The sequence below is a fragment of the Streptomyces sp. NPDC001606 genome (assembly GCF_053596835.1).
Window position 1 is genome coordinate 1 of sequence record NZ_JBSFHC010000005.1, and the last position, 57,671, is coordinate 57,671.

Annotated in this window: 34 protein-coding genes and 3 pseudogenes (1 of these 37 running past the window's edge); 28 read left to right on the forward strand and 9 right to left on the reverse strand. The window is 73.0% G+C overall.

Going from position 1 to position 57,671, the window contains the following annotated elements; genetic code table 11:
* The 10 genes and pseudogenes from ACWCV9_RS11660 to ACWCV9_RS11705 all read left to right on the forward strand — a co-directional run.
* Positions 1-3,554, forward strand: a 3,554-nt coding sequence (locus tag ACWCV9_RS11660; RefSeq protein WP_450785799.1) for an SDR family NAD(P)-dependent oxidoreductase, incomplete at its 5' end; no start/stop codon positions are given.
* Positions 3,555-3,643: 89 nt separating this feature from the next.
* Positions 3,644-9,052, forward strand: a pseudogene (locus ACWCV9_RS11665) (SDR family NAD(P)-dependent oxidoreductase); the annotation flags it as partial.
* A 45-nt stretch (positions 9,053-9,097) separates the two neighbouring features.
* The gene (locus tag ACWCV9_RS11670; protein ID WP_450785800.1) at positions 9,098-18,601 is read left to right on the forward strand and encodes a type I polyketide synthase; all 9,504 of its coding nucleotides are present in this window, start codon (positions 9,098-9,100) and stop codon (positions 18,599-18,601) included.
* A gap of 14 nt (positions 18,602-18,615) precedes the next feature.
* Positions 18,616-22,497, forward strand: a pseudogene (locus ACWCV9_RS11675) (type I polyketide synthase); the annotation flags it as partial.
* Entirely contained in the window at positions 22,494-23,258 is a 765-nt protein-coding gene (locus tag ACWCV9_RS11680) for a thioesterase II family protein (protein ID WP_385845987.1), read from the forward strand. The pseudogene ACWCV9_RS11675 and the gene ACWCV9_RS11680, both read left to right, overlap by 4 nt.
* 73 nt (positions 23,259-23,331) lie before the next feature.
* A complete protein-coding gene (locus tag ACWCV9_RS11685; RefSeq protein ID WP_450785802.1) occupies positions 23,332-24,768 on the forward strand; it encodes an MFS transporter in 1,437 nt (478 codons plus the stop codon).
* 66 nt (positions 24,769-24,834) lie between these two features.
* Complete coding sequence (locus tag ACWCV9_RS11690) at positions 24,835-26,028, forward strand: cytochrome P450 family protein (protein ID WP_450785803.1); 1,194 nt, start codon at positions 24,835-24,837, stop codon at positions 26,026-26,028.
* A gap of 104 nt (positions 26,029-26,132) precedes the next feature.
* Positions 26,133-27,470 carry a crotonyl-CoA carboxylase/reductase gene (gene ccrA, locus ACWCV9_RS11695; RefSeq protein WP_450786243.1) on the forward strand — a complete coding sequence of 446 codons (1,338 nt, stop codon included), beginning with the start codon at positions 26,133-26,135 and terminating at the stop codon, positions 27,468-27,470.
* A 59-nt stretch (positions 27,471-27,529) separates the two neighbouring features.
* Complete coding sequence (locus tag ACWCV9_RS11700; RefSeq protein WP_450785805.1) at positions 27,530-28,741, forward strand: cytochrome P450; 1,212 nt, start codon at positions 27,530-27,532, stop codon at positions 28,739-28,741.
* A gap of 160 nt (positions 28,742-28,901) precedes the next feature.
* A complete protein-coding gene (locus ACWCV9_RS11705) occupies positions 28,902-29,816 on the forward strand; it encodes a HipA family kinase (RefSeq protein WP_385845983.1) in 915 nt (304 codons plus the stop codon).
* Positions 29,817-29,874: 58 nt separating this feature from the next.
* Here ACWCV9_RS11705 and aceB read toward each other — a convergent pair whose 3' ends face one another.
* Together aceB and ACWCV9_RS11715 are read right to left on the reverse strand one after the other, a co-directional pair.
* The gene (gene aceB / locus ACWCV9_RS11710; protein WP_450785807.1) at positions 29,875-31,500 is read right to left on the reverse strand and encodes a malate synthase A; all 1,626 of its coding nucleotides are present in this window, start codon (positions 31,498-31,500) and stop codon (positions 29,875-29,877) included.
* A 184-nt stretch (positions 31,501-31,684) separates the two neighbouring features.
* On the reverse strand, positions 31,685-32,299 hold the full coding sequence (locus tag ACWCV9_RS11715) for a nucleotidyltransferase family protein (RefSeq protein ID WP_450785809.1): 615 nt from the start codon (positions 32,297-32,299) through the stop codon (positions 31,685-31,687).
* 156 nt (positions 32,300-32,455) lie between these two features.
* On the opposite strand from ACWCV9_RS11715, the gene ACWCV9_RS11720 reads away from it, so the two are divergent.
* Positions 32,456-32,743 carry a DUF5955 family protein gene (locus ACWCV9_RS11720; protein ID WP_450785810.1) on the forward strand — a complete coding sequence of 96 codons (288 nt, stop codon included), beginning with the start codon at positions 32,456-32,458 and terminating at the stop codon, positions 32,741-32,743.
* Between the two features lie 67 nt (positions 32,744-32,810).
* Here the strand turns inward: ACWCV9_RS11720 and ACWCV9_RS11725 are convergent, their stop codons facing one another.
* Positions 32,811-33,605, reverse strand: coding sequence for an IclR family transcriptional regulator (locus ACWCV9_RS11725; RefSeq protein WP_385845979.1), 795 nt, complete (start codon positions 33,603-33,605; stop codon positions 32,811-32,813).
* A gap of 274 nt (positions 33,606-33,879) precedes the next feature.
* Between ACWCV9_RS11725 and allB the strand changes: the two genes are divergently transcribed.
* Positions 33,880-35,217 carry an allantoinase AllB gene (gene allB, locus ACWCV9_RS11730; RefSeq protein ID WP_450785812.1) on the forward strand — a complete coding sequence of 446 codons (1,338 nt, stop codon included), beginning with the start codon at positions 33,880-33,882 and terminating at the stop codon, positions 35,215-35,217.
* A 53-nt stretch (positions 35,218-35,270) separates the two neighbouring features.
* Positions 35,271-36,386 carry an allantoicase gene (alc, locus tag ACWCV9_RS11735; RefSeq protein WP_450785814.1) on the forward strand — a complete coding sequence of 372 codons (1,116 nt, stop codon included), beginning with the start codon at positions 35,271-35,273 and terminating at the stop codon, positions 36,384-36,386.
* Between the two features lie 64 nt (positions 36,387-36,450).
* On the opposite strand, the gene ACWCV9_RS11740 is transcribed toward alc, so the two are convergent.
* Entirely contained in the window at positions 36,451-37,245 is a 795-nt protein-coding gene (locus ACWCV9_RS11740; RefSeq protein ID WP_450785815.1) for an SDR family oxidoreductase, read from the reverse strand.
* A 100-nt stretch (positions 37,246-37,345) separates the two neighbouring features.
* Here ACWCV9_RS11740 and ACWCV9_RS11745 point away from each other — a divergent pair, with 100 nt between their 5' ends.
* The 3 genes from ACWCV9_RS11745 (at position 37,346) to ACWCV9_RS11755 (ending at position 39,891) form a co-directional block, all read left to right on the forward strand.
* Positions 37,346-38,164: an AIM24 family protein gene (locus ACWCV9_RS11745; protein WP_450785817.1), complete on the forward strand. Its 819-nt coding sequence runs from the start codon at positions 37,346-37,348 to the stop codon at positions 38,162-38,164.
* Between the two features lie 76 nt (positions 38,165-38,240).
* Complete coding sequence (locus ACWCV9_RS11750; protein ID WP_450785818.1) at positions 38,241-38,849, forward strand: dihydrofolate reductase family protein; 609 nt, start codon at positions 38,241-38,243, stop codon at positions 38,847-38,849.
* Between the two features lie 133 nt (positions 38,850-38,982).
* A complete protein-coding gene (locus ACWCV9_RS11755; protein WP_450785820.1) occupies positions 38,983-39,891 on the forward strand; it encodes a DMT family transporter in 909 nt (302 codons plus the stop codon).
* Positions 39,892-40,006: 115 nt separating this feature from the next.
* Here the strand turns inward: ACWCV9_RS11755 and ACWCV9_RS11760 are convergent, their stop codons facing one another.
* Positions 40,007-40,402 (reverse strand): ribonuclease domain-containing protein, encoded by a 396-nt coding sequence (locus ACWCV9_RS11760; RefSeq protein WP_450785821.1) that lies wholly within the window; start codon positions 40,400-40,402, stop codon positions 40,007-40,009.
* 194 nt (positions 40,403-40,596) lie between these two features.
* On the opposite strand from ACWCV9_RS11760, the gene ACWCV9_RS11765 reads away from it, so the two are divergent.
* Complete coding sequence (locus tag ACWCV9_RS11765) at positions 40,597-41,781, forward strand: cytochrome P450 family protein (RefSeq protein WP_450785823.1); 1,185 nt, start codon at positions 40,597-40,599, stop codon at positions 41,779-41,781.
* Positions 41,782-41,867: 86 nt separating this feature from the next.
* On the opposite strand, the gene ACWCV9_RS11770 is transcribed toward ACWCV9_RS11765, so the two are convergent.
* Positions 41,868-42,890: a Gfo/Idh/MocA family protein gene (locus ACWCV9_RS11770; protein WP_450785824.1), complete on the reverse strand. Its 1,023-nt coding sequence runs from the start codon at positions 42,888-42,890 to the stop codon at positions 41,868-41,870.
* Positions 42,891-43,020: 130 nt separating this feature from the next.
* Between ACWCV9_RS11770 and ACWCV9_RS11775 the strand changes: the two genes are divergently transcribed.
* The 11 genes from ACWCV9_RS11775 (at position 43,021) to ACWCV9_RS11825 (ending at position 56,925) form a co-directional block, all read left to right on the forward strand.
* On the forward strand, positions 43,021-43,758 hold the full coding sequence (locus tag ACWCV9_RS11775) for a GntR family transcriptional regulator (protein ID WP_385845990.1): 738 nt from the start codon (positions 43,021-43,023) through the stop codon (positions 43,756-43,758).
* A gap of 201 nt (positions 43,759-43,959) precedes the next feature.
* On the forward strand, positions 43,960-44,964 hold the full coding sequence (locus tag ACWCV9_RS11780) for a sugar ABC transporter substrate-binding protein (RefSeq protein WP_450785826.1): 1,005 nt from the start codon (positions 43,960-43,962) through the stop codon (positions 44,962-44,964).
* Complete coding sequence (locus tag ACWCV9_RS11785) at positions 44,961-46,004, forward strand: ABC transporter permease (protein ID WP_450785827.1); 1,044 nt, start codon at positions 44,961-44,963, stop codon at positions 46,002-46,004. Before ACWCV9_RS11780 ends, ACWCV9_RS11785 begins: the two co-directional genes overlap by 4 nt.
* A complete protein-coding gene (locus ACWCV9_RS11790) occupies positions 46,001-46,771 on the forward strand; it encodes an ATP-binding cassette domain-containing protein (RefSeq protein ID WP_450785828.1) in 771 nt (256 codons plus the stop codon). The genes ACWCV9_RS11785 and ACWCV9_RS11790 overlap by 4 nt, the downstream gene beginning before the upstream one ends.
* 117 nt (positions 46,772-46,888) lie before the next feature.
* Positions 46,889-48,034, forward strand: a complete 1,146-nt coding sequence (locus ACWCV9_RS11795) for an ROK family glucokinase (protein WP_450785832.1) — start codon at positions 46,889-46,891, stop codon at positions 48,032-48,034.
* Positions 48,031-48,612, forward strand: a complete 582-nt coding sequence (locus ACWCV9_RS11800; RefSeq protein ID WP_450785834.1) for a sugar kinase — start codon at positions 48,031-48,033, stop codon at positions 48,610-48,612. The genes ACWCV9_RS11795 and ACWCV9_RS11800 overlap by 4 nt, the downstream gene beginning before the upstream one ends.
* A 98-nt stretch (positions 48,613-48,710) precedes the next feature.
* Positions 48,711-51,593, forward strand: coding sequence for an SNF2-related protein (locus ACWCV9_RS11805; protein ID WP_450785835.1), 2,883 nt, complete (start codon positions 48,711-48,713; stop codon positions 51,591-51,593).
* Positions 51,594-51,841: 248 nt separating this feature from the next.
* Complete coding sequence (locus tag ACWCV9_RS11810) at positions 51,842-53,932, forward strand: SWIM zinc finger family protein (protein WP_450786245.1); 2,091 nt, start codon at positions 51,842-51,844, stop codon at positions 53,930-53,932.
* Positions 53,933-53,983: 51 nt separating this feature from the next.
* Positions 53,984-55,261: a MalY/PatB family protein gene (locus ACWCV9_RS11815; protein ID WP_450785837.1), complete on the forward strand. Its 1,278-nt coding sequence runs from the start codon at positions 53,984-53,986 to the stop codon at positions 55,259-55,261.
* Between the two features lie 73 nt (positions 55,262-55,334).
* Entirely contained in the window at positions 55,335-55,823 is a 489-nt protein-coding gene (locus ACWCV9_RS11820) for a GNAT family N-acetyltransferase (RefSeq protein ID WP_450785838.1), read from the forward strand.
* Between the two features lie 40 nt (positions 55,824-55,863).
* The gene (locus tag ACWCV9_RS11825) at positions 55,864-56,925 is read left to right on the forward strand and encodes a YihY/virulence factor BrkB family protein (protein WP_450785839.1); all 1,062 of its coding nucleotides are present in this window, start codon (positions 55,864-55,866) and stop codon (positions 56,923-56,925) included.
* 124 nt (positions 56,926-57,049) lie between these two features.
* On the opposite strand, the pseudogene ACWCV9_RS11830 reads toward ACWCV9_RS11825, so the two are convergent.
* The 3 genes and pseudogenes from ACWCV9_RS11830 to ACWCV9_RS11840 form a co-directional block, all read right to left on the reverse strand.
* Positions 57,050-57,124: pseudogene (locus ACWCV9_RS11830) on the reverse strand (3-oxoacyl-ACP reductase); the annotation flags it as partial.
* Between the two features lie 19 nt (positions 57,125-57,143).
* Positions 57,144-57,593, reverse strand: coding sequence for a hypothetical protein (locus ACWCV9_RS11835; RefSeq protein ID WP_450785840.1), 450 nt, complete (start codon positions 57,591-57,593; stop codon positions 57,144-57,146).
* A 44-nt stretch (positions 57,594-57,637) separates the two neighbouring features.
* Positions 57,638-57,671 carry the end of a hypothetical protein gene (locus ACWCV9_RS11840; RefSeq protein WP_450785842.1) on the reverse strand. Its footprint extends 1,043 nt past the window's final position, so only the last 34 of its 1,077 coding nucleotides appear in the window; its start codon lies off the right edge, out of view; its stop codon occupies positions 57,638-57,640.

The window sequence follows — 57,671 nt, forward strand, 5'->3', positions numbered from 1 at the left end:
CGTTGGCGGAGTTGTGGCGGTCGTGTGGGGTGGAGCCGGCTGCTGTGGTGGGTCATTCGCAGGGTGAGATTGCGGCTGCGTGTGTGGCGGGGGTTTTGTCGCTGGAGGATGCGGCGCGGGTGGTTGCTTTGCGGAGTAAGGCGTTGGGTGTGTTGGCGGGGCGGGGTGGCATGGTGTCGGTCGCTCTGCCGGTCGAGGATGTGCGTGCGCGGTTGGGTGAGGGGTTGTGGGTGGCGGCGGTGAACGGGCCGTTGTCGACGGTGGTTTCCGGTGATGTGGCGGCTCTGGACGCGTTGTTGGCGGCGTGTGAGGCGGAGGGGGTGCGGGCCCGCCGGATCCCCGTGGACTATGCCTCGCATTCAGCTCATGTGGAGGAGATCGAAAGCGAGTTGCTGGAGCTGCTTGCTCCGGTGTCTCCGCGTGCAGGTGGGGTGCCGTTCTATTCGGCGGTGACGGGTGGTGTGGTGGATGGTGCCGGGCTGGATGCCGGGTACTGGTACACCAACCTCCGCGAGACGGTGGACTTCCATGGTGCGACGCGGGCGTTGCTCGCGGACGGCTTTGACGTGTTTGTCGAGGCGAGTGCGCATCCGGTGTTGACGGCGTCGGTGGAGGAGAGTGTCGAGGAAGCCGACGCTTCTGCTGTGGTGTTGGGGACGCTGCGACGCAATGAGGATGAGCAGCGGCGCTTTCTTCTTGCGTTGGCTGAGGCGTTTGTTGCGGGGCTTGATGTGCGGTGGCCGGTGGGTGGGCGGCCGGTGGAGCCGTGGGAGCTGCCGACGTATGCCTTCCAGCGCGAGCGGTACTGGCTGGAGCCGGTGCGGGCGCAGGTGACGGATGCGGCGGGCCTGGGTCTGGAGGGGCTCGGGCATGGGCTGCTGGGTGCGCTGGTGCCGGTGCCGGACTCCGATGGTGTGGTGCTGACGGGGTCGGTGTCGCTGAAGTCGCATCCCTGGCTCGCCGAGCACGCCGTGTTCGGCACCGCGCTCCTGCCCGGCACGGCCTTCGTGGAGATGGCGTCACGGGCCGGCGCGGAAGCCGGTACGCCGGTGGTGCGCGAACTGGTTCTGGAGGCACCTCTGTTGGTGCCGGACCAGGGCGAGACAGGGCTTCACGTGAGCGTGACCGGTGCGGACGAGTCCGGCTGCCGGACGCTGGTGGTGCGCTCCCGCTCCGACGAGGAGTGGACCGTGCACGCCCGGGCCGTCCTGGCCCCCGTGTCAGCCGACACCCCCGGCCTCCAGCCCGCCGCCTGGCCGCCGGTGGATGCGGAGAGGGTGGATGTCTCCGGGCTGTACGACGAGTTCGCGGCGGCCGGTTATGACTATGGGCCGTTGTTCCAGGGTGTGCGGGCGGTGTGGCGTCGGCCTGGTGAGGTGTTCGCGGAGGTCGAGCTGGGGCAGGGCAGTGGTGAGGGGTTCGCGGTGCATCCGGCGTTGCTGGATGCGGCCTTGCACTCGCTGGTGCTGATCGATCCCAATGCGGAGGGGGCCGGGGAGCCGCGGTTGCCGTTCTCGTGGACAGGCGTGCAGCTGGCGTCGACCGGTGCTACGGCTCTGCGGGTGCGGTTGACCACGGGCGGCGACGGTGACGACACCGTGTCCCTGACGGCGACGGACCCGGAAGGCCGGACGGTGGTCTCGGTCGAGTCGCTGGTACTGCGCACCGTGAGCGCCGAGCAGTTGCGCGTCGGTCGGCAGCAGGGCATCCACCGGCTGGAGTGGCAGCCGACACCCGGCGGAACGGCACGGACGACCACGGACCGCTACCACGTCCTGGGCGCCGATCTCGACCTGGGCGTGCTGGGTGAGTCGGTTCCCGAGGTGGTGGTCGCGCCCTTCGCGGGAGGCGATATCTCGGCGGAGAACGCGCGTGAGGTGACATGTCGGGCCCTGTCCCTCCTTCAGGAGTTCCTGTCGGATGAGCGGTTGGCGTCTTCTCGGTTGGTGTTCGTGACCCGTGGTGCGGTGGCGGTGCGGCCGGGTGAGGACGTGACGGATCTGGTGTGTGCGCCGGTGTGGGGTCTGGTGCGGTCGGCGCAGCGGGAGCATCCGGAGCGGGTGTGGCTGGTGGACGGTGCGGACGAGGCGCTGGCGGCGGGTCTGGCTGGTGGTGGTGAGTCGCAGCTGGCGGTGCGTGACGGGGTGGTGTTCGTGCCGCGTCTGGTACGGCACACCGCGCAGCCCTCTGCTGTCCCGGCCATGGGTGGGGGCACGGTGCTGGTCACGGGTGGTACCGGGACGGTGGGGGCGTTGGTGGCCCGGCATCTGGTGGTCGAGCACGGGGTCAGGGATCTGCTGCTGACCAGTCGGCGCGGTGAACAGGCGTCTGGGGCACAGGAGTTGGCCCTGGAGTTGTCGGGGTTGGGGGCGCGGGTGTCGGTTGTCGCGTGTGATGCGGCCGACCGGGATGCCCTGGCGGCGGTGCTGGCGGGGATTCCGCAGGAGCGTCCGCTGACCGCTGTGATCCATGCGGCCGGTGTGCTGGACGACGCGGTCGTGACCGGGCTGACGCCCGAGCAGCTGGAGCGGGTCCTGCGTCCGAAGATCGACGCGGCGCTCAACCTCCACGACCTCACCCGCAACCACCCTCTCCAGGCCTTCATCCTCTTCTCGGGAGCCGCGGCCACCTTCGGTAGCTCCGGCCAGGCGCACTACGCGGCGGCCAATGTGTTCCTCGAAGCGCTCGCCGCCCACCGGGCCGCCCACGGACTGCCCGGCACCGCGCTCGGCTGGGGCTTCTGGGCCGAACGCAGCGAGATGACGGAACACCTGGACGCGATCGCCATGCGGCGCATCGCCCAGCTCGGCCTCGCGGAGATGACCTCCGAGCAGGGACTCGATCTGTTCGACGCGGCCATACGCACCGGGGAGACCTTTGTCCTGCCCGCCCTGCTGAACGAGGCGAGCCTGCGCGAGCAGGCCGCCGCGGGCAGCCTGCCGGCCATCCTGCACGAACTGGTCCGCAGGCCCGCCCACCGTGCGACGGCCACGGCGGACCCGTCGGCCACGGCCGGCCACGGCCCGGCGACGGACCCCGCCACCCTGGCCGACCGCCTGGCGGCCATGCCCGAGGCGGAGCGGACCGAGGAACTGCGCGACCTGGTCTGTGCGCAGGCCGCCGGGGTCCTCGGCCACACCACGGCCACGGCGGTGAAGTCGCACCAGACCTTCAAGGAGCTGGGCTTCGACTCGCTCGGGGCGGTGGAACTCCGCAACCGGCTGATGCGGGCCACCGGTCTGCGTCTCTCCGCCACGCTCGCCTTCGACTATCCGACACCGGCCGCGCTCGCCGACCACCTGTGGAGTGAACTGCGGCCGGAGGAAGAGTCATTGACGGACCGGGTGCTCAGCGAGCTCGACGATCTGGAGTCCGCGCTCGCCACCCTGGCCCCCGACGAGCAGGCACGCGAACGCGTGCTGAGCCGGATGCAGCAACTCGTCGCCAAGCACCTCGAAGCCCGGCCGGCGACGCCCGACGAACCCTCCGGCGTGGAACGGTTCGACGCGGCCAGTGACGACGAGCTGTTCGACTTCCTCGACAAAGGCATCTGACAGCTCAGCAGGCGACGGACCTTCATGACCTCAGGTAGGGGGAGAGAGTGAACACCGAGGACAAGCTGCGCTCGTACCTCAAGCAGGCGGCCGCGGAGCTGCACGACACCCGTGAGCGTCTGCGTCAGATGCAGGACGATGCCCACGAGCCGGTGGCGATCGTGGGGATCGGGTGCCGGTTCCCGGGCGGGGTGAGGTCGCCGGAGGATCTGTGGCGGTTGGTCGCCTCGGCGGGCGACGCCGTGTCGTCCTGGCCGACGGACCGGGGTTGGGACGTCGAGGGCCTGTACGACCCGGACCCGGAAGCGGTGGGGAAGTCGTACTCGCGCTCGGGCGGCTTCCTCTATGACGCGGCCGAGTTCGACGCGGAGTTCTTCGGCATCTCCCCGCGCGAGGCCCTCGCCACCGACCCGCAGCAACGGTTGCTGCTGGAGACGTCGTGGGAGGCGATCGAGCGGGCGGGCATCGACCCGGCCACTCTGCGGGGCAGCCGTACCGGCGTCTACATGGGCCTGATGTACCACGACTACGGCTCCCGCGAGGGCAAGGCCCCCGAGGAACTCGAGGGCTACCTGCTCAACGGCAGCGCGGGCAGCATCGCGGCCGGCCGGCTGTCGTACACGTTCGGCCTCGAAGGCCCGGCGGTGACGGTCGACACGGCGTGTTCGTCGTCGCTGGTGGCGCTGCATCTGGCGGTGCAGGCGCTGCGGCGCGGCGAGTGCCGGATGGCGCTCGCGGGCGGTGTCACCGTGATGTCTTCACCGGGCCTGTTCGTGGAGTTCAGCCGGCAGCGCGGTATGTCCGCGGACGGCCGCTGCAAGGCGTTCGCGGAGGGCGCGGACGGCACCGGCTGGGCCGAGGGCGTGGGTGTGCTGGTGGTGGAGCGGCTGTCGGATGCGCTCAAGAATGGGCACCCTGTGCTGGCCGTCGTCCGGGGGAGTGCGGTCAATCAGGACGGTGCGAGCAACGGTCTTACGGCGCCGAACGGGCCGTCGCAGCAGCGGGTGATCCGGCAGGCACTTGCGGACGCCCGGCTGGGCGCGGCGGATGTCGACGCCGTTGAGGCACATGGCACCGGCACGCGGCTGGGTGACCCGATCGAGGCACAGGCCCTGCTCGCGACCTACGGTCAGGAGCGCCCCGCCGAACAGCCCCTGTACCTCGCCTCGTTGAAGTCGAACATCGGCCATGCCCAGGCCGCCGCCGGTGTCGGCGGTGTCATCAAGATGGTGATGGCGCTGCGGCACGGTGTGCTGCCCAAGACCCTGCACGTGGATCAGCCGACCTCGCACGTCGACTGGTCGGCCGGAGCGGTGGAGCTGCTGACCGAGGAGCGGAAGTGGCCCGAGGTCGACCGGCCCCGACGCGCCGGTGTCTCCGCCTTCGGCGCCAGCGGCACCAACGCTCATGTCGTCCTGGAACAGGCCACCGAGCCCGAGCAACCGGAGGCCGCCGCACGCCCGCCGCACGGGCTGCTGCCCTGGGTGGTGTCCGCCCGTACCCGCCAGGCGCTGCGCGCCCAGGCCGAGCGGCTGCACACCTTTGTCACCGAGCGCCCCGAGCTCGACCTGGTCGACACGGCTCACTCCCTCCTGACCAGCCGTACCGCTCATGACCACCGGGCTGTGGTGGTGGCTGGTGACCGCGATGAACTCCTCTCCCAACTGGGTGTGTTGGTGTCGGGTGGGGTGGGTTCTGGTGTGGTGAGTGGTGTGGGTGTGGGTGGTCGTCGGGTGGTGTTTGTGTTTCCGGGTCAGGGGTCGCAGTGGGTGGGGATGGCGGCGGGGTTGTGGGAGTCGTCGTCGGTGTTTCGTGGGCGGATGGTGGAGTGTGAGGCGGCGTTGGGGGCGTTTGTTGATTGGTCGTTGTCGTCGGTGGTGTTGGGTGAGGTGGGGGCGCCTGGGTTGGATCGGGTGGATGTGGTGCAGCCGGTGTTGTGGGCTGTGATGGTGTCGTTGGCGGAGTTGTGGCGGTCGTGTGGGGTGGAGCCGGCTGCTGTGGTGGGTCATTCGCAGGGTGAGATTGCGGCTGCGTGTGTGGCGGGGGTTTTGTCGCTGGAGGATGCGGCGCGGGTGGTTGCTCTGCGGAGCCGGGCGTTGGGTGTGTTGGCGGGGCGGGGTGGCATGGTGTCGGTCGCTCTGCCGGTCGAGGATGTGCGTGCGCGGTTGGGTGAGGGGTTGTGGGTGGCGGCGGTGAACGGGCCGTTGTCGACGGTGGTTTCGGGTGATGTCGCGGCTCTGGATGGCCTGTTGGCGGCGTGTGAGGCGGACGGGGTGCGGGCCCGCCGGATCCCCGTGGACTATGCCTCGCATTCAGCTCATGTGGAGGAGATCGAAAGCGAGTTGTTGGAGCTGCTCGCTCCGGTGTCTCCGCGCCAGGGTGAGGTGCCGTTCTACTCGGCCGTGACCGGTGGCGTGGTGGACGGAGCCGGGCTGGATGCCGGGTACTGGTACACCAACCTGCGCAAAACAGTGGACTTCCATGGTGCGACGCGGGCATTGCTCGCAGACGGTTTCGATATGTTTGTCGAGGCGAGTGCGCATCCGGTGTTGACGGCGTCGGTGGAGGAGAGTGTCGAGGAAGCCGACGCTTCTGCTGTGGTGTTGGGGACGCTGCGACGCAACGAAGACGAACAGCGGCGCATGCTCCTCTCCCTGGGCGAGGCCTTCGCGGCGGGTGTGACGGTCGACTGGACGGCGTTCTTCGACGGTCCGGTCCGCCATGTGGACCTGCCGACGTACGCCTTCCAGCGTGAGCGGTACTGGCTGGAGCCGGTGCCGGCGCAGGTGACGGATGCGGCGGGCCTGGGTCTGGAGGGGCTCGGGCATGGGCTGCTGGGTGCGCTGGTGCCGGTGCCGGATTCCGATGGTGTGGTGCTGACGGGGTCGGTGTCGTTGAAGTCGCATCCCTGGCTCGTCGAGCACGCGGTGTTCGGCACCGCGCTCCTGCCCGGCACGGCCTTCGTGGAGATGGTGTCGCGGGCCGGTGCGCAGATCGGTGCGGGGACCGTGGAAGAGCTGGTGCTGGAAGCGCCGCTGCTGCTGCCGGACGACGCCGACATTCGGCTGCATGTCAGTGTGGCCGGTGCGGACGAGTCCGGCCGCCGGGAAGTCGTCGTGCGCTCCGCCACCGGCTCCGGTGACGCATGGACCGTCCACGCACGTGGCGTCGTAGCGGCGCCCTCGGACGGCGCAGCGCTCACGGCCCTGCCCGCCTGGCCGCCGGTGGATGCGGAGAGGGTGGATGTCTCCGGGCTGTACGGCGAGTTCGCGGCGGCCGGTTATGACTATGGGCCGTTGTTCCAGGGTGTGCGGGCGGTGTGGCGTCGGCCTGGTGAGGTGTTCGCGGAGGTCGAGCTGGGGCAGGGCGCTAGTGAGGGCTTTGCAGTGCATCCGGCGTTGCTGGATGCGGCGTTGCACTCGCTGGTGTTGATCGATCCGGATGCGGAGGGGATCGGGGAGCCGCGGTTGCCGTTCTCGTGGACGGGTGTGTCGCTGGCGTCGACCGGTGCTACGGCTCTGCGGGTGCGGTTGACCGCGGGCGGCGACGGTGACGACACCGTGTCCCTGACGGCGACGGACACCGCCGGGCGGACCGCCGTATCCGTCGAGTCGCTGACCCTGCGACCGGTCAGCGCGGAGCAGCTGCGAGCCGCCGGGCAGGAGTCCCTCTACCGGCTGGAGTGGCAGCCGACACCCGGCGGAACGGCACGGACGACCACGGACCGCTACCACGTCCTGGGCGCCGATCTCGACCTGGGCGTGCTGGGTGAGTCGGTTCCCGAGGTGGTGGTCGCGCCCTTCGCGGGAGGCGATGTCTCGGCGGAGAACGCGCGTGAGGTGACACGGCGGGCCCTGACTCTGCTTCAGGAGTTCCTGTCGGATGAGCGGTTGGCGTCTTCTCGGTTGGTGTTCGCCACCTGTGGTGCGGTGGCGGTGCGGCCGGGTGAGGACGTGACGGATCTGGTGTGTGCGCCGGTGTGGGGTCTGGTGCGGTCGGCGCAGCGGGAGCATCCGGAGCGGGTGTGGCTGGTGGACGGTGCGGACGAGGCGCTGACGGCAGGGCTGGCTGGTGGTGGTGAGTCGCAGCTGGCGGTGCGTGACGGGATGGTGTTCGTGCCGCGTCTGGTACGGCACACCGCGCAGCCGTCTGCTGCCCCGGCCATGGGTGGGGGCACGGTGCTGGTCACGGGTGGTACCGGGACGGTGGGGGCGTTGGTGGCCCGGCATCTGGTGGTCGAGCACGGCGTCAGGGATCTGCTGCTGACCAGTCGGCGGGGTGAACAGGCGCCTGGGGCCCAGGAGTTGGCCCTGGAGTTGTCGGGGTTGGGGGCGCGGGTGTCGGTTGTCGCGTGTGATGCGGCCGACCGTGATGCCCTGGCGGCGGTGCTCGCCGGGATTCCGCAGGAGCGTCCGCTGACCGCTGTGATCCATGCGGCCGGTGTGCTGGACGACGCGGTCGTGACCGGGCTGACGCCCGAGCAGCTGGAGCGGGTCCTGCGTCCGAAGATCGACGCGGCGCTCAACCTCCACGACCTCACCCGCAACCACCCCCTGCACACCTTCGTCCTCTTCTCCTCGGCGGCCGGCGTCCTCGGCAGCCCCGGGCAGGGCAACTACGCGGCGGCCAACGTGTTCCTGGACGCGCTCGCCGCCCACCGGGCCGCGAACGGACTGCCCGCGCAGTCCCTGCCGTGGGGACTGTGGAGCGAGCGGAGCGAGCTGACCGCGTCGCTGTCGGAGGCGGAGCGGGAGCATACGGGACGTTCCGGAGTCCTCGGTCTGTCGTCCGGTGAGGCGCTGGCCCTCTTCGACGCCGCCCGGCGGGCCGGCGAGCCCGTGCTGGTGCCGATCCGCCTCGACCACGCGGCGCTGCGCGGTCAGGACGTACCGCCGGTGCTGTGGCACGAGGTGCGGCGCCCGGGGAACACGGGGGCGCAGGCCGCGGAGGCGGGCACCGCATCCGCCCGCGAGCGTCTGCTGGCACTGCCCGAAGAGGAGCGCCAGGCAGGCCTGCTGGACCTCGTCCGCAGCCATGTCGCCGCGGTGCTGGGCCACTCCACCACCGGCTCGGTACCGGCCGAGCGCGCCTTCAAGGAGCTGGGCTTCGACTCGCTCACCGCGGTCCAGCTGCGCAACCAGCTGGCCGCGGCGACCGGAGTGAAGCTCCCGCCGACCGTGGTGTTCGACCACCCCACCCCGGCGGCCCTGGCCGAACACCTCGGCGGACAGCTCTTCGCCGCACCCTCCGCCGACGGGCCGGCCTTCGACCCGCCGGCCGTGCTGCGGGAACTCGACCGCCTGGAGTCGGCCCTGCTCTCCTCCCTGTCCCGGCTCCCCGACCCGGACGAGGTGTCGTCCCGGCTGCGCGCCCTCGCGACGAAGGTCGCGGGAAGCGGCGGCGGCAGCGATGGCACGGCGGACATCGACCAGGAGATCGCCTCGGCCACAGCGGACGAACTGCTCGGACTCATCGACAAGGAATTCGGTTCCGTCTGACCCCGACCGGCCCCCGGACCACCTGACTGTGAATGTTGAAAGGCGTTGCACAAGGCGATGGCAGAGCAGGAAAAACTCCTCGAGTACCTGAAGCGGATGACGGCCGAGCTGCGGCAGGCGAACCAGAGGCTCAGCGACGTCGACGCGAAGGCGCACGAGCCGATCGCCGTCGTGGGCATGGGCTGCCGCTTCCCCGGCGGGGTCCACTCACCCGACGACCTGTGGCAGTTGGTGGCCTCGGGTTCGGATGGTGTGTCGGGTTTCCCGACGGATCGTGGCTGGGATCTGGAGGGGTTGTACGACCCTGATCCGGGGGTGCGGGGGAAGGTCTACACGCGGGAGGGTGGTTTCCTGCACGATGCGGCGGAGTTCGATGCCGGGTTCTTCGGTATCTCGCCGCGTGAGGCGCTTGCCATGGATCCGCAGCAGCGGTTGCTGCTGGAGACGTCGTGGGAGGCGATCGAGCGGGCCGGTATCGACCCGGCCTCGCTGCGGGGCAGTCGTACCGGCGTCTACATGGGCCTGATGTACCACGACTACGCCGTGCACCTATCCGGTGTTCCCGAGGACCTGGAGGGACACCTCGGCACCGGTACCGCGGGCAGCATCGGGGCCGGGCGCATCGCCTACACCCTGGGCCTGGAAGGGCCCACGCTCACCGTCGACACGGCGTGTTCGTCGTCGCTGGTGGCACTGCATCTGGCGGTGCAGGCGCTGCGGCGCGGCGAGTGCGGGATGGCGCTGGCCGGCGGTGTCACCGTGATGTCGTCCACAGCGTCCTTCCTGGACTTCAGCCGCCAGCGCGGCCTCTCCGCGGACGGCCGCTGCAAGGCGTTCGACGAGAGTGCGGACGGCACCGGCTTCGGCGAGGGCGTCGGCGTCCTGCTGGTCGAGCGGCTGTCGGATGCTCTCGAGCAGGGGCATCCGGTGCTGGCCGTGGTGCGGGGGAGTGCGGTCAACCAGGACGGTGCGAGCAATGGTCTGACGGCGCCGAACGGGCCGTCGCAGCAGCGGGTGATCCGGCAGGCGCTTGCCGATGCCCGGCTGGGCGCCGCCGATGTCGACGCCGTCGAGGCACATGGCACCGGCACCCGGCTGGGTGACCCGATCGAGGCACAGGCGCTGCTCGCCACCTACGGGCAGGACCACACAAATGAACAGCCGTTGTATCTGGGCTCGTTGAAGTCGAACATCGGCCATGCCCAGGCCGCCGCCGGTGTCGGCGGTGTCATCAAGATGGTGATGGCGCTGCGGCACGGTGTGCTGCCCAAGACCCTGCACGTGGATCAGCCGACCTCGCACGTCGACTGGTCCGCGGGTGCGGTGGAGCTGCTGACCGAGCGGCGGGAGTGGCCAGAGGTGGACCGGCCGCGCCGTGCGGCGGTCTCCTCCTTCGGGCTGAGCGGCACCAACGCCCATGTCATCCTGGAACAGGCCGCCGAGCCCGAGCAGCCGGAGGTCGGCGCCCGCCCGCCGCACGGGCTGCTGCCCTGGGTGCTGTCCGCCCGTACCCCCGAGGCGCTGCGCGCCCAGGCCGAGCGGCTGCACACCTTTGTCACCGAGCGCCCCGGACTCGACCTGGTCGACACGGCGTACTCCCTGCTGCGCCACCGCCCCGGGTTCGAGCACCGGGCCGTCGTGCTGGCCCAGGACCGGGCCGAGCTGCTGTCCGGGCTCGCCGCGCTGGCGGCCGGGGAACCGGCGCCCGGAGTCGTCCGGGGTGAGCGCCGGGACGGCGGACTTGCCTTCCTGTTCACCTTCCAGGGCAGCCAGCGCCTCGGCATGGGTCGCGAGCTGTACGACGCCTTCCCGTTCTACGCGAAGGCCTTCGACGAGGCCTGCGCCGCCCTGGACCGGCACCTGAGCCGGCCGATCAAGGACATCGTCTTCGCGGCCGAGGGCAGCCCGGAAGCCGCGCTGCTGGCCCAGGCCGAGTACGGGCACCCGGCGGTGTTCGCCCTCGAGGTCGCCCTCTACCGGCTGATCGAGCACTGGGGAATCCGCCCCGACGTCGTCTTCGGCGGCTCCAACGGCGACTCCGCCCTGCTCCATGTGACGGGCATGCTCAGCCTGGCGGACGCGGCGGCCTTCGTCACCACCCGGGGCCGGCTGCTCCAGCAGACACCGCCCGGCGGCACCATGGTCGCGATCGAGGCGTCCGAGGAGGAGGTCCGCGCCTCGCTGCGGGGCCGCTCCGGCACGGTGGACGTCGCCCTGGTCAACGGCCCGCGGCAGGTCGTCATCTCCGGCGACGAGGAACTCGTCGCACGGATCGGCGACGAGTGGCAGGCCGCCGGCCGGCGCACCCACCGGATGTCCTTCGGGCGGGCGTTCCACTCCGCCCACATGGAGCCGATCCTGGACCGCTTCGTGGCCGCCGTCCGGGAACTGGAGTTCCACCCGCCGCGCCTCCCGGTCATCAACTGCCTGGACGGCCGGCTCGCGGACCCGGACGAACTCCGCACCCCGGAGTACTGGGGACGCCATGTCCGCGGCGCCGTCCGCTTCCTGGACGGCATGCGCACCCTGGAGGCCGACGGCGTCGGCACCTACCTGGAACTCGGCCCGGTCGCCATGCAGTCCCTGATGGGCCGCGAGTGCCTGGCCGACGACAGCGACGCGGTGCTGCTGCCCACCCTGCGCGAGGGCCGCCCCGAGCCCGTCACCCTGCTGACCGCGCTCGCTCAGCTGTACGTGGGCGGTGCCGATCTCGACGCCGACGCCCTCTTCGGGCATCTCGGCCCGCGCCGCGTCGAGCTGCCGACGTACGCCTTCGAGCGCACCCCCTACTGGCTCACCGGCTCCCCGGCCGCCGCCGGTACCGCCCGCCCGGCCGACCTGGGCCTGGGCGCGGCCGACCATCCGCTGCTGGGCGCGGTGGTGTCGGTGGCCGGTGCCGACGAGCTGCTGCTCACCGGCCGGCTGTCGCCCCGTACCCACCCCTGGCTCGCGGACCACGCGGTGGCCGGAACGGTGCTGCTGCCCGGCACCGCCCTCGTCGACCTGGCGCTCCGCGCGGCCGACCTGACCGGCTGCCGGCTGCTCGAGGAGCTGACCCTCCAGGCCCCGCTCGTCCTTCCCGAACAGGGCGGTGTCCAGGTCCAGTTGGCGGTCGGCGCCGCCGACGCGGCGGGCCGGCGCGAGCTGACCGTCCACGCCCGGCCCGACGACGTCGCCGACCGGCCCTGGACCCGGCACGCCACCGGCACCCTCGCCGCCGACACCGGGGAACCCGGCTTCGACCTCGCCGAGTGGCCCCCGCGCGGCGCCCGGCCCGTCCCCGTGGACACGCTGTACGACGGTCTCGCCGCCGCGGGACTCGACTACGGCCCGGCCTTCCGCGGCCTGCGCGCGGCCTGGCGGCGCGGCACCGAGATCTTCGCCGAGGTCGCCCTGCCCGACCCGGAGACCGACGGCGGCCACGGCGTCCACCCCGGCCCGGGGACCACCGGCGGCTACGGCGTCCACCCCGCCCTGCTGGACAGCGCCCTGCACGCCTGGAGCCTCGCCGGACCGGACGGCGACGGCGGCCCGCGGCTGCCCTTCCACTGGGCCGGTGTACGGCTCTTCGCCACCGGTGCGGACACCCTGCGGGTGCGGCTGACCCCGGCCGGCACCGACGCGATGGCGCTCGCGGTGGCCGACCCGAGCGGCCTGCCGGTGGCCTCGGTGGAGTCGCTCACGGTCCGCCCGGTCACGGCCGAGGCGCTGCGCGCCACGGCGACGGCGGACGCGCTGTACCGCCTCGACTGGGTACCGGCCGAGGCGGCCGAGCCGCTGGCGCCAGGCAGCTGGACCCGGATCGGCCCCGCCCAGGACGACCACCACCCGACCCTGGCGGCCCTCCTCGCCGCCGTCGACGCCGGCCGGGCCACCGTGCCGGACGTGGTCGTCGTACGCGAACAGCCCGCGCTCGACGCCCTGCACGACGCCGTCCACCGCACCCTGCGCCTGGTCCAGGACTGGCTCGCCGAGCCGCGGTGCGCCGCCGCCCGGCTGGTCCTCGTCACCAGCGGCGCGACCGGTGAGCAGGTCACCAGCCCGGCCGGAGCCGCACTGCACGGCCTGCTGCGGTCCGCGCAGAACGAGCACCCGGGACGCTTCGTCCTGGTCGACACCGACCGCCCGCACGACCCGCTCACCACCGCCGTACTCGGCCCCGAGCCCCAGTTCCTGGTCCGCGACGGCGCCTGGTCGGTGGCCCGGCTGGCCCGCGCCGACCTCAGGACCGGCGCCGACGGGACCACGGCCCCGGGGATCGACGCGGACGCCGGTACGGCGGTTCGGTTCCGGCCCGACGGTACGGTCCTGGTCACCGGCGGTACGGGCACCCTCGGCGCGGCCCTCGCCCGGCACCTCGTCACGGCGCACGGCGTCCGCCACCTGGTGCTGACCAGTCGCCGCGGCCCGGCCGCCGACGGCGCCGAGGCGCTGACGGCCGAACTGGGCGAGCTGGGCGCCACCGTGTCGGTCGTCGCCTGCGACGCGGCCGACCGGTCCGCCCTCGCCGCCCTGCTGGCCGGGATCCCGGACGCGCACCCGCTGACCGGAGTCGTCCACGCGGCCGGGATCGTGGCCGACGGACTGGTGGAGTCCCTCACCCCGGAACAGGCCGACGCGGTGCTCCGCCCCAAGGCCGACGCCGCGCTCCACCTGCACGAACTCACCCAGGGCCTGGACCTCGCGCAGTTCGTCCTGTTCTCCTCCGCCGCCGGGGTCTTCGGCGGCGCGGGCCAGGGCGCGTACGCGGCGGCCAACGCCTTCCTGGACGGGCTCGCCGCCCAGCGCCGGGCCGCCGGACAGCCGGCCCTCTCGCTCGGCTGGGGCCTGTGGGCCGAACGCAGCAGCATCACCGGGCAGTTGGCCGAGACGGACCTCGCCCGCATCGCCCGGGCCGGCTTCGCCCCGCTCGCCGTCGAGGAAGGCCTGGCCCTCTTCGACGCCTGCCTCGGCGCCGACCGGGCCGCCCTGCTCCCGATGCGCCTGGACACCGCCGCCCGGTCCGGCCGGCAGGTGCCGCCGCTGCTCAGCGGTCTGGTGCGGGCCCCCCGCCCGGCCGCCCGGGCGGCCGCCGCACCCGCGGCGACGCTCCGCGACCGGCTGCTCGCACTGCCCGCCGGCGAACGCGACGCGATGCTGCTGGACCTGGTGCGCACGCACGCCGCGACCGTCCTCGGGCATGCCACCGCCGACGCCATCGGCACCACGCACACCTTCCGCGACCTCGGCGTCGACTCGCTGAGCGCCGTCGAACTGCGCAACGCCCTCGGCCTGCGCACCGGCCTGGCGCTGCCCCCGACCCTCGTCTTCGACTACCCCACACCGGCCGCGCTGGCGGAGCACCTGCGCCGCGAACTCCTCGCCGAGAGCGGCACCGACGCGGAGGAGACCGTCACCGCCCCGGAGGACGAGCCGATCGCCATCATCGGCATGGGCTGCCGCTACCCCGGAGGGGTCCACTCACCCGACGACCTGTGGCAGTTGGTGGCCACGGGTTCGGATGGTGTGTCGGGTTTCCCGACGGATCGTGGCTGGGATCTGGAGGGGTTGTACGACCCTGATCCGGGGGTGCGGGGGAAGGTCTACACGCGGGAGGGTGGTTTCCTGCACGATGCGGCGGAGTTCGATGCCGGGTTCTTCGGTATCTCGCCGCGTGAGGCGCTTGCCATGGATCCGCAGCAGCGGTTGCTGCTGGAGACGTCGTGGGAGGCGATCGAGCGGGCCGGTATCGACCCGGCCTCGCTGCGGGGCAGTCGTACCGGCGTCTACATGGGCCTGATGAACCGCGACTACCTGACCAGGCTGCGCGCCATCCCCGAGGAGCTGGAGGCGTTCCGCGGCACCGGCACCGCCGGCAGCGTGGCGGCCGGAAGGCTGTCGTACACCTACGGCCTCGAAGGCCCGGCGGTCACGGTCGACACGGCGTGCTCCTCCTCCCTGGTGACCCTGCATCTGGCGGTGCAGGCGCTGCGGCGCGGCGAGTGCCGGATGGCGCTCGCGGGCGGTGTCACGGTGATGTCCTCCCCGGCCGCCTTCCTGGACTTCAGCCGCCAGCGCGGCCTCTCCCCGGACGGCCGCTGCAAGGCCTTCGCGGAGGGCGCGGACGGCACCGGCTGGGCCGAGGGCGTGGGCGTGCTGGTCGTGGAACGGCTGTCGGATGCGCTCAAGCAGGGGCACCCTGTGCTGGCCGTGGTGCGGGGGAGTGCGGTCAACCAGGACGGTGCGAGCAACGGTCTTACGGCGCCGAACGGGCCGTCGCAGCAGCGGGTGATCCGGCAGGCACTTGCGGACGCCCGGCTGGGCGCCGCGGATGTCGACGCCGTCGAGGCGCACGGCACCGGTACGCGTCTGGGTGACCCGATCGAGGCGCAGGCGCTGCTCGCCACCTACGGTCAGGAGCGCCCCGCCGAACAGCCCCTGTACCTCGGCTCGTTGAAGTCGAACATCGGCCATGCCCAGGCCGCCGCCGGTGTCGGCGGTGTCATCAAGATGGTGATGGCGCTGCGGCACGGTGTGCTGCCCAAGACCCTGCACGTGGATGAGCCCACCTCGCACGTCGACTGGTCGGCCGGTGCGGTGGAGCTGCTGACCGAGCGGCGGGAGTGGCCGGAGCTGGACCGGCCGCGCCGGGCGGCTGTCTCCTCCTTCGGGCTGAGCGGCACCAACGCCCATGTCATCCTCGAACAGGCCCCCGAGGCCGAGGAGGAGGCGGCCGACGCGGCGCTCGGCCCGATCCCGTGGATCGTCTCGGGCCGGACGGAGGCGGCGCTGCGCGCCCAGGCCGAGCGGCTGCACACCTTCGTCGCCGAGCGCCCCGGACTCGACCTGAGCGCGGCGGCGTACACCCTGCTCACCAGCCGCACCACCTTCGACCACCGGGCCGTGGTGGTGGCCGAGGACCGCGACGCGCTCCTCGGCGGCCTGGCCGCCGTGGCCGCCGGGGAGCCCGCGGCCGGAGTCGCGCAGGGCCGCCCGCACACCGGCCGGCTCGCCCTCCTCTTCACCGGGCAGGGCAGCCAGCGCCTCGGCATGGGCCGCGAACTGTACGACGCCCACCCGGTCTTCGCGGCGGCCTTCGACGAGGTGTGCGCCGCACTCGACCGGCACCTCGACCGTCCGCTGAAGGACATCGTCTTCGCCGCCGAGGGCAGCCCCGAGGCCGCTCTGCTGCACCAGACCGGCTTCACCCAGCCCGCCGTGTTCGCCCTGGAGGTCGCCCTCCACCGGCTGGTCGAGCACTGGGGCATCCGCCCCGACGCGGTGGCCGGGCACTCCATCGGCGAGCTGGCGGCCGCCCATGCCATCGGGCTGTTCCCGCTGGCCGACGCGGCGGCCCTGGTGGCGGCCCGCGGCCGGCTGATGCAGGCCCTGCCGGCCGGCGGCGCCATGGTCGCCGTACAGGCCACCGAGGCGGAAGTGCTCGAACTGATCCGGGACTGCACCGACCGGGTCGGCATCGCCGCGGTCAACGGGCCGTCCGCCGTCGTGCTGTCCGGCGCCGCCGAGGCCGTCCTCGACATCGCCGGACAACTGCGCGCGACCGGCCGCAAGACCAAGCGGCTCGACGTCAGCCACGCTTTCCACTCGCCGCTGATGGAACCGATGCTGGACGCCTTCGCCGAGGTGGCGCGCGGTGTCCGGTTCAGCCCGGTCGACACGCCGTTCTTCTCCACCCTGACCGGCGGCCCGGTCACGGCCGGGGAACTCGCCGACCCCGAGTACTGGATCCGGCATGTCCGGCAGGCCGTGCGCTTCCACGACGCCGTGGGCGCCCTGGCCGCCGACGGGGTGACCACCTTCCTGGAGCTGGGCCCGGACGGCGTGCTGTCCGCGATGGGCCCCAACTGCCTGCCCGCCGACGCGGAGACCGGCACCTTCGTCCCCGCCCTGCGCGGCAACACCAGTGAGACGCAGAGCCTCACCAGGGCCGTCGTCCAGCTGCATGTGCACGGCGTCGCGGTGGACTGGCCGGCGTTCTGCGGCACCCCGGTGGACTGGTCGGCCGCGTTCGACGGCCCCCGGCCGCCCCGCACGGAACTGCCGACCTACGCCTTCCAGCGGCAGCGGTACTGGCTGGACGCGCTGCCGGACCGGCCCGAGGACCTCGGCGCCGCCGGACTCGGCCCGGCCGACCACCCCCTGCTGGGCGCCGCCGTCGAACTGCCCGGCACCGGAGGGCTGCTGTTCACCGGCCGCCTCGGCGCCGGCAGCCAGGCCTGGCTCGACCAGCACACCCTCGCCGGGACACCCGTGCTGCCCGCCTCCGCCGTGCTCGACATGGTGCTGCGGGCCGGCGACGAGACCGGCTGCGCCCTCGTCGAGGAACTCACCGTGGAGACCCCGCCGGTCCTGCCGGAGCAGGGTGCTCTTCAGCTCCGGCTGACCGCGACCCCGACCGGCGAGCAGTGTGCCGTCGAACTGCACTCGCGGCCCGAGGGCACGCCCGGCCCCGGCGGCTGGACCCGCAACGCGTACGGCACCCTGCGCCCCGCCGCTCAGGCCGAGGACGCCGACCTCGCCGTATGGCCCCCCGCGGAGGCCGTACCCGCCCCCGTCGAGGACCTGTACGAGCGGCTGGCACGGGCCGGGCTCGACCACGGGCCGCTGTTCCGGACCGTGCGCGCCGCCTGGCGGCGCGACGCCGAACTGTACGCCGAGCTGGCCCTCGACCCGGCCGAGGCACCGCAGGCGGACCGGTACCGGCTGCACCCCGTCCTGCTGGACGGCGCGCTGCACGCGCTCGGCCTGACGGACCGGGCCGGCCTGCTGCCCCTGGCCTGGGCGGGCGTGTCCGTGCACGCCACCGGGGCCACGGCCGTACGCGTCCGGATCGCCCCCGCCGGGCCGGACGCGGTCTCCCTGCTGCTCGCCGACCCGGCCGGGCAGCCGGTCGCGTCGGCGGACTCCGTCGGCCTGCGCCCGGCCCCCGCCGGCCTGACCCGGCCCGCGGCCCACGGCGCGGGACAGGGCGACGCCCCGGCGGACCGCCCGGCCCGGCGCACCGCCGCGGCCGCCCCGCCCGGCGCCGCGCCCGGCGCCCGGGACCGGCTGCTGGCCCAGTCGCCGGACGAACGGGCGCGCACCCTGCTGGACATCGTCCGCCGCTGCACCGCCCTGGTCTTCGGACACGCGGGCGCCGACGACGTGGACCCGGCGCAGTCGTTCAAGGACATCGGCATCGACTCGCTCACCGCGGTCGAGCTGCGTGACCACGTGACGGCCGCCACCGGTCTGCGGGTGCCGCCGACCGTCCTGTTCGACTGCCCCACCCCGGCCGCGCTCGCCGCCCGGCTGACCGAGGAGGCGGCCGCCGAACTGTCCGGGCTGCCCGAACTCCACCGCGAACTGGACCGGTTGGAGGCGCTGCTGGCCGCGCTGCCCGGCGAGGGCACGGAACACGAGGAGATCTACGCCCGGTTGCGCGCCCTCACCGGGTCCCGGGACCGGCCGGCGGACCGCACGCCGGACCGCGCGGCGGACACCGACCTGGAGTCCGCCACCGCCGAGGAGATCTTCGACCTGCTGGATGCCGAACTGGAGTCGCCGTGAGCACGCAGCCCGTGACCGACGAGGCGAAGTACCTCGACTACCTCAAACGCGCCACGGCCGACCTGCGCGAGGCCCGCAGGCAGGTGCGCGAGCTGACCGAACGGCAGCACGAGCCGATCGCGATCATCGGCATGAGCTGCCGCTACCCCGGCGGGGTCACCGACCCCGACGGGCTGTGGGAGCTGGTGGCGGACGGCCGGGACGCCATCTCCGGCTTCCCGGACAACCGTGGCTGGCCCGAGGACCGGGCGGGCCACGGCGGATTCCTGCACCAGGCGGACGAGTTCGACGCCGACTTCTTCGGCATCTCGCCGCGGGAGGCGCTCGCCATGGACCCGCAGCAGCGGCTGCTGCTGGAGGCCGCCTGGGAGGCGTTCGAGGCGGCCGGGCTCGACCCGTCCGCGGCCCGCGGCGAGCAGGTGGGCGTCTTCACCGGCCTCAACCTGCACGACTACGCCACCCGCGCCGAGGCCATCCCCGCCGAGGCCCTCGGCTACCTCAGTACCGGCAACGCCGGCAGCGTCGCCTCCGGGCGGATCGCCTACGTCCTCGGTCTGGAGGGGCCGGCCGTCACGGTCGACACGGCGTGTTCGTCGTCGCTGGTGGCGCTGCATCTGGCGGCCCAGGCGCTGCGCCGCGGCGAGTGCCGGATGGCCCTGGCCGGCGGGGCGACCATCATGAGTTCCCCCGGCGCGTTCGCGGACTTCGGCGCCCAGGGCGGCCTGGCCGCGGACGGCCGGTGCAAGTCCTTCGCCGCCTCCGCCGACGGCACCTCCTGGGGCGAGGGCGCCGGACTGCTGCTGCTGGAGCGGCTGTCCGACGCCCGGCGGCTCGGACACCCGGTGCTGGCCGTCGTCCGGGGCAGCGCGGTCAACCAGGACGGCGCCAGCACCGGTCTGACCGCGCCCAACGGCCGGGCCCAGCAGCGGGTCATCCGGCAGGCCCTCGCGGACGCCCGGCTGGACCCCGCCGACATCGACGCCGTCGAGGCGCACGGCACCGGCACCCGGCTCGGCGACCCCATCGAGGCGCAGGCCCTGCTCGCCGTCTACGGCCAGCACCGCCCGGCCGGCAGCCCGCTCTGGCTGGGCTCGCTCAAGTCGAACATCGGGCACACCATGGCCGCGGCCGGCGTGGGCGGCATCATCAAGATGGTGCAGGCGATGCGGCACGGGACGCTGCCGAAGACCCTGCACGTGGACGCGCCGTCCCCGCAGATCGACTGGTCGGCGGGCGCGGTCGAGCTGCTGACCGAGGCCCGCCCCTGGCTCGCGGCCGACCGTCCCCGCCGCGCCGCGGTCTCCTCCTTCGGCATGAGCGGCACCAACGCCCACGTCATCATCGAACAGGCCGAGGAGGAGAGCGCGGAGCAGCCCGAGGCCGGGGCGGCCGCCGGTCCCCTGCCCTGGGTGCTGTCCGCCCGCACCCCCCAGGCGCTGCGCGCCCAGGCCGGCCGGCTCCGCGCCCATCTGCTCGCCCACCCCGAGCAGCGCGGCGCCGACACGGCCTGGTCGCTGGTGACCGGGCGGGCCGCGCTGGACCACCGCGCGGTCGTGGTCGCCGACGGCCGCGAGGAGCTGCTGGACCGGCTCGGCGCCCTGGCGGACGGCCGGGACGCGCCGGGCACCGTGCGCGGTACGACGGCCGCCCGCACCGTCGGCCGTACCGCCTTCGTCTTCCCCGGCCAGGGCTCCCAGTGGCCCGGCATGGCCACCGAACTGGCCGCCTCCTCCGCCGTCTTCCGGGAGCGCCTCACGGCCTGCGAGGAGGCCCTCGCCCCGCACGTCGACTGGTCGCTGACCCGGGTGCTGCGCGGCGACCCGGACGCACCCTCGCTGGACCGGGTGGACGTGGTCCAGCCGGCCCTGTTCGCCGTGATGGTGTCGCTGGCCGCGCTGTGGCGGTCGTACGGCATCGCCCCGGACGCCGTCGCCGGCCACTCGCAGGGCGAGATCGCGGCCGCCTGTGTGTCCGGCGCCCTCTCCCTGGAGGACGCGGCGCTGGTCGTCGCCCTGCGCAGCCAGGTACTGACCCGGCTGGCCGGCCGGGGCGGCATGGTGTCGGTCGCGCTGCCCGCCGACCGGGTGGCGCCCCGGCTCGCCCCCTGGGACGGCCGGATCGCCGTCGCGGCGGTCAACGGACCCAACGCCACCGTGGTCGCCGGAGACGCCGACGCCCTGGACGCCTTCCTCGCCGTGAGCGAGGCCGACGGAGTGCGGGTGCGCCGGATCCCGGTGGACTACGCCTCCCACTCCCCGCACGTCGAGGCCGTCCACGAGGAGCTGCTCACCCGGCTGTCGGCCGTCACCCCCAAGCCCGCCGACGTGCCGTTCTACTCGGCGGTCACCGGCACCCGGCTCACCGGGACGGAACTGGACGCCGAGTACTGGTACCGCAACCTGCGGCAGACCGTCCGCTTCGAGGACACCGTACGGCTGCTGGTCCAGGACGGCTTCCGGTACTTCGTGGAGGCCAGCCCGCACCCCGTGCTCACCGGCGGCGTCACGGAGACCGCCGACACCACCGACGCCGGCCGGGCCGTCACGGTCACCGGCTCGCTGCTGCGCGACGAGGGCGGCCTGCCCCGCTTCCTGGAATCGGCCGCCGAGCTGTACGTCCGCGGCGGCGCCGTCGACTGGACCGTGCCGCTGCCGCCCGCCCGGCGCGTCGAACTGCCGCGCTACGCCTTCCAGCGGCGCTCGTACTGGCTGGCCGCCACCCCCGCCGCCACGCTCCCGGCGGCCCCGGCGCCCGCGCCCGCCGCCGAGGAGGACACCGGAACACTGCGCCGGACCCTGGCCGGTCTCACCGACGACGCGCAGCGGGCCGCCGCGGTCGCCGGCCACGTCCGCGCCGCCGCGGCCGCCGTCCTCGGGCACGCGACACCCGAGGACATCGACCCGGACCGGTCCTTCGTCGAGCTGGGCGTCGAGTCCCTGACCGCCCTCCAGCTGCGCAACCGGCTGCGGGATACGACCGGGCTGTCCCTGCCCGCGACCCTCGTCTTCGACCATCCGACGGTCACCGTGCTCGCCGCCCACCTCGCCGACCGGCTCGCCCAGAGCTCCGGCGAACCCGCCGGCGACCCGCTGACCGCCCTGTTCCGGCAGGCCCACGACAGCGGCCGACTCACCGAGGGCTTCCAGCTGCTGACCGCCGCCGCCGCGCTGCGGCCCGACTTCGCCACCCGCGCCGACGCGGACCGCTGGCCCGCACCCCTGCGCATCACCGCCGGCACCGGCGACCTCGCCGTGGTGTGCCTGCCCTCGCTCAGCGCCGTCTCCGGACCGCAGGAATATCTGCGGCTCGGCGCGGCCCTCGGCGCCGCCGGCGAGGTCTGGGCGCTGCCGCACCCCGGCTTCACCGCCGGCGAGCCGCTGCCCCGCTCGGCCACGGCCCTGGTCGCCGCCCACGCGGAGACCGCCGTCGAACTCGCCGCCGGCCGACCCCTGGTGCTGCTCGGCCGCTCCTCCGGCGGCTGGATCGCGCACGCCGTCGCCGAGCACCTGGCCGCGCTCGGCACCCCGGCCGCCGCCGTCGTCCTCGCCGACACCTTCTCCCGCAGCGCGGACCGCACCAGCACCCAGCTGATGGTCTCCCAGCTGCTGGAGAACGAGGAGGCCGCCGAACTCCTCGACGACCAGCGGCTGGTGGCGATGGGCGGATACTTCCGGGTCTTCGCGGACTGGACCCCGGAGCCGCTCACCACCCCCGTGCTGCTCCTGCGCGCCACCGCCGAGGTCCCCGGCGCCGAGCCGGGCGGCCGGGGGCCCGGCTGGGAGCACGCCCACCACGTGGTCGACGTACCCGGAGACCACTTCTCGATGCTCGACACACACCATCGGACAACCGCCGACGCCATCGCGTCCTGGCTGCGCACGGAGGTACGGGGATGACCAACTCCCTGACTGCACAAGAACTCTGGATCCGCCGCTACCAGCCGGCGCCCGAGGACACCGACCTGTCGCTGGTCTGCTTCCCGCACGCGGGCGGCTCCGCCAGTTACTTCCGCCCGCTCGCCAACGCCCTGGCCGGTGTCGCGGACGTCCTGCCGGTGCAGTACCCGGGCCGGCAGGACCGCCGCGCCGAACCGCCGATCACCGACATCGGCCGGCTCGCCGACGAGATCGTCACCGTGCTGGAGACCCTCCCGCGCCGTCGGCTGGTGCTGTTCGGGCACAGCATGGGCGCCTGCGTGGCCTTCGAGGTGGCCCGCCGCCTCGAAGCAGGCTCCGCCACCGAGCTGCTCGGACTGGTCGCCTCCGGCCGCACCGCCCCGCCCCGGCTGCGCGACCGAGGCGTCCGCTTCATGAACGACGACGGCATCGTCGCCGAGATCCGCCGGCTCAACGGCACCGACGACCGGCTGCTCCTGGACGACGACATCATCCGCATGATCATGCCGGCCATCCGCGCCGACTACACGGCGGTGGAGTCGTACCGGTACATACCCGGACCCCCGCTGCGCTGCCCCATCAGCGTGCTGGTGGGCGACCACGACCCGCAGGTCACCCCCGCCGAGGCGGAGAAGTGGCGCGAGCACACCGAGGCCGGCTTCTCGCTGCGCACCTTCCCCGGCGGCCACTTCTACCTGGCCGAGCAGAACGCCAAGGTGGCCCGGGCGCTGACCGAGGACCTGGCCCGGTTCAGCCGATAGGACCCTCTCCCGACCTCCCGGCGACGCCGCAGACGCCGTCGCCGGGGCATCCCCCGACACAGAAAGAACCGTTATGGCAAACGAACCGGCCGCCCCGGCTCGCCCGTCCTTCGGACTGACCGTCCTGGCCGTGTCCCTGCCGATGTTCATGGTGGCGCTGGACAACCTGGTGGTGACCAACGCGCTGGCCTCCATCAAGCACGACCTGCACGCCTCGATCCAGGGCCTGCAATGGGTCACCAACAGCTACATCCTCGGCTTCGCCAGCCTGCTGCTCGTCGCGGCCGGCCTCGGCGACCGGTTCGGGCGCCGCACGGTGTTCGTCTCCGGCCTGTCGCTGTTCGTGCTGTTCTCGATCGGCTGCGCCCTGTCCACCTCCACCGCGGCCCTGGTCACCCTGCGCGCCCTCCAGGGCATGAGCGCGGCCGCCGTACTGCCGCTGTCGCTGACCATGCTCACCGTGGCCGTGCCGGCCGAGAAGCGGGGCGTCGCGATCGGCATCTGGTCCAGCATCAGCAGCCTGGCCGTCGGCATCGCCCCGCTGATCGGCGGCGCCATCACCACCGGCATCGGCTGGCACTGGCTGTTCTGGCTGAACGTGCCGATCGGCATCGTCGCCGTCCCGCTGGTGCTGCGCGTGCACAGCGAGAGCAAGGGCGCGGCCGCCGGACTCGACCTGCTCGGCCTGCTGCTCGGCGCCACCGGAGTGCTCGCCCTCGTCTGGGCCATCGTGGACAGCAGCGAGTACGGCTGGACCTCCGCCCGGGTGCTCGGCAAGTACGCCGCGGCCGCCGTCCTGCTGGTGCTGTTCGTGCTGTGGGAACGGCGCACCGCCCAGCCGCTGCTCCCGCTGCGGATCTACCGCAGCCGCGCCTTCACCCTGACCAACCTCGCCTCGCTCGCCGTGTACTTCGGCCTGTTCGGCTCGATCTTCTTCCTCGCCCAGTACCTCCAGGTGGTCCGCCACCACTCGCCCTTCGTGGCCGGTCTGTGGACCCTGCCGTGGGCCGTCATGCCGACGATCTGCGCGCCGTACGCGGGCAAGCTCATCCCCAAGGTGGGCGCCAGCAAGCTGATCGCCGCCGGTCTGGCGCTCGCCGCCGTCGGCCTGGCCTGGTGCGCCCTGATCTCCGACCCGGCCACCGCCGACTGGCAGATGGTGGTGCCGTACATGCTGTGCGGCATCGGCACCGGACTGATCTTCGCGCCGAGCGCGACCGTCGTCGTCACCTCGGTGCAGCCGCAGGACATCGGCAAGGCGTCCGGCACCAACGCCACCGTCCGCGAGATCGGCAGCGCCCTCGGCATCGCCGTCCTGACCACCGTCTTCACCAGCCGGGGCGGCAACTACCAGTCGCCGGCGGCCTTCACCGACGCCATCATCCCGGGCCTGTGGATCTGCGTCGTGGTGCTGCTGGCCGGCGGCGCGCTGGCGCTCGGCATCCCGCCGCTCAAGCCGCCGGCCCCCGCCCCCGCGCCGGCCGCGAAGCCGCAGCCCGCCCTCGACTGACCGCCCTTCCCGCCCCGCACCGCTCGGACCGCAAGGACCGCACGCACCACAAGGAGCACAACGCACATGGTCACCTTCACCGACCTCTACGCCGAGTACGGCGTGAAGTCCCCGCACGATCTGTTCGAGCGGCTGCGCGAACAGCGCCCGCTGTTCCAGGTCGAGTTGCCCAACGGGGTGCCGCTGTGGCTGGTCACCCGGTACGCGGACTGCCGGGCGGGTCTCGGCGACGCCCGGCTGTCCAACCGGATCGGCACCCGGATCGTCGCCAAGGACGTGCTGCCCGCCGAGATCCGCGCCAGCATGGGCACCCACATGCTGCGGGTCGACGGCACCGACCACACCCGGCTGCGGCGGCTGGTGTCCTCGGTGTTCACGGCCAAGCGGATCGAACGGCTCCGGCCGATGATCGAGCAGATGACCAGCGACCTGCTGGACAAGATGGCCGCGCAGGAGCACCCGGACGCCATCCACGACCTGGCCTACCCGCTGCCCATGCAGGTCATCTGCGAACTGCTCGGCGTGCCCGTCGCCGACCACGAGCGCTTCCGCACCTGGTCCAACGCCTACCTCGCGGGCGTCGGCACCCAGAACTTCCCGGTCGACGTGGTCACCGAGTTCGTCCACTACGTCCGCGACCTGGTCGAGCAGAAGCGGGCCGAGCCGGACGACAAGCTGCTGTCCGCGATGATCTCCGCCCGGGACAACGAGGACCGGCTCGCCGAGAACGAGCTGACCTCGATGTGCTTCCTGCTCATCATCGCCGGCTACGAGACCACCGTGAACCTGCTCGGCAACGGCACCGCCCTGCTGCTCGCCGACCCCGAGCTGGCCGACCGGCTGCGCGCCGACCACGAGAAGATCCCGGCCGCCGTCGAGGAGTTCCTGCGCTACGAGAGCCCGGTGCCCGGCGCCAGCTTCCGGGTCGCCACCGAGACCCTGGAACTGGGCGGACAGACCATCAAGGAGGGCGAACTGGTCCTCATCTCCCTGCTGTCCGCCAACCGCGACGAGCAGGTCTTCGACGACTCGATGACCTTCGACGCCGAGCGCGCCCCCAACCAGCACATGGCCTTCGGCTACGGCATCCACTACTGCCTGGGCGCCCCGCTGGCCCGGCTGGAGGCCCACATCGCCTTCCGCCAGCTGCTGGAGCGCTTCCCGAAGATGGAGCGCCTGGACCCGTCGGCCGAGCTGAAGTGGCGGCCCGGACTGGTGATGCGCGGTCTGACCGAACTGCCGGTGAAGCTCGGTCAGTAGACACCCCGGGCGGTCCCACCGCGAGACCGCCCACGGCGGTGGCCGGCCGGCACGGCCACCGCCGCCGAAACCTGAACCCCCTAGCCCCACGGGAGTCTGTGGTGATAGCCGACCTGCTGGCCGCGATCGAGTCGCCCGACGCGGCGGCCCGCGACGTCGCGTCCCTGCCGGTACCGGAGTCCTACCGGGCCGCCGTGCTGCTCAAGGACGAGCAGCACATGTTCGACGGGCTGCCGCTCGCCGACCGGCAGCCCGCGAAGGCCCTGCACCTGAAGGACGTACCGACCCCGGAGCCCGGCCCCGGCGAGGCCCTGGTCGCCGTCATGGCCAGCTCCGTCAACTACAACACGGTGTGGAGCGCGCTGTTCTCGCCCGTGCCGACCTTCGCCTTCCTCGAACGCTACGCCCGCACCGGCGGCCCGGCCGCCCGGCACGACCAGCCCTACCACGTCATCGGCTCCGACCTGTCCGGCGTGGTGCTGCGCACCGGCCCCGGAGTGCGCCGCTGGCAGCCCGGGGACCGGGTGGTCGCGCACTGCCTCTCCGTGGAGCTGGAGGACGCGGCCGGCCACGACGACACCATGCTCGACCCCGAGCAGCGGATCTGGGGGTTCGAGACCAACTTCGGCGGCCTGGCCCAACTGGCGCTGGTGAAGGCCAACCAGCTGATGCCCAAGGCCGCCCACCTCACCTGGGAGGAGGCCGCCGCCCCCGGACTGGTCAACTCCACCGCCTACCGCCAGCTGATCTCCCGCAACGGCGCCGGCATGAAGGTCGGCGACAACGTCCTCATCTGGGGCGCGGGCGGCGGCCTCGGCTCGTACGCCACCCAGTACGCGCTGGCGGGCGGCGCGGTGCCGATCTGTGTCGTCTCCAGCGAGCAGAAGGCGGAGATCTGCCGCGCCATGGGCGTCGAGGCGATCATCGACCGCAGCGCGGAGGACTACCGGTTCTGGCGCGACGAGCACACCCAGGACCAGCGCGAGTGGAAGCGGCTCGGCAAGCGCATCCGCGAACTGACCGGCGGCGAGGACGTCGACATCGTCTTCGAGCACCCCGGCCGCGAGACCTTCGGCGCCTCCGTCTACGTCACCCGCCGCGGCGGCACCATCGTCACCTGCGCCTCCACCTCCGGCTACCGGCACGAGTTCGACAACCGCTACCTGTGGATGCACCTCAAGCGGATCATCGGCTCCCACTTCGCCAACTACCGCGAGGCCTGGGAGGCCAACCGGCTCGTCACCAAGGGCCGCATCCACCCCACCCTCTCCCGCAGCTACCCCCTCGCGGAGATCGGCCAGGCGGTGGACGACGTCCACGCCAACCGGCACCACGGCAAGGTCGGCGTGCTGTGCCTCGCCCCCGGCGAGGGGCTCGGCGTCACCGACCCCGAGCTGCGGGCCCGGCACGAGCCGGCCATCAACCGCTTCCGCACCGGCTGAGCGCGCCACCCGCCGCCCGGCCCGACCCTCGCCCCCCACTCACAGATTGGCCGAGTCGCATGACCGACACCCCTCTCGCCGTGGAGTCCCTCGACTACCCGTTCGAGCGGCCCACGGCACTGGAACCGTGTCCCCACTACAAGCGCCTGCGGGAGAGCTGCCCGGTGGCGGACATCCGGATGCCCAGCGGTGACCACGCCTTCCTGGTCACCGACTACGACGCGGTGCGCACCGTCCTCTCCGACGCCCGGTTCAGCCGGGCCGCCACCGCCCGGCCCGGTGCTCCCCGGATCGGCACCGAGCCGCAGAACGCCAAGAACCTGCTCAGCATGGACCCGCCGGAGCACACCCGGGTACGGCGACTGGTCTCGCGGGAGTTCACCGCCCGCCGGGTCGCCGCGCTCCGGCCGCGCATCCAGGCCTGCGCGGACGAGCTGCTGGACGCGATGGAGCGGACCGGATCCCCGGCCGACCTCGTCCCGGCGCTCGCCTTCCCGCTGCCCGTGACCGTCATCTGCGAACTGCTCGGGGTCCCGCTGGACGAGCGCGAGCAGATCGCCGAGTGGTCCGGCACCGTCCTGTCGACCGTGTCGCTGCCGGTCGAACAGATCGTCGCCGCCCACACCGGGCTGGCCGGCTACCTGGGCGGCCTGATCGCCGCCAAGCGCAAGCAGCCGGGCGACGACCTGCTGTCCGCCCTCGTGTCGATCCACGAGGAGGACGCCGAACGCCTGGACGAGGAGGAGCTGCTGCACCTCGCGATCACCCTCCTGATCGCCGGGCACGAGACGACCACCAACCAGATCGGCAACAGCGTCCTCGCGCTGCTCACCCACCCCGAGCAGTTCGAGGCGGTCCGCCGCGACCCCGGGGCCGTCCCCGCCGCCGTGGAGGAGCTGCTGCGGTTCGTCCCGCCGGGCGACGAGGCGACTCTGCGCATCGCCACCGAGGACGTGCAACTGGGCGACACCCTCGTCCCCGCGGGCACCGCGGTCCTCGCCTCGCTGGCCTCCGCCAACCGCGACGCCGGCCACTTCACCGCGCCCGACACCCTCGACACCGCCCGCGTCCCCGACGCCCAGCACCTGACGTTCGGCTACGGCATCCACTACTGCCTCGGCGCCGGACTCGCCCGTCTGGAGCTGGAGATCGCCATCGGCAGCCTGCTGCGCAGGTTCCCCACGCTGCGGCTGGACATCCCGGCCGACCAGGTACCGCGCTCCGCGGGCCGCCTGATCCACGGCGTGACGTCCCTCCCGGTGGCCTGGTAACCCCGCACCCGCCACGGCGCCGTCCCTTCCCGGCGCCGTGGCCCCCGGGCCCCCCAGCCCGAACGCTCTGGGCGCGCCCCGGCCCGACTATGCTCACCTCATGCCGGAGGCCGTATCCAGGGCCGCACCGCCATCGACGGACTGCCGGGGGCTTGGGAAGATGCTGCGACAGGTCACTGCCACCCGCTACGTCGCACCCCTGCACTCCGGCGGTTCCGTCCCCGGAGTCGTCGAGGCCGATGATCTCGGGACGTATGTCGTCAAGTTCACCGGCTCGGCGCAGGGGCACAAGGCGCTGGTCGCCGAGGTGATCGTCGGGGAGCTGGCCCGCGCGCTCGGGCTGCGCTTTCCCGAGCTGGTGCTCGTGCACTTCGACCCGGCCGTCGCCGAGGCCGAGCCGCACCAGGAGGTGCGGGACCTGCACAGCGCGAGCGCCGGGGTCAACCTGGGCATGGACTATCTGCCGGGCGCCCGGGACCTCACCCCCGAGATCGCGCCGCACTTCCCGGTGGACCCGCTGGAGGCGGGCCGGATCGTCTGGCTGGACGCGCTGACCGTCAACGTGGACCGTACGGTGCACAGCTCCAACCTGATGGTCTGGCCCACGTTCGGCACCGCGCAGCCGCGGCTGTGGCTCATCGACCACGGCGCCGCCCTGGTCTTCCACCACCGCTGGGACACCACCACCCCGGGCAAGAGGTACGACTTCCGGCACCACGCCCTCGGGCAGTACGGCCCCGATGTGCGCGCCGCGGACGCGGAACTGGCGCCGCTGGTGACCGAGGAGCTGCTGCGCGGGATCGTCGCCGAGGTCCCGGACGCCTGGCTGGCCGAGGACGCCGGCTTCGCCGGTCCGGACGACGTGCGCGCCGCCTATGTCGACTACCTCCTCGCCCGGCTGGACCGCTCGGCGGAGTGGCTGCCCACGGACTTCCCGGGCCGGGAGCAGCTGGCGGCGGAGGAGGCGGCCCGTGCGCGGCAGACCCGGGCGGGCCGCCCCGACTGGCTCAAGCACGTCCCCGACCTGCACGGCAAGCCCGCGGCGGAGCGGGACTGGTCGGGCCACCTGGGCTGAACGCGCCCGAGCGGCCCCGGGAGGCTCCCGGAGCCGCTCGGCGAGCCCTCGGCGGGTGTCAGCCCTTGAGCTGCTCGTAGGCGGGCAGGGTGAGGAAGTCGGCGTAGTCCTCGTCCAGGGAGACCTTCAGCAGCAGGTCGTGCGCCTCCTGCCAGTGGCCGGCGGCGAAGGCGGCCTCGCCGATCTCCTTGCGGATGGCGTCCAGCTCCTCGGCGGCCACCTTGCGGGCCAGCTCGGGGGTGGCCTTGTCACCGTTCTCGAACTCGACACCGGCGTTGATCCACTGCCAGATCTGCGAGCGGGAGATCTCGGCGGTGGCCGCGTCCTCCATCAGGTTGAAGATGGCGACCGCGCCGAGACCGCGCAGCCAGGCCTCGATGTAGCGGATGCCGACCTGGACCGCGTTGACGAGACCGTTGTACGTCGGCTTCGCGTCCAGCGAGTCGATCGCGATGAGGTCGGCGGCCTCGACGTGCACGTCCTCGCGCAGCCGGTCCTTCTGGTTCGGCCGGTCCCCGAGGACCTTGTCGAAGGACTCCATGGCGATCGGGACCAGGTCGGGGTGGGCGACCCAGGAGCCGTCGAAACCGTCGTTCGCCTCGCGGTCCTTGTCGGCGCGGACCTTCTCGAAGGCGACCTTGTTGACCTCGGCGTCGCGCCGGGAGGGGATGAACGCGGCCATGCCGCCGATCGCGTGCGCGCCGCGCTTGTGGCAGGTGCGCACGAGGAGTTCGGTGTACGCCCGCATGAACGGGGCCGTCATCGTGACCGCGTTGCGGTCCGGCAGGACGAACTTGGTGCCGCCGTCCCGGAAGTTCTTCACGATGGAGAACAGGTAGTCCCAGCGGCCGGCGTTCAGCCCCGAGGCGTGGTCGCGGAGTTCGTAGAGGATCTCCTCCATCTCGTACGCGGCCGTGATGGTCTCGATCAGGACGGTGGCGCGGATGGTGCCCTGCGGGATGCCGACGTAGTCCTGGGCGAAGACGAACACGTCGTTCCAGAGGCGGGCCTCCAGGTGCGACTCGGTCTTCGGCAGGTAGAAGTACGGGCCCTTGCCGAGGTCCAGCAGCCGCTGGGCGTTGTGGAAGAAGTAGAGACCGAAGTCGACGAAGGCGCCGGGGACGGGGCGGCCGTCGGCGTCGACCAGGTGGCGCTCATCCAGGTGCCAGCCGCGCGGGCGCATGACGACCGTCGCCAGCTCCTCGTTCGGCCGCAGGGCGTACGACTTGCCCGTGCGCTCGTCGGTGAAGTCGATGTTCCGGGTGTAGGCGTCCGTCAGGTTGAGCTGGCCGAGGACCACGTTCTCCCACGTGGGCGCGGAGGCGTCCTCGAAGTCGGCGAGCCAGACCTTCGCGCCCGAGTTGAGCGCGTTGATGGTCATCTTGCGGTCGGTGGGGCCGGTGATCTCGACGCGCCGGTCGTTCAGCGCGGCAGGGGCCGGGGCGACCTTCCAGGAGTCGTCCGCGCGGATCGCGGCGGTCTCCGGGAGGAAGTCGAGCGTGCAGGTGCGGGCGATCTCGGCGCGGCGCTCGGCGCGGCGGGCGAGGAGTTCGTCACGGCGCGGGGTGAACCGCCGGTGCAGCTCTGCCACGAAGGCGAGCGCCGCGTCCGTGAGGACCTCTTCCTGCCGGGGCAGAGGCTCGGCGTCGACGATGGCCAGCGGGGACGGCGCTGGTGCGGACATGAGCGGTCACTTCCTTCAGCGGTGGCACCAAGTGCCAAGAGGCACGAATAGGGCGAACAGCGCCAGCTGTGCGGGTAGGCGCTTCTGAACAGTGGATAGTAGTTTCCTCATCGTGGAACTTCAATGGTTTGTTGATGTCGAGATTCTCTGAGTCGAGGGAAGGTGGCGCCCGGTGCCACCCCGCTCACTCAAGGTGGAGCAGGTCGGCCTCGGTGTCGATGTCGTACGGCTCGGCCACGTCCGCGCACTCCACCAGCCGGATCCCGCCCTCGTGCCGCTTCAGGTAGGCGCGCGCCCCGCGGTCCCCGGTGGCGGTGGCCGCGATCCCCGTCCAGTGGGCCGCGCCGAACAGCACGGGATGCCCGCGCACCCCGTCGTAGGCCGCGGAGACCAGCGATTTCTCGCCCTCGTACGTGGCCAGCACCCGGGCCACCGCCGCCGCGCCGATCCCGGGCTGGTCCACCAGGATCACCAGCGCCGCGCCGGCCCCCGTACCGGCGAGCGAGTCCAGTCCGGCGCGCAGCGAGGAGCCCATGCCCTCGTTCCAGGCGGGGTTGTCCACCAGTACGCAGCCGGTCAGCTCGGCGCGTTCCCGGACCTCCTCGGCCCGCGCGCCCAGCACCACGTGGATGCGCCCGCAGCCGGCCGCCCGCAGGGTGCCGACCGCGTGCTCGACCAGTGGGCGCCCCCGGTGCTCCAGCAGCGCCTTGGGCCGCCCGCCGAGCCGTCGTCCGCCGCCGGCGGCGAGCACCAGCCCGGCGACGCCCTCGTACCCCTCGTGCCCCTCGATCTCCGTCATGGCTCCTGCATACCCGACGGCGGCCGCGGGGGCCTGTTCCCTTGGGCTGAATTTCGGTCCGCGCTGTGGCGCTCCCGGGCCCGGTGGCGTTTACTGACCCGCGCACGACGGCGCGGTGAGGGGAGGGCCGGGTTGCGGAGTCTTGGGCAGAGGCCGGTGACCGGCAGCGACGAGGATCCGAGAGTGGCGGAGCTGCGGACCGCGGTGTCCCGCCTGCGCCGCGAACTCGCCGCGTTACCGGCGGACTTCCCCGACCGGGCGATAGCCGAGGACGAACTGGCGGCCCTGGCGGCGATGGCCGCGGACGGCCCGCCCGAGATACCGCGGCTGCGCGGCTCCCTGCTGCTGATCGCGGGGGCGATCGGCTCGGTGAGCGCGCTCGCGCGAGGGCTGCGGGAGGTCCGCGAGGCGGTGAACCTGTTCGGCCCGCCGCCGCACCGCTGACCCTCGGTGCCCCCACGATGTGACAAAGCGCCGCCCGGTGCACCGGGCGGCGCCCTGCCGGACGGTCTCAGGCCCCCGAACTGGCCAGCGCCTGTGAGAGTTCCCTGGCCACCTGCTGGAGCACCGGCACGATCTTGTCCGTCGCGGCCTCGGTGACCCGCCCGGCCGGCCCGGAGATGGAGATGGCGGCTGCCGTCGGGGAGTCCGGCACGGACACCGCCAGGCAGCGCACCCCGATCTCCTGCTCGTTGTCGTCGACGGCGTAACCGGCCTGCCGTACCTCGTCCAGCGCCGCCAGGAACGCCTCGGGCGTGGTGATCGTCTTCTCCGTGGCCGCGGGCATCCCGGTGCGCGCCAGCAGCGCCCGCACCTCGTCGTCCGCCACCCCGGCCAGCAGCGCCTTGCCCACCCCGGTGGAGTGCGGCAGGACCCGCCGGCCCACCTCGGTGAACATCCGCATCGAGTGCTTCGACGGCACCTGGGCCACGTAGACGATCTCGTCGCCGTCCAGCAGCGCCATGTTCGCCGTCTCGCCGGTCTCCTCGACCAGTCGCGCGAGATACGGCCGCGCCCAGGTGCCCAGCAGCCGGGAGGCCGACTCGCCGAGCCGGATCAGCCGGGGGCCGAGCGCGTACCGCCGGTTCGGCTGCTGCCGGACGTATCCGCACGCGACCAGCGTGCGCATCAGCCGGTGGATGGTGGGCAGCGGCAGCCCGCTGGTCGCGGACAGTTCGCTGAGACCCACCTCGCCGCCCGCGTCCGCCATCCGCTCGAGCAGGTCGAAGGCGCGCTCGAGGGACTGGACCCCGCCTCCGTTGGCGGACTTGGCGGCGTCGGTGGTGCTGGCGCTGGACGTCGGCACGGCGCGTTCCTTTCGGGGCTGGCGGGAGGGCAGAAGCCTACCCGGCGGCCGGTTGACTCCCCGCTTGTACGTAGCTACGTTCTGCTTACTGGAATTCTAATTCCGCTTTGTGGAAACGTCCAGACCGTGAGCGGGATGACCGCTGCCCAGAAGTGTGCCTCTTGACGGCGACAGGGTGGGAGTGAAGACTCCTTCAACAGAACGTTGAATTCCGTTACGTGGGTGTAAATCCCGTTTTCCTGGGCGTAAAACGGCGGTACAGAGAGGGGTTCGGGTGTCCGAGGCTGAACTGGTGCTGCGCTCGACGCGCGTCATCACTCCGGAGGGGACACGGGCCGCCACGGTCACCGTGGCCGCCGGGAAGATCACGGCCGTACTGCCGTACGACGCCGAGGTTCCCGCCACGGCGCGCCTGGAGGACCTCGGCGACCATGTGCTGCTGCCCGGCCTCGTCGACACCCATGTCCATGTGAACGACCCGGGCCGCACCGAGTGGGAGGGCTTCTGGACCGCCACCCGGGCGGCGGCGGCCGGCGGCATCACCACCCTGGTCGACATGCCGCTCAACTCCCTGCCGCCGACCACCACGGTCGAGCACCTGCGCGTCAAGCAGGACGTGGCCCGGGACAAGGCGCACATCGACGTCGGCTTCTGGGGCGGCGCCCTGCCGGACAACGTCAAGGACCTGCGCCCGCTGCACGACGCCGGGGTCTTCGGCTTCAAGGCCTTCCTGTCGCCGTCCGGCGTGGACGAGTTCCCGCACCTCGACCAGGACCAGCTCGCCCAGTCCCTGGCGGAGATCGCCGGCTTCGACGGCCTGCTGATCGTGCACGCCGAGGACCCGCACCACCTGGCGGCGGCCCCGCAGCACGGCGGCCCCCGGTACGCCGACTTCCTCGCCTCCCGCCCGCGCGACGCCGAGGACACGGCCATCGCCGCCCTGATCGCACAGGCCCGCCGGCTCCGGGCGCGCGTGCACGTGCTGCACCTGTCCTCCAGCGACGCCCTCCCGCTGATCCGCGCCGCCCGCGCGGAGGGGGTGCGGATCACCGTGGAGACCTGCCCGCACTACCTCACCCTCACCGCCGAGGAAGTCCCCGACGGCGCCAGCGAGTTCAAGTGCTGCCCGCCGATCCGCGAGGCCGCCAACCAGGACCTGCTCTGGGAGGCCCTCGCCGACGGCACCATCGACTGCGTGGTCACCGACCACTCACCCTCCACCGCCGACCTGAAGACCGCCGACTTCGCCACCGCCTGGGGCGGGATCTCCGGCCTCCAGCTGAGCCTGTCCGCCGTGTGGACCGCGGCCCGGGAGCGCGGGTACGGCCTGGAGGACGTCGTCCGCTGGATGTCCACCCGGACGGCCGCCCTCGTCGGCCTGGACGACAAGGGCGCCATCGAGGCCGGCCGCGACGCCGACTTCGCCGTCCTCGCCCCCGACGAGACCTTCACCGTCGACCCGGCCGGCCTCCAGCACCGCAACCGGGTCACCGCCTACGCCGGCAAGACCCTGTACGGCGTCGTGAAGTCCACCTGGCTGCGCGGCGAACGCATCGTCGCGGACGGCGAGTTCACCGAGCCGAAGGGCACCCTGCTCGCCCGGCCCCAGTAGCCACCCCCTGCATCCGCAACCGGCCGACTCCCAGAAAGGACCCCCTGATCACCGTGACGGCGATACCCAGCTTCACCGGCGACGCGAACCCCTACGGAGGCGGCGACCCGTACGCGGACTACCGCACCGCCGACTTCCCCTTCACCCAGTACGTCAACCTCGCCGACCGGCAGCTCGGCGCCGGTGTCATCGCCGCCAACGACGAGTTCTTCGCCCAGAGGGAGAACCTGCTGGTCCCCGAGCCGGCCGAGTTCGACCCCGAGCACTTCGGCCACAAGGGCAAGATCATGGACGGCTGGGAGACCCGCCGCCGCCGCGGCGTCTCCGCCGAGCACCCGTGGCCGACCGCCGAGGACCACGACTGGGCGCTGGTCCGGCTCGGCGCGCCGGGTGTCGTCCGCGGGATCGTCGTCGACACCGCCCACTTCCGCGGCAACTACCCGCAGGCGGTCTCCGTCGAGGGCGCGTCCGTACCGGGCTCGCCGTCCCCCGAGGAGCTGCTCGGCGACGACGTGAAGTGGACGACCCTCGTCCCGCGCACCGCCGTCGGCGGCCACGCGGCGAACGGCTTCGCCGTCTCCGTCGAGCAGAGCTTCACCCACCTGCGCGTCAACCAGCACCCCGACGGCGGCATCGCCCGGCTGCGGGTGTACGGCGAGGTCGTGCCGGACCCGCGGTGGCTGGCGGCGCTCGGCACCTTCGACGTGGTCGCGCTGGAGAACGGCGGCCGGGTCGAGGACGCCTCCAACCTCTTCTACTCCCCGGCCACCAACACCATCCAGCCGGGCCGCTCCCGCAAGATGGACGACGGCTGGGAGACCCGCCGCCGCCGGGACCAGGGCAACGACTGGATCCGCTACCAGCTGGTCGCGCAGTCCCGGATCCGCGCCGTCGAGATCGACACCGCCTACCTCAAGGGCAACAGCGCCGGCTGGGCGTCGGTGTCCGTACGGGACGGCGAGGACGGCGACTGGACCGAGATCCTGCCGCGCACCCGCCTCCAGCCCGACACCAACCACCGGTTCGTCCTCGCGGCCCCGGCCGTCGGCACGCACGCGCGGATCGACATCTTCCCCGACGGCGGCATCTCCCGCCTGCGGCTGTTCGGCTCCCTGACCGAGGACGGCGCCGCCCGGCTGACCGCCCGTCACCAGGAGCTGGGCGGCTGACCCGCCCCCACACGCGCGTGGGGCGCACCCGGCCTGGACAGCACCGGTGCGCCCCACGTGTGCCTCAGGCGGCGTGACCGCCGTCGACGGAGAACTCGGCGCCCGTCACATAGGCCGCGTCCGGGCCCGCCAGGTAGGCCACCATCGACGCCACCTCGTCGGCCGTGCCGAAGCGCCCCAGGGCGGTCAGCTCCCGCTGCCCGTCGGCGTACGGACCGTCCGCCGGGTTCATGTCCGTGTCGACCGGCCCCGGGTGGACCAGGTTCGCCGTGATCCCGCGCCCGCCCAGCTCCCGGGCCAGGCCCCTGTTCAGCCCGGTCAGCGCCGCCTTGCTCATCGCGTACAGCGTCATACCCGGCCCCGGCACCCGCTGGGTCACACAGCTGCCGACCGTGACGATCCGGCCCCCGGACCGCATCCGCGCGGCCGCGGCCTGCGCGGTCAGGAACACACCGCGCACATTCACCGCGAGCACCCGGTCGACGTCCGCCGGGGTGAGCGTCTCCAGCGGACCCAGCAGCCCGACGCCCGCGTTGTTCACCAGCACGTCGAGCCGGCCGTACTCCGCGGCCGCGCGCTCCACCGCGCCCGCCGCCTGCCCGGGGTCCGCCGCGTCGGCGCGCAGCGCCACCGCCCCGCGCCCCAGCGCCCGCACGGCCCGGACCACGTCCGCGGCCGCCCGTTCGTCCTGCACATACGTCACCGCCACGTCCGCGCCCGCGCGCGCGAGCCGCAGCGCGACCGCCGCGCCGATGCCCCGGCTGCCGCCGGTCACCAGCGCGACCCTGCCGTGCAGCGCGGCCCCCGCGCCCCGCCCCGTCTCCCGGCCTGCTTCCCGCTCTGCTTCTTCTGCTGTCATGCCCCCATCCCAGCCGTCCCGCCGCCGCCTCGCTGGCGGCGAACGGACACCGACCTGGCCGGCGCGGAACTCTCCGCCCCGCCTCCCGCGTTCTCCCCGTGTGACCCTTCAGCAAGAGATCGTCGGCAACGCCATGCAGATGGCGGTCGTCAACCTGAACCCCGGCCAGACCGTGTACTGCGAGGCCGGAAAGTTCCTGTTCAAGACCACGAACGTGACCATGGAGACGCGTCTGTCCAGCCCGTCCGGCAACGGCGGGCAGCAGGCACAGGGCGGCTCGGGCGGCGGCATGGGCGGCCTGCTCCGCCAGGCCATGGGCACCGCGATGCAGGTCGGCCAGCGCATGCTGGCCGGCGAGTCGCTCGCCTTCCAGTACTTCACCGCTCAGGGCGGCCAGGGCACGGTCGGCTTCGCGGGCGTGCTGCCCGGCGAGATGCGCGCCCTGGAACTCGACGGCCACCGCGCCTGGTTCGCCGAGAAGGACGCCTTCGTGGCCGCCGAGTCCAGCGTGGAGTTCGGCATCGCCTTCGCCGGCGGCCGCACCGGCATGAGCGGCGGCGAGGGCTTCATCCTGGAGAAGTTCACCGGGCACGGCACGGTGATCATCGCCGGCGCGGGCAACTTCATCGACCTGAACCCGGCGGACTTCGGCGGCCGCATCGAGGTCGACACCGGCTGTGTGGTCGCCTTCGAGGAGGGCATCCAGTACGGCGTCCAGCGCGTCGGCGGCCTCAACCGCCAGGGGATCATGAACGCCGTCTTCGGCGGCGAGGGCCTGTCCCTGGCCACCCTGGAGGGCAACGGCCGGGTGATCCTCCAGTCGATGACCATCGAGAGCCTCGCCAACGCCCTGAAGAAGGCCCAGGGCGGCGACAAGCAGGGCCCGACCGGGGGACTTTTCTCGACTCACGTGGGCTGAACCGATGAGTTGCGGGTGCGCGCGGGGTCTGAGCTGATGACAGAACAGACCCCGCACCCGGAAGAAGGCACCCGTCATGGGCAAGCTCGTCTCCACCCTCTTCGTCACCCTCGACGGCGTCTACCAGGCCCCCGGTGGCCCGCAGGAGGACACCAGCGGCGGCTTCACCCACGGCGGCTGGAGCTTCCCGTTCGGTGACGAGGACTTCGGCCGCTTCGTCACCGAGTCCTTCGACCGCGCCGGCGCCTTCCTGCTGGGCCGCCGTACGTACGACATCTTCGCCTCCTACTGGCCGAAGATGACCGACCCCACCGACCCGATCGCCTCCCGGCTCAACGGACTTCCGAAGTACGTCGTCTCCAGCACCCTCCAGGCACCCGGGTGGTCCGGCACCACCGTCGTCTCCGGCGACCTCGCCAAGGAGGTCCAGGCCCTCAAGGAGCGCACCGACGGCGAGCTCCAGGTCCACGGCAGCGGCGCCCTGGTCCGGTCCCTGCTGGACCTCCGGCTCGTGGACACCCTGCACCTGATGACCTTCCCGGTCGTCCTCGGCACCGGCCGCCGCGCTTTCCCGGAGGGCACGGTCCCCACCCGCTTCCGGCGCACCGGCGGCCGCATCACCGGTACCGGCGTCTCCATCCAGTCGTACGACGTCGCGGGCGAGCCCGAGTACGGCTCTTTCTGAGCAGCGAGGGACCGCGGAAATACCAGGGGAAATACCAGGGGCGGGCGGCGCTCTCCCGCCAGTAGCATGATCGCGCCCTGTGCGAGCCGACGGCGTCTTTGCACTCCGTGCCGAAGACCGGGAGAGCCGCCGCATGTCCACCACGACCGCCGTACCGGGCGCCGTCCTCGCGCCGCGCCGTGCCTGGCAGACCGACCTGCCCCTGCTGCTCGTCGCGGTCTGCTGGGGCGCCAGCTACCTCGCGGCGAAGGACATCACCACCGCCGGGACGGTCCTCGCCGTCCTGGTGCTGCGGTCCGCGCTCGCGGTGCCGGTCCTCGCCGTCGCCGGCCGCCGCGCCCTGCGTGCCCTCACCGGCGCCCAGTGGCGCGGGGCGGCCCTGCTCGGGCTGGTGCTGAGCGGCATCTTCCTGCTGGAGACCTACGGGGTGGTGCACACCTCGGCCACCAACGCGGGCCTGGTCATCAGCCTCACCATGATCTTCACCCCGCTCGCCGAGGCCGCCGTCACCCGTACCCGGCCCACCCCGGCCTTCCTCGGCGCGGCCGCCCTGTCGGTGCTCGGCGTGGTGCTGCTCACCCAGGGCGCCGGTTTCACCCGGCCGGGCACCGGCGACCTGCTGATGCTGCTGGCCGCCCTCGCGCGCACGGTGCACGTCCTCGCGATGTCCCGGCTCAAGGCGGTCCGGGGCGCCGCCGCGCTGCCGCTCACCACGGTGCAGCTGGGCACCGCCGTCCTCGTCTTCGCCCTGCTCACGGCCGTCGGCGGCGGCCCGGCGCCGTGGACCGCGGCGGCGGACCTCGGCCCGGGTCAGTGGGCCGGGCTGCTCTTCCTGTCCGTCCTGTGCACGCTGTTCGCCTTCTTCGTCCAGATGTGGGCCGTACGCCGTACCTCGCCCTCCCGGGTCAGCCTGCTGCTCGGCACCGAGCCGCTGTGGGCCGCCGCGGCCGGCATCGCGCTGGGCGGCGACCGGCCCGGCCTGCTCGGCCTCACCGGAGGCGCCCTGGTGCTGCTGGGGACGGCGTGGGGGCGCCGCGCGTGACCGGCACCTCCTGAACCAGTGGCCCGGTGGATCCGGCGGCCGACCATCCGGCCGCGCACGGCCGAAGGCCCGGCGAGAGATCGCCGGGCCTTCGGGCGCGGTGCGGGCCGCTGTGTCAGCAGCCGAAGTCGATCAGGTTGAACGTCGCGTAGTGGTCGGAGGTGTAGTAGTCCTCCTGGTAGTCCTCACCGGTGACGATGCGGCGGGCGCCGCGGGTGGGGGAGCCCGGGGTGATGACCGTGTACTCGTGGTAGTAGCCGTACGACTCGCTGGGCAGGACGCCTTCCTTGTTGGAGAAGACGGTGCCGTCCTGGGAGTACGGGAAGGGGCCGCCCTGGTCGATCAGGTCCAGGGTGTCGTGGGCCTGCGAAGGCAGGGCGCTGTAGCAGATGCTGCCGACGGACGAGGTGGCGGCGTCCGCCGTGGTGGCGGAGACGGTGCCGCCCACGAGAAGGGCGGACAGGAGCGCGGCTGCGGCGCCGATACGCGAAGCGCGTGGGGGGAATCTCATGCCCTCATGATGACGCGCGTAGACGTTGGCATGTCAACGACAAAGTTGAAGAGTTTCCTTTCAAGTCACATGGGTTTCCCGGAAGTTAACCCGCGCTGCCGTGGCGGGCACCGAAGCGGCGTGCCGTACGTTGTCGGTGTACGGGGTGCTTGTCGTGGCCTCGGGGGACCTCAACGGGAGGATGGAACACAAGCATGGAACCAGTCGTCGACCTGGGGGAGTTCGGGGACACGCTGCTCAGCGACCCGCACACGGTGTACGCGCAGCTGCGTGAGCGGGGTCCGGTCCACCGGGTGCGGCCCCCGGGCGCGGAGGAGGGCTACACGGCCTGGCTCGTCGTCGGTTACGAGGAGGCCCGCGCCGCGCTCGCCGACCCCCGCCTGGGCAAGGATCCCAGCAAGATCGGCGTGTCCATCGTCGACACGGACATGGTCGGCCGGCACATGCTCATCACCGACCCGCCGCAGCACACCCGGCTGCGCTCGCTGGTTTCGCGCGCGTTCACCGCGCGCCGGATCGAGCAACTGCGCCCGCGCATCCAGCGCATCACCGACGACCTGCTGGACGAGATGCTCCCGGCCGGCCGCGGGGACCTCATCGGCTCCCTGGCCTACCCGCTGCCCATCACCGTCATCTGCGAACTGCTCGGCGTGCCCGAGATCGACCGCGAGGAGTTCCGCAAGCTCTCGACGGAGACGGTCGCGCCGACCAGCCCGGAGAGCGAGCAGGCGGCCATCGCGCGCCTCGGCGAGTTCCTCACCGGCCTGATCGAGGACAAGAGCGCCGGCGGTCCCTCCGACGACCTGCTCGGCGATCTCATCCGCACCACCGCCGAGGACGGCGACCGGCTCTCTGCCCCGGAACTGCGCGGCATGGCCTTCCTGTTGCTGATCGCGGGCCACGAGACCACCGTCAACCTCATCGGCAACGGCGTCCTCGCCCTGCTCAGCCACCCCGACCAACTCGCCGCCCTGCGCGCCGACATGGGCCTGCTGGACGGCGCGATCGAGGAGATGCTGCGCTACGAAGGGCCGGTGCACACCGCCACCTTCCGGTTCGCGGCCGAGCCCCTGGAGATCGGCGGCGTCCCCATCGGCCGCAATGAGCACGTGATGATCGGCCTCACCGCCGCCCAGCGCGACGGCGCCCGCTTCGCCGAGCCGGACCGCTTCGACATCCGGCGCGACAGCCGCGGCCACCTCGCCTTCGGCCATGGCATCCACTTCTGCCTGGGCGCACCGCTGGCCCGGCTGGAGGGCCGGATCGCGATCGGCAGCCTCCTGGAGCGCGCCCCCGGCCTGGCCCTGGACGGCGCGCCGGGCGAGTGGCTGCCGGGCCTGCTGATGCGGGGGGTGCGCAGCCTGCCGGTGCGCTGGTGAGCGGGGCCGGGCGGGCGGTCGTACGACGGCGGCGCCCGGGTCCGGCAGCTCCCTGAGCGGGGTCGGCCGTGTGCCGGCTGCGGGGTCTAGCCGTACGACGGCTGCGGCCGGTCCGGGATCTCCGTGAGCGGCACCGGGCGCCGTTCCCGTCGGGAGACCTCGCAGGCCTCGGCGATCCGCAGTGCCTGCAAGGCCTCCCGGCCGTCGCACGGGTTGGGCCGCTCGCCGCGCACCACATCGACGAAGGCGTTCAGCTCGGCCTCGTAGGCGCGCCCGAAGCGCTCCAGGAAGCCGGTCCACGGCTTGTCCGCGGGCGGCGGCCCGGTCGGCTCGGTGGAGGCGAGCGGCGTACGGTCGTCCAGCCCGACCACGACCGTGTCCCGCTCCCCGGCCAGCTCCATGCGGACGTCGTAGCCGGCGCCGTTCAGCCGGGTCGCCGTCGCCGTGGCCAGGGTGCCGTCGTCCAGCGTGAGCAGCGCCGCGCCGGTGGCGACGTCTGCGGTGTCCCGGAACAGCGGCAGGCCGCCGTCCGAGCCGGTGGCGTACACCTCGGTCACCTCGCGGCCGGTCACCCACCGCAGCACATCGGCGTCCTGGATCAGCGTGTCCCGGAACAGCCCGCCGGACACCGCCAGCCACTCGGCCGGCGGCGGGGTCTGGTCGCAGCTCATGACCCGGACGGTGTGCAGCCGGCCGAGCCGTCCGTCGCGCACGGCCTCGCGCGCCCCGGTGTACCCGGCGTCGAACCGTCGCTGGAAGCCCATCTGAAGGACCGTCCCGGCCGCCTCCACCTCGGCCAGCGCCTGCAAGGTGCCCGGCAGGTCCAGCGCGATGGGCTTCTCGCAGAAGACCGGCAGCCCGGAGCGGGCCGCCCGGCCGATCAGCTCGGCGTGGGCCGCCGTCGCCGTGGTGATCACCACGGCGTCCACGCCCCACCGGTAGATCTCGTCCACCCCCGGCGCCGCGGTCTCGCCCAGCCGGTGCGCCAGCGCTTGCGCCCGCACCGGATCCGCGTCCGTGAGGATCAGGGACCCGACCTCGCGGTGACGGCTGAGCGTCCTGGCGTGAAGGGTGCCGATGCGGCCCGTACCGATGACCCCGATGCGCATGGAAACAAAGTGAGGGCGAACCCCGTACCCTGTCAATGCAAATGTCCGGACAATCGGACTTCACAACTTCCCGTCAACCATGCACGGGGTTACGCTCGGCCCCGTGCCGAAACCAGATGTGGACCCGACCGTGTCGCTCGACCTCCGCGTGGACCGAAGCTCCCCGGTGCCCCTGTACTTCCAGCTCTCCCAGCAGCTGGAGGCCGCCATCGAGCACGGCAGCCTCACGCCGGGCAGCCTGCTGGGCAACGAGATCGAGCTGGCCGCCCGGCTCGGCCTGTCCCGGCCGACCGTCCGCCAGGCCATCCAGTCGCTCGTCGACAAGGGACTCCTCGTGCGCCGCCGGGGCGTGGGCACGCAGGTCGTGCACAGTCAGGTCAAGCGCCCGCTGGAGCTGAGCAGCCTCTACGACGACCTGGAGGCGGCCGGCCAGCGCCCCGCGACCAAGGTGCTGGTCAACACCGTCGTCCCGGCCTCCGCCACGGTCGCCGCCGCCCTCGCCGTCGCCGAGGGCAGCGATGTGCACCGCATCGAGCGGCTGCGCCTCGCGCACGGCGAACCCATGGCCTACCTGGTCAACCATCTTCCGCCCGGGCTGCTCGACCTGGACACCGACCAGCTGGAGGCCACCGGCCTGTACCGGCTGATGCGCTCGGCGGGCATCACCCTGCACAGCGCCCGCCAGTCCATCGGCGCCCGCGGCGCCACCGCCGCCGAGGCCGAGCGGCTCACCGAACCCGAGGGCGCCCCGCTGCTCACCATGCAGCGCACCACCTTCGACGACACCGGACGCGCGGTCGAGTTCGGCGACCACATCTACCGCCCCGCGCGCTACTCCTTCGAGTTCCAGCTGCTCGTCCGCCCTTGACGACCGCCCCGGCCTTCGTCCCAATGTCCGGACAATGTGACCGGTGAGGGCCGACCCGGTCGTGTCATGGGTGTTCCCTGTGTTCGATACTGAAGTGTTTGGGGCTGGTGAGGTCGCCGCCGGACTGTGCCGACGGTGAGATCGCCCGCCCCTCACGCACGTCGGAGCAGAACAAGAGCACAGGAAGAAGGGCACGGCCTCGTGGCACGGTTTCGGACCTGGGTAGGCATAGCGCTGGCGGGGGCACTCTCCGTGTCCCTGGCCGGGTGCAGCAGCACCGGCGGCAAGCGGGCGGAGGACGCCCGCAAGGCGGCCGCGGCCCAGGGGCGGGCGGCGGTGAACACCCCCCGCTGGACCTTTGCGATGATCACGCACTCGGGAGACGGCGACACCTTCTGGGACATCGTGCAGAGCGGCGCCAAGCAGGCCGCCGTCAAGGACAACATCAACTTCCTGTACTCGCACGACGACGATGCCCAGCAGCAGGCCCAGCTCGTCGACGCGGCGGTCGACAAGAAGGTCGACGGCATCATCCTCACCCTCGCCAAGCCGGACGCCATGAAGGCCGCCGTCGCCCGCGCCGAGAAGGCCGGCATCCCGGTGATCACGGTCAACTCCGGATCCGAGGAGTCCAAGGCCTTCGGCGCCCTCGTGCACATCGGCCAGGACGAGACCGTGGCCGGCGAGGCCGTCGGCGACGAGCTGAACCGGCGCGGCCGCAAGAAGGCCCTGTGCGTGCTGCACGAGCAGGGCAACGTCGGCCACGAGCAGCGCTGCGACGGCGTCGCCAAGACCTTCCACGGCACCCTGCAGAAGCTCTACGTCAACGGCACCAACATGCCCGACGTCCAGTCCGCCGTCGAGGCCAAGCTCCAGGCCGACAAGGACATCGACTCCGTCGTCACGCTCGGCGCGCCCTACGCGGACACCGCCGTGAAGGCCAAGGGCGACGCCGGCAGCAAGGCCGAGATCGACACCTTCGACCTCAACGCCAAGGTCGCGGCCGGACTCCAGGACGGCACCCTCGGCTTCGCCGTCGACCAGCAGCCGTACCTCCAGGGCTACGAGGCGGTCGACCTGCTGTGGGCCTACAAGTACAACGGCGACGTCCTGGGCGGCGGCAAGCCGGTGCTGACCGGCCCGCAGATCATCACCAAGGACCAGGCCGCCACGCTGGCGAAGTACACCGAGCGGGGCACCCGATGAGCGCGGCCACCGACGACACGGTCCTCGACGAACGGCTGCTGCGCACCTCCGTGCCGCGCCGGCTGCTCTCCCGCCCGGAGCTGGGCTCGGTGGTCGGCGCCCTCGCGGTCTTCGTCTTCTTCGCCTGCGCCGCCGACGGCTTCCTGCGCGCCGCCAGCCTCAGCACGGTCCTGTACGCCTCCTCCACCATCGGGATCATGGCCGTACCCGTGGCCCTGCTGATGATCGGCGGCGAGTTCGACCTGTCGGCGGGCGTCCTGGTGACCTCGTCCGCGCTGGTCTCCTCGATGTTCAGCTACCAGATGACGGCCAACACCTGGGTCGGCGTCGGCGTCTCCCTCCTGGTCACCCTCGCCATCGGCGCCTTCAACGGCTTCATGCTCAGCCGCACCAAGCTGCCCAGCTTCATCATCACGCTGGGCACCTTCCTGATGCTGACCGGCATGAACCTCGGCTTCACCAAGCTGATCGACGGCACGGTCTCCACCAAGACCATCGCCGACATGGAGGGCTTCTCCAGCGCCCACGCCGTCTTCGCCTCCACGCTCACCGTCGGCGGCGTCGACATCAAGGTCACCATCCTGTGGTGGCTGGGCCTGGTCGCCCTCGGCTCCTGGATCCTGCTGCGCACCCGCGCCGGCAACTGGATCTTCGCCGTCGGCGGCAACGAGGACGCGGCCCGCGCGGTCGGCGTCCCCGTCGCCCGCACCAAGACCGGCCTCTACATGGGCGTCGCGTTCGGCGCCTGGATCTCCGGCCAGCACCTGCTCTTCTCCTTCGACGCCGTCCAGTCCGGCGAGGGCGTCGGCAACGAGCTGATCTACATCATCGCGGCCGTCATCGGCGGCTGCCTGATCACCGGCGGCTACGGCAGCGCGGTCGGCTCCGCCGTGGGCGCCCTGCTCTTCGGCATGACGAGCAAGGGCATCGTCTTCGCCGAGTGGAACCCCGACTGGTTCAAGTTCTTCCTCGGAGCGATGCTGCTCCTCGCGACCCTGCTGAACGTCTGGGTCCGCAAGCGCGCGGAGGCGAGCAAGTGACACTCGTGGAGCTGACCGACGTCAGCAAGCACTACGGCACCGTCCGCGCCCTGGAAGGCGTCTCCCTGGAGGTCCACGCGGGCGAGATCACCTGCGTCCTGGGCGACAACGGCGCCGGCAAGTCGACCCTGATCAAGATGATCGCGGGCCTGCACCGGCACGACGGCGGCACCCTGCGCATCGAGGGCGAGGAAACCCACCTCGGCTCCCCGCGCGAGGCCCTGGACCGCGGCATCGCCACGGTCTACCAGGACCTCGCCGTGGTCCCCCTGATGCCGGTCTGGCGGAACTTCTTCCTCGGCTCCGAGCCGCGCAAGGGCGCCGGCCCCTTCAAGCGGCTGGACACCGACCTGATGCGCCGCACCACGCGCGAGGCACTGCTCCGCATGGGTATCGACCTGCGCGACGTCGACCAGCCCATCGGCACCCTCTCCGGCGGTGAGCGCCAGTGCGTGGCGATCGCCCGGGCCGTCCACTTCGGCGCGAAGGTCCTCGTCCTGGACGAGCCGACGGCGGCCCTGGGCGTCAAGCAGTCCGGTGTGGTTCTCAAATATGTGGCCGCAGCACGCGACGAAGGCCTGGGTGTTGTCTTGATCACCCACAACCCGCACCACGCCTACCTGGTGGGGGACCGGTTCGTGCTGCTGCGCAGGGGCACGATGGTGGGCAATTACACACGGGACGAGATCACGCTCGACGAGCTGACCAAGCAGATGGCCGGCGGAGCCGACCTGGACGCTCTGGTCCATGAACTCCAGCGCGGTTGAGGGGCGCAGGGGGCCGGCCGGGCCGCCACGGCGCACCCCGCGCCCGGCGACGCTCCCGCGCCCCCGCCTCCTACCCGCGCGGCACCCCACGCGCGCGTGCGGCACAATCGACAAGCGATGAGCACCTACCGCGACCTCACCGCCCCCATCGGCTCCCGCCGGGCCCCCGTGCTCCGCACGGTCGGAACCAGGGAACGCCGCTCCCACCTGACCGCACCCCGGGTGCCGACGGTCGGCATCGACATCGGCGGCACCAAGGTCATGGCGGGCGTCGTGGACGCCGACGGCAACATCCTGGAGAAGCTCCGCACGGAGACCCCGGACAAGTCCAAGAGCCCCAAGGTCGTCGAGGACACCATCGTCGAGCTGGTCCTCGACCTGTCCGACCGGCACGACGTGCACGCGGTGGGCATCGGCGCCGCCGGCTGGGTCGACGCCGACCGCAACCGCGTCCTGTTCGCCCCCCACCTGTCCTGGCGCAACGAGCCCCTCCGCGACCGCCTCAGCGGCCGGCTCTCCGTGCCGGTCCTCGTGGACAACGACGCCAACACGGCCGCCTGGGCGGAGTGGCGCTTCGGCGCCGGCCGCGGCGAGGACCACCTCGTCATGATCACCCTCGGCACCGGCATCGGCGGCGCCATCCTGGAGGACGGCCAGGTCAAGCGGGGCAAGTACGGCGTCGCCGGCGAGTTCGGCCATATGCAGGTCGTGCCCGGCGGCCACCGCTGCCCGTGCGGCAACCGCGGCTGCTGGGAGCAGTACAGCTCCGGCAACGCCCTCGTCCGCGAGGCCCGGGAGCTGGCCGCCGCCGACTCCCCGGTCGCCTACGGGATCATCGAGCACGTCAAGGGCAACATCGGCGACATCACCGGCCCGATCATCACCGAGCTGGCCCGCGAGGGCGACGCGATGTGCGTGGAGCTGCTCCAGGACATCGGCCAGTGGCTCGGCGTCGGCATCGCCAACCTCGCCGCCGCGCTCGACCCGTCCTGCTTCGTCATCGGCGGCGGCGTCTCGGCCGCCGACGACCTGCTCATCGGCCCCGCCCGGGACGCCTTCAAGCGCCATCTCACCGGCCGCGGCTACCGCCCCGAGGCCCGGATCACCCGCGCCCAGCTCGGCCCCGAGGCCGGCATGGTGGGCGCCGCCGACCTGGCCCGGCTGGTCGCCCGCCGGTTCCGCCGCGCCAAGCGGCGCCGGGTGGAGCGGTACGAGCGCTACGAGCGGTACACCCAGGCCCGCCGCGACCGGGACATGGCATGATCGCGTCCCTGCCCCGGCAGGCCGCCCCGCCGGACGAACCGCACCGCCCCGTCGAGAACCCGGGCCGGCGGATCAGGCGCCGCGCGCTCACCCTGCTGATCATCATGCTGCTGATCGGCGTGCCCGCCCGCTACCTGGTGATCTCTGCCAACCTCAGCCGCGACAGCGGCAAGGACAAGCAGGCCAAGTACACGGCGACGGGCCTGACCCCGGGCATGCCCGCGAAGGTTCAGCGCCGCCTCTACCAGGTGGCCGTCCCCTACCCCGCCGACGACGTGGCCTCGTACGAGACCAACAACTGGAAGACCAGCCGCCTCTACGTGGAGTTCCGCACCAACCCGGCCGGCCTGGACGTCTTCCTGGAGTCCATGGGTGTCCGCCGCGACCAGCTGAAGAAGGGCGACATCGCCATCAGCGACCGCGACCAGAAGGTCAGCGGCTGGAGCTTCGCCGACACGGGCAACTGGTGGGGCCTCACTCACACCCAGAAGAACCCGGCGCCCACCCAGGACGTCGTCGTGAACCTGGCCGACCCGGAGTACCCGACGGTCTACGTCGTCTCCCGCACCGTGCCGTGACCGCCGGCCCCGGCCGGGTGCCCGGGGCCGGTTGTCAGACCCCGCCCGTAGAGTCGAAGACATCTGATCCGGCACACGGGCGGGAGGTGGCAGAACGTATGAGCACAGGCACGGCCGCGGCGGCGGCGCGCACGGGAGAATCCCGGCGGACCGGGCACCCGGTCCCGGTGCGCCTCGCCTCCGTCTACCTGCCCGCGCCCCTCCCGCGCGAGGGCCGCATCGCCTTCTGGGACCCCGCCGGCGACCCCCTGCCCGAAGGCGGTACCGAGGACGCGGGCCCCGGGCCGGCCACGGTCGTACGACACGAGGAGCTGACCGTCGTACGACGTCAGGGCGCCACCGTGCGCCGCCGGCAGGTGCCCGCGCTGACCCTGCCGCTCCCCGACGCCCTGCCCCTGCTCGTCGGCGCCCGGCGCGACCCGGCCGCCCACCCGGCCACCGCCTGCTGGGGCGCCGCCACGCTGCACGCCCTGCGGCTGGTCGCCCGCGGCCGACTGCTGCCCGGCCTCACCCCGAGCGGCCACGACGCCTGGCGGGCCGGCCCGCTCGACCCCGCCGACCTCGCCCACCTGCGCGCCATCGCCGCGGCCCTGCCCCCCGAGGGACACGCCGTGCCCCTGCCCGGTACCGGCCCGCTGCGGCTGCCCGAGCCGGAGGCCCTGCTCCGCGCCTTCCTGGACGCGGTGGCCGACACCCTGCCCCGCACCCCGGCCGCCCCCCACACCTCCGGCCGCCCCTTCGCCGCCCGCGAGCCCCAGCCGCTGCCGCACGCGCACGCGTGGGCCGCCGAGGTCGCCGCCGGCATGGACGCGGGCGTCCGCGTCTCCCTGCGCCTCGACCTGTCCGCGTACGACGTCTTCGACACCGGAGCGGAGGACGGAGCACGGCACGCGGGCGCGGCGATCGTGCAGGTGCACAGCCTCGCCGACCCCACCCTGGTGGCCGACGCGGCGGCCCTGTGGGCGGGCGAGGCCGACACCGCCTTCGGCCCCCGGGCCCGCGTGGACGCGGCCCTTGCCGTGCGGCGCGCGGCCCGGGTCTGGCCGCCGCTGGAGCGGCTCGCCGAGCAGGACGTGCCCGATGTCCTCGCGCTGTCCCAGGAGGAGGTGGGCGACCTGCTCGGGGCGGCGGCCGGCCGGCTGGCCGCCGCCGGGGTCGCCGTGCACTGGCCCCGGGACCTCGCCCGCGACCTGACCGCGGCCGCGGTGGTCCGCCCGGCACCCGGCTCCGCCACCGACGGCACCGGCTTCTTCGAGAGCGAGGAACTGCTCCAGTTCCGCTGGCAGCTCGCCCTCGGCGGCGACCCGCTCACCGAGACAGAGATGGACACGCTCGCCGAGGCCCACCGGCCCGTCGTCCGGCTGCGGGACCGCTGGGTGCTCGTGGACCCCGCCCTCGCGCGCAAGGCCCGGCAACGCGAACTGGGTCTGCTCGACCCCGTCGACGCCCTGTCCGCCGCGCTCACCGGCACCGCCGAGGTCGACGGCGAGACGGTCGAGGCCGTCCCCCTCGGCGCCCTCGCCGCCCTGCGCGACCGCCTCACCGCCGGACTGCGCCCCGCCGTCCCGCCGCCCGGCCTCGACGCCACCCTCCGCGACTACCAGCTGCGCGGCCTGGCCTGGCTCGACCTGATGACCTCCCTCGGCCTCGGCGGCTGCCTCGCCGACGACATGGGCCTCGGCAAGACCGTCACCCTCATCGCCCTGCACCTCACCCGGGCCCGCACCGAGCCCACCCTGGTCGTCTGCCCGGCGTCCCTGCTCGGCAACTGGCAGCGCGAGATCACCCGGTTCGCGCCCGGCGTCCCCGTGCGCCGCTTCCACGGCCCGGACCGCACCCTGGACGGCCTCGACGGCGGCTTCGTCCTCACCACCTACGGCACCATGCGCTCCACCGCCGACCGACTGGCCGCACAGCCCTGGGGCATGATCGTCGCCGACGAGGCCCAGCATGTGAAGAACCCCTACTCGGCCACCGCCAAGGCGCTGCGCACCATCCCGGCACCCGCGCGCGTGGCACTGACCGGCACCCCCGTCGAGAACAACCTCTCCGAACTGTGGGCCCTGCTCGACTGGACCACCCCCGGACTGCTCGGCCCGCTCCAGTCCTTCCGCGCCCGGCACGCCCGCGCGGTGGAGACCGGCGAGGACCCGGAGGCGGTCGAGCGCCTCGCCCGCCTGGTCCGCCCCTTCCTGCTGCGCCGCAAGAAGTCCGACCCCGGCATCGTGCCCGAGCTGCCGCCCAAGACCGAGACGGACCACCCGGTCCCGCTCACCCGCGAACAGGCGGCTCTCTACGAGGCGGTGGTGCGCGAGTCGATGCTCGCCATCGAGACCGCCGAGGGCATCGCCCGCCGCGGGCTGGTCCTGAAGCTGCTCGGCGCGCTGAAGCAGATCTGCGACCACCCCGCGCTCTACCTCAAGGAGGAGGCCCCCGCCGGGCGCCTGCTCCACCGCTCCGGCAAACTCGCCCTGCTGGACGAGCTGCTGGACACGCTGCTCGCCGAGGACGGCTCGGCGCTCGTCTTCACCCAGTACGTCGGCATGGCCCGCCTCATCACCGCCCATCTGTCCGCCCGCGCGGTCCCCGTCGACCTGCTGCACGGCGGCACACCGGTGCCGGAGCGCGAGCGCATGGTCGACCGCTTCCAGAACGGCGAGACCCCGGTCCTGGTGCTGTCCCTGAAGGCGGCCGGCACCGGGCTGAACCTCACCCGGGCCGGCCATGTCATCCACTTCGACCGCTGGTGGAACCCGGCCGTCGAGGAACAGGCCACCGACCGCGCCTACCGCATCGGACAGACCCAGCCCGTCCAGGTCCACCGCCTGGTCACCGAGGGCACGGTCGAGGACCGCATCGCCGAGATGCTCACCGCCAAGCGCGCCCTGGCCGACGCCGTCCTCGGCTCCGGCGAGGCGGCCCTCACCGAACTGACCGACCGCGAGCTGTCCGACCTCGTCTCGCTGCGGAGGACGTCATGACGGGCACGGGCACCGGCGGCGAACCCACCCGGCCCCGCCCCGCCGACGCCGCCCGCGAGGCCCTGCGGGCGGCCCGCCGCAAGGCGGCCTCCGCCGCACCGGAGCAGCCGGCGCAGGACCCGGCGCCGGCCGCCACCGGAGCGGCCCCCGGCCCCGCCGCCCAGCCCAGCCGACCCGCCGACGCGGCACGAGCGGCCCTCCGAGCGGCGGGGGATACCCCGGCGCGGGCGGCGGACGGCCCGGCAGCGCTGGCAGAGGTTGCGGCATCGGTGACGGCGGGTCTTGCGACGCGGGCGGACGCGCCTGTGCGAAGGGCGGACGCATCCGGGCCGGTGGCGGATCCATCGGTTCCGGTGGCGGATGCTGCTGTTCCGGCGGCGGATGGTTCGGCCGCGTCGGCGGATGCTGCTGTGCCGGCGGCGGATGCTTCCGTCCCGTCGGCGGACGCGTCCGTCCCGTCGCCGTACGCATACGTCCCTGCGGCCGATGTCGGCGCCCCGGCGACCGAGGAAGGCCGCGGCGAGGCCACACCGCCGGCACCGCGCTCGGGCCCCGATGCCGATGCCGCTGCCGGGGCCGGACGGTCCAATGCCGCCGAGTCGGGCGGACAGTCCGCTGCCCTGGCGTCGGCCGGGCAGTCCACCGGGGCCGCGTCGAGCGGGCAGCCCGGGCAGACCGGGCGGCCCGGTGATGTCGCTCGGGAGGCGCTGCGTGCCGCGCGGCGGGAGGCGGCGCTGGCCGAGGCGACGGAGCCCCGCCGGCGCGGTCGTACACCCGCGCGTCCCGATGCGGACGCACCGCGCAGCGCGCCCGCGTCCGGGCCGGACTCCGGTACCGCCCGGGCCAAGGCAGCCCAGGAGATGCGGCAGTACCTGGCGACCGCCTTCCGCATGCCCGCCTGGGCCGAGACCCCCGACGAGACCCCCGACGAGACGCCGGGCACGGAGACGGCGACGGACAGCGGCGACACCTGCACGCCCCCCGACGCCCGCACGCCCCCCGACAACGGCACCGACACCGCCACCGGACCCACCAGCGAGACCGACACCACTCCCGCCGTACCACCCACCATGGCCAGCCCCCGTCGCGACACCGAACTGCGCCGTACCTTCCCGGCGTTTCCGCCGCGCGCGGCCGGGGCCGAGGAGCAGCCGTTCGCCGCGACCTGGTGGGGGCGTGCCTGGACCACCGCGCTGGAGCGGGGCGCGCTGGACCCCAAGCGGATCGCCCGCGGACGCGGCTACGCCGACCAGGGCCTGGTGGACGCGATCACCGTGACACCCGGACTGGTCCTCGCGTACGTCCGCGGGAGCCGGCCCCGCCCGTACCGGGTGCAGCTGCGGATCCGCACCCTGGAGGACGCGGACTGGGCGCGGTTCCTGGACACGGCCGCCGACCGGCCGGGGCATATCGCGGCGCTCCTCGACAAGGAGCTGCCCCAGTCCCTCGCCGACTGCGGGGTGCCGCTGCTGCCCGGCCCCGGCGACATCGTCCCGCGGTGCAGCTGCCCCGACTCGGGTCACCCCTGCAAGCACGCGGCGGCGCTGTGTTACCAGACCGCGCGGCTGCTCGACGCCGACCCGTTCGTCCTGCTCCTGCTGCGCGGCCGCGGCGAGCAGGAGCTGCTCGACGCGCTCTCCCGGCGCAGCGCCGCCCGCGCGGCCCGCGCCGCCCAGGAACGGCAGCCGCAGCCGCTGCCCGGCGTGCGGGCGTCGGAGGTCCTCGCCGCGCGTGAACTCCCGCCGCTGCCACCGCCGTTGCCGCTGCCGCCGCACCCCGAGCAGCCCCCGGTGTATCCGGCGGCGCCCGGCGGCCCGGACCCCCTGGCGCTGGACCAGCTGGCCACCGACGCCGCCGCCCGCGCCCATGCCCTGCTCGCCACCGGATGCGACCCGGTCGGCGGACTGACCCTGTGGCAGGACGCGGTGCGGCTCGCCGCCGCCCGCCCCGGCTCCGGCCTGACCGCCGCCACCCGCACGCTGTACGCCACCCTGGCCACCGCCGTCGGCCGCACCCCGGCCGACCTCGCGCGGGCGGTCGCCGCGTGGCGGCAGGGCGGCATCGAGGGGCTGGCCGTGCTGGAGGAGCCATGGGACCCGCCGGCCGGCCGCTTCGACCGGGCCCGCCCGCTGCTGCTCGCCGCCGACTTCCCGGCGTTCCGCCCATGGCGCAACCGCCTCACGCATCCGCGCGGCCGGCTCCAGCTCAGACTCGGCCGTGACGGCCTCTGGTACGCCTACGAGTCGGAACCGGGCCAGGACGACTGGTGGCCCCGCGGCACCCCCGACCCCGACCCGGTCGGCGCTCTGACCGGCCTCGGCACCCCGGACGACCTCTGACCTCGCTGCTCAGCCGCTCGCCGCTTGCGCCGGGATGGGGACGGCGGTCCAATGCTGAGGGTGACCACCGATGGGCACCGTTGTCCGGGCGCCGGGGCCGGAGCGTGCGGGAACCCCCTCGAGGAGCTTTCGCTGGAGCAGCTCCGTCGGCGTACGAGCATGAAGTGGCGCACCCATCCGGCGGACGTCCTGCCCCTGTGGGTGGCGGAGATGGACGTCCCGCTCGCGGCGCCGGTCACCGACGCGTTGCGCGAGGCCGTCGACGCCGGTGACACCGGGTACCCCGCCGGGACCGGGTTCGCCGAGGCGCTGGCCGGCTTCGCCGCACGGCGCTGGCAGTGGGACGGGGTCGCGGTCGACCGCCACACGGTGGTGCCGGACGTGATGACGGGCGCGGTCCAGGTGCTGCGACTGGTCACCGGCCCGGGCGATCCGGTCGTCGTCAACTCCCCGGTGTACGCGCCCTTTTACGCCTTCCTCACGCATGACGGCCGCCGGGTCGTGGAGGCGCCGCTCGGACCGGATCTGCGGATCAGCGTGGACACGCTGGAGGAGACCTTCCGGCGTACCCGGCAGGAGAGCGGCGACGGCGGGATCGCCTACCTTCTCAGCAGTCCGCACAACCCCACCGGCACGGTGCACACCTCCGAGGAGCTGTCGGCCGTGGCGGCGTTGGCGCGCAGGTACGGGGTCCGTGTCGTCGCCGACGAGATCCATGCTCCGCTCGTGCTGCCGGGCGCCGAGTTCACGCCGTACCTGAGCGTGCCCGGGGCCGAGGACGCCTTCTCACTCATGTCGGCGAGCAAGGGCTGGAACCTCGCCGGGATCAAGGCGGCCCTCGCCCTCGCCGGGCCCGAGGCGGCGGCCGATCTGCGCCGGATCCCGGAGGAGGTCTACCACGGCGCCAGCCACCTGGGCGTCATCGCCCACACGGCGGCCTACCGCCACGGGGAGGAGTGGCTCGACGCACTGCTGGCAGGGCTCGACGCCAACCGGGCCCTGCTCGGCCGGCTCATCGCCGAACACCTGCCCGGGATCGGCTACGCCCGGCCGGAGGCGACCTATCTGGCCTGGCTCGACTGCCGTTGCCTCGGCGTCGACCCGGAGGAGGGAAGCACGGGCCTCGCCGTCATCACCGACCTGGTCGGCCCCGCCCAGCTCTTCCTGGAGCACGCCAGGGTGGCACTCTCCTCCGGTCATATCTTCGGAAGCGGAGGAGCCGGGCACGTCCGCCTGAACTTCGCCACCTCCCGGTCCGTCCTCACCGAGGCGATCACCCGCATGGGCCGGATCGCCGCCCTCCAGCAGAGTCGGCCGCCCGGGGTGTGATCCCCGTCGCGGTGGGGTCCCGCGCAGCCGACCCGCCGTACGAACGCTCCTCCCGGTGCGGAATACTTTCCCGATGGGTTCACGCACGTCCCGGACGAGTCAGCCGATCACCATACGGAGGGCCGTCGCAGCGGACGCCAAACGGCTCACGCGGCTCGTGCGCGGCTCACGGGCCTACGAGGGCATGTACGCGTCCGCAGTCGCGGGCTACCGGGTCGGTCCCGACTACATCGAGGCCCACCGCACCTTCGTGGCCGTCGGCGCCGACGAGCAGGGAGGCCGGGTTCTCGGGTTCTACTCGCTCGTCCTCGCTCCACCGGAGCTGGACCTGCTCTTCGTGGCCGACGAAGCGCAGGGACGGGGCATCGGCCGGCTGCTCGTCGCGCACATGCAGTCCGAGGCCCGCGCCGCCGGGCTCGACCGCGTCAGGGTCGTCTCGCACCTTCCCGCCGCGGACTTCTACCACCGCACCGGCGCGGTGCGGACCGGCACCGCGCCCGCGAACCCGCCCGCCGTACCGTGGGACCGTCCCGAATTCGAATTCCGTATCCCTGCGGAATGACCGGGGGCGTAGACAGGCCCGTGAGGGTTACCCGGCGGGTATGGCGAAGCTGCATCTTCCAGGGCGGGAAGCGCACCACAGCCGCGACGAGTCGCGGACTCGCCGGGTGGCCCCCGAGGAGGCCGGACCCGCGCCCGAGGTGGAGCGCCGGGCACCCGATACGCCGACCAAGCTGCCCAAGGGCGCATGGCGCGGTGTGCTCAAGGGGGCGCTGCGGGAGTTCAAGGACGACGAGCTGACCGACCGCGCCGCCGCCCTGACGTACTACGGCGTGCTGGCGCTGTTCCCGGCGCTGCTGGTGCTGGTGTCACTGCTGGGCCTCACCGGCAGGTCGACGACCGATGCCCTCCTGGCCAACGTCAGAAAGCTCGCCCCCGGCTCCGCCAGGGACATCCTCACCCGGGCCGTGGAGCAGTTGCAGAACAACGCCGGGGTCGGCTCCGTCATGGCGGTCGTCGGCATCGTACTGGCGGTGTGGTCGGCCTCCGGATACGTGGCCGCGTTCATCCGCGCGTCCAACGCCGTCTACGACATGCCGGAAGGCCGGCCGGTGTGGAAGATCCTTCCCGTACGGCTGGGCGTGACCATCGTCCTGATGGTGCTGGCGGTCGCCAGCGCGCTGATCGTGGTGTTCACCGGCGGCCTCGCCCGCCGGGCGGGAGCCGCGCTGGGGGCCGGTGACGCGGCGCTGACAGCGTGGTCGATCGCCAAGTGGCCGGTCCTGATCATCCTGGTCACCGTCATGATCGCCATCCTGTACTGGGCGAGCCCGAACGCGAAGGTGAAGGGCTTCAAATGGATCACGCCCGGCAGCCTGCTCGCCCTGGTCATCTGGATGATCGCCTCGGCCGGGTTCGCGTTCTACGTCGCGAACTTCGCCTCCTACAACAAGACGTACGGCACCATGGCCGGCGTCATCGTCTTCCTCGTCTGGCTGTGGATCACCAACCTGGCCATCCTGCTGGGCCTGGAGTTCGACGCGGAGACCGTCCGCCAGCGGGCCATCGCGGGCGGCCTCCCGCCCGACACCGAGCCGTACACCCAGCCCCGCGACACCAGGAAGTGGGACGAGGACGACCGACGGCGCCTGGACGGCGGCTGAGCACGCCGCCGGCGCTCCCGCCTGAGCGCCGGCTCAGCGCGCAGGGTGAAGGCGAAGTCCTCGTACGGCCGGCTGTGACGCCTCCGAAGCCCCCTCGCGCAGCGCGTCGGAGCCGACTTGCCACCGCTGCCCTCGTCAGGCCCCGTAGCGCCCACTTGCTGGTGGTGTGGGCGACCGGGTAGTGGGCGGTGAGGGCCGCCAGAGGAGCCGGCCGGTCTTCAGCCCTGTTCCCGGCGCGGGGGCGGATCCGGCGGGAAGGTCAGGCCGCTGATGGTGCCGGCCTGGACGATCGGGCCGTGCTGGATGCCGCCGGAGACGGCGTTGTGCACCGTTGCCGGGCGGCCCGCCGCGGCGGCCGCCAGTCGGTGCAGCGACGCTCCGAGAGCACTCAGGTCCTCGTCGGTGAGTGCCCCGGTTTCCACCAGCCCGCAGAGACGGGTCTGCCATTCAGCCGCGATGCCGGCCGCGGCGCGCTCGTCCGCCACGCTCCCGGTGAGGATCAGCCGCGCACGCGCGTCGTCCAGGCCGGTGATCGCGGTGGTGTCCGCGCCCGCACGTGCCAGGAACCGGGCCATCAGTGCGCGGGCGTGAGTCCAGGAATCAGTGACCATGAGGGAGACCAGGGTGGTGGCTCCCGATGCCGCCATCGCGGCCAGTTCGGCGTCCATCGCGTCCTCCTGGATGCGCAGGAATGAAATGTCTCGGTCGGCGATCAGGCCGTCTGGGTCGGCGGGCCGGGGGCCGGT

Bases quoted from the DNA above. Each gene is read 5' to 3' on its own strand.
- ACWCV9_RS11805 (WP_450785835.1), top strand. From the start codon at position 48,711: ATGAGCACAGGCACGGCCGCGGCGGCGGCGCGCACGGGAGAATCCCGG.
- ACWCV9_RS11680 (WP_385845987.1), top strand. From the start codon at position 22,494: ATGACCAACTCCCTGACTGCACAAGAACTCTGGATCCGCCGCTACCAG.
- ACWCV9_RS11750 (WP_450785818.1), top strand. From the start codon at position 38,241: ATGGGCAAGCTCGTCTCCACCCTCTTCGTCACCCTCGACGGCGTCTAC.
- ACWCV9_RS11770 (WP_450785824.1), bottom strand. From the start codon at position 42,890: ATGCGCATCGGGGTCATCGGTACGGGCCGCATCGGCACCCTTCACGCC.
- ACWCV9_RS11800 (WP_450785834.1), top strand. From the start codon at position 48,031: ATGATCGCGTCCCTGCCCCGGCAGGCCGCCCCGCCGGACGAACCGCAC.
- ACWCV9_RS11685 (WP_450785802.1), top strand. From the start codon at position 23,332: ATGGCAAACGAACCGGCCGCCCCGGCTCGCCCGTCCTTCGGACTGACC.
- aceB (WP_450785807.1), bottom strand. From the start codon at position 31,500: ATGTCCGCACCAGCGCCGTCCCCGCTGGCCATCGTCGACGCCGAGCCT.
- ACWCV9_RS11760 (WP_450785821.1), bottom strand. From the start codon at position 40,402: ATGAGATTCCCCCCACGCGCTTCGCGTATCGGCGCCGCAGCCGCGCTC.
- ACWCV9_RS11690 (WP_450785803.1), top strand. From the start codon at position 24,835: ATGGTCACCTTCACCGACCTCTACGCCGAGTACGGCGTGAAGTCCCCG.
- ACWCV9_RS11835 (WP_450785840.1), bottom strand. From the start codon at position 57,593: ATGGACGCCGAACTGGCCGCGATGGCGGCATCGGGAGCCACCACCCTG.
- ACWCV9_RS11700 (WP_450785805.1), top strand. From the start codon at position 27,530: ATGACCGACACCCCTCTCGCCGTGGAGTCCCTCGACTACCCGTTCGAG.
- ACWCV9_RS11705 (WP_385845983.1), top strand. From the start codon at position 28,902: ATGCTGCGACAGGTCACTGCCACCCGCTACGTCGCACCCCTGCACTCC.
- ACWCV9_RS11765 (WP_450785823.1), top strand. From the start codon at position 40,597: ATGGAACCAGTCGTCGACCTGGGGGAGTTCGGGGACACGCTGCTCAGC.
- ACWCV9_RS11820 (WP_450785838.1), top strand. From the start codon at position 55,335: ATGGGTTCACGCACGTCCCGGACGAGTCAGCCGATCACCATACGGAGG.
- ACWCV9_RS11740 (WP_450785815.1), bottom strand. From the start codon at position 37,245: ATGACAGCAGAAGAAGCAGAGCGGGAAGCAGGCCGGGAGACGGGGCGG.
- ACWCV9_RS11795 (WP_450785832.1), top strand. From the start codon at position 46,889: ATGAGCACCTACCGCGACCTCACCGCCCCCATCGGCTCCCGCCGGGCC.
- ACWCV9_RS11825 (WP_450785839.1), top strand. From the start codon at position 55,864: ATGGCGAAGCTGCATCTTCCAGGGCGGGAAGCGCACCACAGCCGCGAC.
- ACWCV9_RS11785 (WP_450785827.1), top strand. From the start codon at position 44,961: ATGAGCGCGGCCACCGACGACACGGTCCTCGACGAACGGCTGCTGCGC.
- ACWCV9_RS11715 (WP_450785809.1), bottom strand. From the start codon at position 32,299: ATGACGGAGATCGAGGGGCACGAGGGGTACGAGGGCGTCGCCGGGCTG.
- ACWCV9_RS11815 (WP_450785837.1), top strand. From the start codon at position 53,984: ATGCTGAGGGTGACCACCGATGGGCACCGTTGTCCGGGCGCCGGGGCC.
- ACWCV9_RS11755 (WP_450785820.1), top strand. From the start codon at position 38,983: ATGTCCACCACGACCGCCGTACCGGGCGCCGTCCTCGCGCCGCGCCGT.